The organism is Bacillus pacificus, assembly GCF_020861345.1.
In the GTDB taxonomy this organism is placed as follows: Bacteria; Bacillota; Bacilli; order Bacillales; family Bacillaceae_G; genus Bacillus_A; species Bacillus_A pacificus.
On sequence record NZ_CP086328.1, the window covers coordinates 2,301,110 to 2,358,780 of the forward strand.

The window sequence follows — 57,671 nt, forward strand, 5'->3', positions numbered from 1 at the left end:
CTGTATTTGCAATTCCAGCATTTTTACTAATAGGTAACGGACATATTGCCGCTATATTTGCAGGTATTTTTGTATTAGGTTTCTTCCTAAGTGTGTATGAAGGAACATTACCTTCATTATTACCATCACTCTTTTTCACCGATGTACGTTATCGAGCACTTTCGATCTCATTTAATATTTCTGTATCAATATTCGGTGGAACAACACCACTTGTATGTTCATACTTAGTTCATGCGACTGGTAACCCGCTCGCACCGGCATTTTATTTAACGGGTGTAAGTATTATTGGATTAGTTGTATTTAGTGTACTATTCGTTACAACATCAGGACGTGCGCTAAAAGGTTCATATCCTACAGTAGAAACGAAGAAAGAAGCACACCAAATCGCTAAAGAAGACCCTGAAGAAACGCTTTGGTGGCATGAAGAGTCATTAGAGATTGAAGCAGGAAAAAACGCCTCAATTTAAAAAGTAACGTAGAAGTATAAAAAGACTCCTATGAAAATAGGAGTCTTTTTGTTGTGTTATTTCTTTCTTTTTTTTAAACTCTTCTGATATGCATAGAGTTTATGGATTTCTTCTTTAAATTCATACAAAAGTACGGTGTTTTCTTCATTTGAATAACGCACTGTATTATAAGCATTAATAATAATATGACTCTGAATATTTACATCTTCTTCACTATTTATTCTATCTAACCATGCCTCAATAGTTTCTCCTCGATTTCTATTTAAAGGGGGAGTTAACTTACTCTCAAGCTTAAAAATTTCTTTTCGAATTTCGTTATGTGGCGGTTTGTTTCGTTTCAAACGTTTTTGGCTCATTCCTTCTTTATCAGTTATGATAGTAGATTCGAAGATAGGTATATTTGGTAGAATTAATTGTTTTCGCTTTTTAACTATTTTCCAAACAACGTAAATAGCAATGGCTACACAGGCTATTATGGTTATGCTATTTATAAGAGTTGGATCAAAATCAGGAGGTGTTTTTCCATCTTCAATTTGTGGTTTTAAGAGATGACCTTTACTCGCCCAAACTCCTTCAGTATCTTTCAATTCAGCTGCTATGAGAAACGGATTTATAATATAACCGCCCCCTAATGCGACTATTTCTATGATAAAACTAAAAATAACTCGAATAAAAGGAAAAACTTGAACAATTAATATACTCATTACACCAATTGTAATGATAGAAGCGAAACGTAATAACTGTTGATTACGATTTGCCCCAGTTAACCAAAATGTAATCATAATGTGTATAACTAATAGTAATAGCTTCCAAAGTGGTGGAAAAGGCGCATAAAATATAGCTGAAACACCAAACCAAACAATACCACCTAACGATTTTTGAACTGGATATCCTGGTCCAACTACATGCACGATAAAGAAGATAAGCGGTAACATAATTGTGCCAAATAGAGAGAAAGGGAGAAAGATAGAACAACCGATTATTTGAGTCATTAACAGTATGACAAATCCAGTCGTTTTTTTCTTCATTAATTTATGAATAAGAAATACGGCAATATAGCTCGTTGCTAAAAATATAGTAATAGCTATAAGTTCGTCCCTTTCTGTTAATAACGAAAGGAGGAGCAGCAGAATAAAGTCATTAACGTGATAGAGCCAAGTTTTCAAGCTTTTCCACCATCCCTTCGTTATTTATGAGAAACGTAGGTTGCGATAGAAGAGAGAGGTCATTCTTCTGCAAGCCAATGTAAATCATTGTAGACGATCGTTCTCCTTTTCTATTTGTATAATGGAGAAATCCTTGTTTTGGAATTAGTGTGCTATCGTCTGAAATACGTGCCAATTCCTCTAAAGCTTTTGCGTAATGTGTTTGTCCTTCATTTAATGGTAAGTGCAGAGGGCCACCTTCAGCTAATACACTAATAAATAATTCAAACGGTATTTGATGCTTCGTAGCATATTGACAAATGTATGTTGCAAATGAAATAAGGTCTTCTATATTATCTTTCCAACCAAACCCGCGATCAGCAGCTAATGAAAGACAAATTGTCCAACTATAATTTTTAACAGGTTCATATTGCTTTGCTTGTAATTCCTGCATTTTGGCAGATGCTTTCCAATGAATGGAACGGAAAGACTCACGTTCGTACCGTTTCACACCGATAATAGATGTTTCATCATTGTAAAAAGAAAAATTCGTTCGATAAGATCCATTTAAAAGTTGCTGAAGTTCTTGCAAACCTGCTACTTCTTTAGGTGATGGATACACAATAATTTCAGTTCTTAATTTATCAAATACAGGTAAATGTACAGATAATAAATGAAAAGGATCTTTCAAAACACATTCGAACTGTTCAATTTGAAACACGCCACGCTTCGTTGCGGTTAATGTTAAATCCCATTTTTGCATGGAATGAGCAGGTTGTGAAAAAGGAAAAGAGAATAACGTTTTCGATATTTGATCAATTCCTTGATCTTTATGCGGCAGTAGGGACGGGTCTAAATGAAAATAACAAACACCGTTAACGAGTGGTATGTTTGCTCCGTTTTTTAAATGAATAAAAAACTGTCCAGATTCATTAGGAAATAAACGAGTTGTTTGTTTCTCGTTTAGCACTTGAAACTGTTTTTCTATATATGCGACATATTTATAAATGAAAATCGCAAATAAATAGTAGAAGAAAAAGAAAAACATAATGATTCGTTGCGGCATAAAAAATGTAAATAGTATCGCGCCTGGAACAGATAGTTGAATAATATGAAGTTGAAAAAATACAGGTACAGTTACAACGCGCTGTCCATTCATGTTTGCTCAATCTCCACTGGTACGTCAACCTCTTTTAAAATCTTTTGCATCATTTCATTTTTTGTCGTACGTAATGCGCCTTCCATTGATAAGACGATACGGTGATTCCAAACAGAAGGAACTAACAATTGTATATCTTCTGGTGTGCAATATTCTCTCCCGCGTAAAAAGGCTAGCGCTTGAACAGCACGTACTAAAGCTAGTGTGGCACGTGGACTTACACCGTTAGCGATATAATCATGATTTCTTGTAGCATGAGCAAGTTTAATAATGTAATGTTCTAACGGTTCGGATACGAAAATCTCTTTTACTCGTTTCTGTGCATCTAAAATATCATCTAAAGTAATAACAGATGTGACACTTTCTAGTGGTGCATCGTTACGGAAACGTCGCATCATTTGTAGTTCATCTTCAGGATTCGGATAACCTATAGAAATTGTCATTAAAAAGCGATCGAGCTGTGCATCTGGAAGAGGGAACGTTCCTTGTGATTCAATTGGATTTTGCGTCGCAATAACAAAGAACGGTTTTGGAAGAGAAGTTGACTGCTTTTCAAGCGTCACTTGTCGTTCTTCCATCGCTTCTAATAAACTAGACTGTGTTCTCGGCATTGCGCGGTTAATTTCATCTGCCAGTAGAATGTTCGCCACGACTGGTCCAAGTCTTAACTCGAATTCGCTCGTTTTCGGATTGAAGTATTCAATACCTGTCACATCACTCGGAAGTACATCCGGTGTAAATTGAACGCGAGAAAAATTACCACCAATACTTTTGGAAAGGGTTTTCGCAAGTAACGTTTTCCCAGTACCAGGTACATCCTCAAGAAGTACATGACCGTCAGCAAGCAAGGAAACGATTAATAGATCGATAACATTTTCTTTACCTACAAAAACTGATCCTATATTTTCCTTCAATTTATTTATCATATGTATCATTCCTTTCAAAATATAAACGGATATTTCTATATTTTAACAAATTATTCAGAAAATTTATATGGTTTTTCAATTCAAAGAAATAAATATTCAGTTATTAAATTAAACTCTTGCATATTTTGGAATATGAATATATAATATCGGTATACGATGTATCGCGAGCCGATATATCATGAGACGATGTATCGGAGGTGGTTATAATGAATACGAAAGCGAGAAAATATATTCCGTTAACTGAGGCGACATATTACATACTGTTATCACTAGTGAAACCAATGCACGGTTATGGAATTATGCAAATGGTAGAAGAGATGACAAATGGAGAAGTAAAGCTCGGTCCTGGAACTTTATACGGGAATACGACGAAGTTACTAAAAGAGAAGTTAATAGTTGAAGTGGCTTCTACAGATAGAAAGAAGTGCTATGAGTTAACGCCGTTTGGGAGAGAAGTGTTGGAGCTAGAGTACAACAGATTACAGCGTTCGGTTAAAAATGGGAATAGTATATTAGGGGAGTGATTGGAAGATGGAGACAAAAAGGGTATTTAAATTTTACGCAGGATGGAGTTTAGAAAAAGAGGAAGCCTTTTTAAGAAAAATGCATCAACAAGGCTGGGCACTACAAAGGTATAATATGATGTATACGTTTAAGAAAACTGAGCCGAAAGATGTAATTTATAAAGCAGATTTTAGGTTGGATTATAAAGATTCAAAAGAAAAAAGAATATATTGATATATATGAAATGTGTGGATGGAAACATGTAACGAGTTTTGCGAAATGGAATTATTTTTGCAAAGAGGTAGAAGAGGAAAATGAGTTGCCTGATATATATTCAGATAAGGAAACGAAGATACAAAAACTTACTGAGTTGTTACAAGTCATTGCAATTATGTTTGCAACATTAATTCCAGCACTTTACTTATGTCTTTTTGGAGTATCAGAATCTGGATTATATAAAGGTATGGTAGGTTTTTTTGGTTGTTTATATTTGTATATACTTATTAATTTATATTGGAAGATTAATAAAATGAAAAAGGAAATATTGTAACAAAGGTTGCGACTATTAAAAGGGGAGGATTGGATTGTATAGAATCAGCTCCTTTAATTTTTATATATGTTTATTTTGTTCGATCTTTTTTACATAATAAAAGACTTCCTTTTTAATTCATAGAACTAACAGTTACAAAGATAATCCCAGTAATGATACCTAAAAAAATCATAAATGAAGAAGTAATTAATAATAACGAACTAGTAATTAATATCACTTTATTAGATTTTTGTTTTTTATAAATGAAATAAAGTAAAAGACCACAAACAGTAGAAAGTATCCATGTAGCTAAACCGTAAGAAGTCGAGATTTTCTTCCAGTCGAAAATCCAAAAGTAAAAGATGACTATGTGACAAGTTAATAGTAGAAATGTTGATGGAAACATTATCTTTTTATTTAAAATCATTTGTTTTACCTCCCTTATGTAAATATTACCAAAAAAGTGTAGAGTTTAATATATATAATAAGGAAGAAATACATTTTTAATTAACGTATTAAACGAAAAAATCCCTTATAGAAAAATCTATTTCTACAAGGGATAATCATGTTTTTATTAGAAAGACTGATTTTGTGCAGGTTTAATAAATTGTTCAGGATTTTCAACAAGTCCGCATACAGCACATTGGACACGGTAAGTAGGTCCTTGATAGGCCATATGAAAAGCATTCATCGTTTCATTTGTGTATTCCTCTTCTACTTGACCAGTTTGTGGATTTAACTTAACGGGTTTTACTTGTTGCTCAAGAATATTAAAGCGCGTGCGGTTCGTTTTACAACTTGGACATAGCATTGGTTCCATATGTATACACCTCCATTTGTAGCATTTCTTAAACTCATTAATTTTATGCAAACAAAAAAACTTTCTCAATATAAATAGGTGTTTAATGTATTTAAAATTCAGAAAAAATAAAATATAATAAGAGTACGAACTGGTTATGTCCAAACCAAATCTCCTGTTTTATGCCAATAAGCTGGGGGGCCGAGAAATCGGCCTCATTTTTTTGTGCTCGCTACTATAGGAAACAAGGTTTTTATGAGACTTTTGTCGAAATTTTAGGGATGGATATAAAGGGGGATTAATAATGGATTTGAAGATGAAGTACATCATTTTATATGTAGAAAAGTTTGAGGAATGTTTAAAATTCTATAAAGATATTTTACAGTTGCCTATAAAAGCAGAGCACGGTACATATATTGAATTTAATACGGGATCTACAATATTAGCAATGAATACGCGGCAAGACGTGAAAGAATTAACAGGATTACCACTTACAGAAGGCGAGTTACAATCTTCTCATTTTGAATTAGGATTCGTTGTTGAAAATGTAGAAAAAATGATTGAGCAATTTAGAGAACAAGGTATTACGATTTTAGTTGAACCAATTGTAAAGCCGTGGGGACAAACAATTGCATACATTGCTGATCCAGATGGGAATTATATCGAAATTTGCAGTTCATTAGAATAGAAGGAGAAAAAGAGATGGGGTTTCCGAAACTAGAAACAGAACGTTTACAATTAAGAGAATTAACGCTGTTAGATGCAGAAACGATGTTCCGTTATTTTTCAAAAGAATCTGTTATACGTTATTTCGGAATGGATTCTTTCGAAAATATTGAGCAAGCGAAAACAACGATTCAAACGTTTAAAAATCGTTATGAAGAGGGAAGTGTATTTCGCTGGGGAATAGAGAAAAAGGGGACGGGCCAATTAATCGGAACGTGTGGTTTTCATTTAATTAACCATCATCATAAGCGAGCTGAAATTGGTTATGAATTAGACGATACATATTGGGGACAAGGATACGCATCGGAAGCGTTACAGGCGATTTTAGCTTACGGGTTTGAAAAGTTGCAACTTATAAGAATTGCTGCTGTTGTATATGTAGAAAATAAAGCTTCTCAAAAATTATTAAATAAAGCAGGATTTCAAGAAGAAGGATTACTTCGAAAACATATGATTCAAAATGGAGTTGCGCATGATACGATTTTATATTCTTTATTAAAAGAAGAGTGGAAGAAATAATGAGTACAAACGAACTTATAACTATTATGAAGAAGCATAGGGAAAATAGATTCATTTTAGGTATAGATGGTTTAAGTCGTTCAGGAAAAACAACATTTGTTGCAAATTTAAAGGAAAATATGAAACAGGAAAGCATTCCGTTTCATATTTTTCATATTGATGATCATATAGTGGAGCGTAATAAACGCTACGATACCGGATTTGAAGAATGGTATGAGTATTATTATTTGTAATGGGATATTGAGTGGCTTCGGCAGAAATTTTTTCGAAAGTTACAAAATGAAACGAGACTGAAATTACCGTTCTATCATGATGAGGTAGACTTATGTGAAATGAAAAAAGTACAGATCCCCATAGTAGGTGTCATAGTAATTGAAGGTGTTTTTCTACAGCGAAAAGAATGGAGAGATTTTTTTCACTATATGGTGTACTTGGATTGTCCAAGAGAGACACGGTTTCTACGGGAGAGTCCGGAAACGCAGAAGAACTTTTCAAAGTTTAAGAATAGGTATTGGAAAGCAGAGGATTATTACTTAGAAACGGAATTGCCGAAGGATCGGGCGGATGTAGTCATAAAGTGATTTGAAGAAAACCTCAACTTTTTGTTTGAAAAGTTGAGGTTTCTCTATGTAATAGCAGATTAATTATTTCAATTAATGAGAAGGAGAATATTATTATAATTTGAATTATATATTTATAGATAAATCTACAGATGAAAAGATTTCAATAAAGCGAGTGATCACATGAGTATTTTCATTTTAGAAGACGATGTCATACAAGCACAGCAAATGAAGCGGCTAGTTGAAGAGATTTGCGAGAAATATATGTTGCCTTTTGATTTTATTGAGGTAACTAGTAAAAGTGAAAACATCATTACTAACATTGCTAAGGCGAAGTATGTCCCAATCTATTTTTTAGATATAGAGATTAAAAGGGAAGAGCGTAAAGGGTTACAAGTAGCACAAGAGATACGAAAGTATGATACGCAAGGAATTATTGTTTTTGTAACGACGCATTCTGAATTTGCACCTATTTCATATCAATACATGGTATCAGCTTTAACTTTTATTGATAAAGGGTTGCCATACGAGGAGAGATATAAAGTTTTTGAACAATGTTTACTACAATATGAAGCAAGAAATAAGCATATTATTCCGTCGGATGACTTTATCGTTGAAAATAGTAATGCCACTGTGCGGGTTCCTTTTCATGAAGTTGAATATGTTATGACTGATGAACCGCACCGGTTAGCATTAGTGACGTTGGATCGTATCGTTTATTTTTATGGAGCATTAAAGGAGATAGAAATAATAGATGAACGTTTATTTCGTTGTCATCAATCATATATCGTGAATACGAAGCAAATGTCTTCTTACGATGCGAAGCAAAAAATGATAGTTTTAAAAAGCGGGAAACGTATTCCGGTATCACGTCGTTTAGTGAGTAAAGTACGTAACATGTTAAAGGGTGAGATGTAATGTATATTTATGATTTATTTGCAATACTGCTTACTAGTATGTGTCATACGTTTTTATACATACAATTAATCCGGTACAACAGATTGTCAGTTAGAATGTTAATAGCTTTAAGTGCGGTATTCATTATTTTACTTGCTATTGTCGTAACAGTAACGAGATATCCAGAATTGAATAGTACGATTGTGTTATTTTTAATAAGTTTAGGACTAATGCAAAATGAACTAAAACTTAAGCATAACGTATATTTTGCACTAGTGAGCATGGTGATTATAACGTTAGTAAAAATGTTGCTTTTGGATTTAGGAATGAAACTCTTTATGTTAACGCCATTTAATTTATATTTATGGACAGGAAGTGTGATTCATCTTACCGTAACGACACTTACTTTTATCGGTATTCTATTAGCGCGTAAAAGAATTCAAAAAATTGCTCAATATATAGTAAGTAGTCCGTTATATTATATAACTTACATATTATTAATTGTCGGGTTTATTATTGAACTAATTTTAACTCAACCGTCAACTGAGTTTTTAGCAAAAATAAATCAACAATACAGTGAAGTAAGTTATAATTCAGCGATTATTATTTTTTTATTATTACTAATCATTGTACTAATAAGCTCACATTTATCGAAAGAAAAGTTACGAGAAGAGCATGAAAAACGTTTAGATAAAGAGTTATTAGATTATGTGGAGAAATTAGAGAATATGCATGATGAGCTTGCTAGTTTCCGTCATGATTATATGAATGTATTACTATCGTTAGAAGAGGGAATACGTACAAAAAATGTGAAAGAAATTGAGCAAGTGTACTACGATGTTATTGCTCCCACATTAAAAACAATAAATGATCATGAACTTGATATCGCAAAATTATCTCGCATACATATTCCTGAAGTAAGGAGTGTATTAAGAGCGAAAGTCGGTACTGCCCAGCAGCAACAAATAAAAGTAATGCTTGATATACCAGAGAACATTGAAAGTGTTTCGATGGCGATTATTTCATTTATTCGCATCATTTCAGTTTTAGTAGACAATGCAATTGAAGAAGCAGTACAAAGTGAGGAGAAGATATTGCAAATCGCATTCTTTAAAATGGATTCACGACAATATTTCATCGTGCGTAATAGTTCAAAGAGTGAAGGGATTGATTTGCAAAAAATTTATGAAAAAAACCATTCAAGTAAAGAAGGGACTAGAGGATACGGACTATTCTCATTAAAACGTATCATGAATAAAACAAATAATGCGACGTTAGAAACAACTTATGTAAGTCCCTATTTCACGCAAACATTTATATTAAAAGAGATGAAATAACCATCTATGATGAAAATGAAACCGAATAGGAAATAACTACATACTTTCTTCACTCATTTTTATACACTTCAAGTAAGAGGTGAAGCGAGATGAATGGTCTTATTTTTACAGCAATGATTAGCTTTGGTTTACCGCTTATTGCACTTTTATATGCTTTTTGGAAGAAACGCTATATTCCATATATGTTAGGGGTATTGGCTTTTGTTGTATCACAAATATTGATTCGTATACCAATACTGAATTATGTAAATGGAACTAGCACAGATTTTCAAATGTTTTCTGTTATGCAGCCTGTCCTATTTGCGCTTTTGCTTAGTTTATCAGCTGGAATTTTTGAAGAGGTAGCTCGTTTTATCGCCATGCGCTATTTTATGAAACAACGAGATTGGCAGTCTGGTTTTTTATTTGGGGCAGGACATGGTGGTATTGAGGCAGTGTTAATAGTTGGCATCCCAGTAATATCCCTATTATTTTCACAAACAGTCATTCAAAATGGTGACAGTTACTATTTCGGCGGCATTGAGCGTATTTTTGCGATGGTATTACATGTTGGGCTTTCCTTCATTGTATTACAAGCTGTCGTCCAAAAAAAATTTCGTTATGTTGTATATGCAATTCTCATCCATGGGGCTGCAAATGCAATAGCGGGCATTATATCACTTTATGTACCAGGAAAAAGCGGGATCATTATATCAGAAATTTCAATAGCAATTTGTGCGTTACTCGTTTTTAGTTATAGTTTCATTTTAAAAAGAAAGGGTGTATGAAAATGAGAAGAATGTTACTTATTATTATAAGTGCTATCGCGGCGTTCGCGCTCGCAGCATGTACCGGTAATAAAGTAGATGAAAGTACGTCAAAAAAGTTTATTCCAAAGGCGGAAGAAATTGTATCATTATTAAATGAAGCAAAGTATAAAGACGTGCGTGAAAAATTTGATAGTAAAATGAAAGATGCATTGTCAGAAGAAAAGATGAAAGATCTTACACCTATAATAGAGAAAGCTGGTACATTCGAAAAAATTGAAAAACAATCGATTGAAGAAAAAGATGGCTTATATACTGTTATTCTTGTAGCAAAATATAGTAAAGAACAACGGACATTCATTATAACTTATAATGATAAAGAAGAAATAGCAGGTTTAGTTATTAAATAAAAAGAGTCCTTCTCGTATGAAGGACTCTTTTATTTGGTATCTTCAGGGCGATATTCTAAAATATCCCCAGGTTGGCATTCTAATGCTTTACAAATGGCTTCTAAAGTTGAAAACCGAACTGCTTTTGCTTTTCCGTTTTTCAAGATCGAAAGGTTAGCCATTGTAATTCCAACCTTCTCCGAAAGCTCTGTTACACTCATTTTTCTTTTCGCTAACATTACATCAATATTAATAATAATTGCCATATTATTCACCTCAGACCGTTAAATCATTTTCTGATTTTATATCTATCGCATCTTTTAATAGTCTTTGGAGAACGGCAGCAAAGACCGCGATTACCATTGAAGCAAAAATCATAATCATTCCAATAATAATAATGCCAGGGGCGTCATCTCTCTCTGCCACAAGATAGAAAAGTGGCATACCTAATACATATAATACACTAATTGCTAGTGCGCTGTACTTAATATTTTTTAAGGCTTTAACAGATAGTTCTGAGAATGCATTGTTCTTATCAATATAGTTTAAAAGCTTAAATGTTTGGTACAAAGCAAAATAATAAGGTATTGCTGTTGCGTATAAGTTGATAAATACAAGATATTTAATATATGCAATATCAGGATATAGTTCAGCAGCGAAGTTTCCTATTTTAGGAACTAAAAAAATGCACATAGCAAGAACAGGGATACCCATTAGAATCACAGCTGTCTTTAGGAAGAGTGTTGATCCTTGTTTCATAAAAAGCACCTCATTTATTTAATATCTTATTAATTTACCACGAAATTTATTGTTAAACAATAAATTTTTATTTAATTCGATTGGGGATTTATTGTTTAACAAGTTAATAATGAAAAATCTTCTTTATAAGATAGATGAACTATACCGAGATGTAATGAATAAGAAAGTTACTATTGTTAGCTTTAGAAAAATTGGGAACTAATAAAACATATGTAGGCAGTCAGAATTTTGTATGTAAATGAATGTGAAACTAATGGAGGCGCAATCATGTTTGTATTGGGTTTAAAGATGAAGAAGTTACTGTTAGTAGGAACGATCACACTAAGTATGTTATGTACTGAAAGTATGATGGATGATCATACGGTGGAAGCGAAAGTGAAAAAAGTAGAACGTCAACCGAAAAATGTAATCATAATGGTTATGGACGGAACGAGTTCTTCAGCAACTACATTAGCTCGCTTGTATAAAGGGAAACCACTTGCATTAGATGAAATTGTAACAGGAGGAGTTCGTACATATTCGGCGGAATCAGCTATAACAGACTCAGCTCCAGCAGCTACAGCTTTAGCGACGGGGAATAAATCGAATTCTGGATATGTAGGGGTATTACCTACTATTGTGAGTTCACCTGGCTTAAAATCAATAAAAGAAGAGGATAAGTTACGTCCAGTTGCCAATGTTTTAGAAGGTGCGAAACGTACTGGTCGCGCAACTGGAATTGTTGCTACAGCTGAAATTCAGCATGCTACTCCCGCTGGATTCTCTGCTCACCATGTAAACCGCAAGCATTTTGACGTAATTGCGGAGCAACAAGTGTATCAAAATATAGATGTCGTATTAGGCGGGGGAAAAGCGGCACTGCTACCTATAAAAAGAAAAGATGGTGAAGATTTAGTAAAGGTGATTCAAAACAAAGAATACGACTTTGTTGAAACGAAAAATGAATTATTGAACTCTAAATCTAATAAAATTTGGGGCTCTTTCTCACATAATGCCTTAGCGTTTGATATGGATCGTGAAGCAACAAATCCGGAGCAACCAACACTTTCGCAAATGACGGAAAAAGCAATTCAAACGTTATCAAAAGATAAAGATGGGTTCTTTTTATTTGTGGAAGGAAGTAAGCCAGATTGGGCTGCACATGTGAATGATCCAATTGGGATGATTAGTGATGTATTGGCATTTGATAATGCAGTTGCAGAAGCATTAAGATTTGCAAAAAAAGATGGTAATACGATGCTAATAGCCGTAGCGGACCATGGTAACAGCGGTATTTCTATTGGCAATATGAATACGACAAAAGGTTATAATACTACGCCGGTCTCTACATATATTGATCCGTTGAAAAAAGCGAAAATGACACTTGAAGGGACTATCAATAATTTGAAATCTGATATATCCAATGTAGAAGAGGTAGCTAAATTATACGGGTTGGACAATTTAACTTATGATGAAAAAGAAAGGTTAAAAGTGGTTAAAAAGAAAATAGATGTAGGTCCAATTTTCACTACATTATTGGCTAACCGTGCGAACATAGGCTTCACAACAGGAGGGCATACTGGTGAGGATGTATTTTTATATTCATACGGTCCTCAAAAGCCAGTTGGTTTGATTCAAAACACGGACGTTGCAAAGACAATGGCGAAAGCGATGGGCTTTAATTTAGAAGAAGTAACAAACAAATTATTTGTAGAGAGTGAATTAGCCTTTAAGCAGAATGGTGCAACTGTAACAGTAGATAATACTGATGCAGTAAATCCTGTGCTCATAGTAAAACGTAATAATGTAACAGCTCAATTATTTGTTAACAAAAATATAATTCGTATTAAGAATAAAGATTATGAATTAGGAAGTGTTGTTGTAGAAAGCAATGGTAAATTCTATGTACCAGAAGAAGCAAGTCGTTTATTCATAAAGCATTCTCGTTAAAAAAACGCCAATTCCTTAGCTACTACTTAGGAATTGGCATTTTTGTGTAGATGAGATTTCACTTGAAAAAAGAGGAAAGAGAACCACAAATTCTAGAGTGAACTTCCTGTAAATTCACCTATTTATGTTTTTCATCCTAGAAAAAATATTTCTCAACATTTTAGTACTTTAAAAAGATTGAATATTCGTATTATAACGAATATTATATTGCTATCGGCAAAAATCGATAATTTGCAGACACTGGGGAGGAAATACATTGAAAAAGAAAAAGAAATTAAAACCTTTAGCGGTATTAACAACAGCAGCAGTGCTAAGTAGTACGTTTGCTTTTGGAAGTCATGCAGCGTATGCTGATACGCCACCATCTCTACCAATTGATGAACATTTAATACCAGAGGAACGCTTGGCAGAAGCGCTGAAGCAACGGGGAGTAATCGATCAATCTGCATCACAAGTTGAGACATCAAAGGCTGTCGAAAAATATGTTGAGAAAAAGAAAGGGGAAAACCCTGGAAAAGAAATCTTGACAGGAGATAATCTTACGCAAGAAGCTTCAGATTTTATGAAAAAAGTAAAAGATGCAAAAATGAAGGAAAATGAACAGGCGCAGCAACCCGAAGTAGGATCAGTAGCTGGGCAAGGTCTAGGATTGAACCCAGGAAAATTAAATGGAAAAGTACCGACTACACCAGCGAAGCAAGCTGAGTACAATGGGGCTGTTCGAAAAGATAAAGTACTTGTATTACTCGTAGAATTTAGCGATTTTAAGCATAATAATATTGATCAAGAACCGGGTTATATGTATTCTAAGGACTTTAATCGTGAACATTATCAAAAAATGCTATTTGGTGATGAGCCATTTACGTTATTTGATGGATCGAAGATTAATACATTTAAACAATATTATGAAGAACAATCTGGCGGAAGCTACACAGTTGATGGAACTGTAACGGAATGGCTTACTGTTCCAGGAAAAGCGTCAGATTACGGTGCTGATGCGGGAACTGGCCATGATAACAAGGGACCTTTAGGACCAAAAGATCTTGTGAAAGAAGCATTAAAAGCAGCGGTAGCAAAAGGTATCAATTTAGCAGATTATGACCAATTTGATCAATACGATCAAGATGGTGATGGAAATAAAAATGAGCCAGATGGAATTATTGATCATTTAATGGTAGTACATGCAGGCGTGGGTCAAGAAGCTGGCGGTGGTAAATTGAAAGATGATGCAATTTGGTCTCATCGTTCAAAACTAGGGTCGAAGCCATATGCGATTGATGGTACAAAATCTTCTGTTTCGAACTGGGGCGGAAAGATGGCTGCATACGATTATACAATCGAGCCTGAAGACGGAGCGGTTGGTGTGTTTGCACATGAGTATGGTCATGATTTAGGCTTACCAGATGAATATGATACAAAGTATTCAGGACAAGGTGAACCAGTTGAATCATGGTCTATAATGAGCGGCGGTAGCTGGGCAGGAAAAATTGCAGGTACAGAGCCAACAAGTTTCTCACCGCAAAATAAAGAGTTTTTCCAAAAAAATATGAAGGGGAACTGGGCGAATATTGTTGAGGTAGATTATGATAAACTTCGTACGGGAATCGGTACTGCAACATATTTAGATCAAAGTGTGACAAAATCAAAACGACCAGGAATCATTCGTGTTAACTTGCCAGACAAAGATATAAAAAATATTGAGTCAGCATTTGGTAAGAAGTTTTATTACAGCACGAAAGGAAATGACATTCATACAACACTTGAGACACCAGTATTTGACTTAACGACTGCAACGGATGCTAAGTTTGATTATAAGGCATTTTATGAACTGGAAGCGAAGTATGATTTCCTTGACGTATATGCGATTGCAGAAGATGGAACGAAGACACGCATTGATCGAATGGGTGAAAAAGATGTAAAAGGTGGTATAGATACAACGGATGGTAAGTGGGTTGATAAATCATATGATTTAAATCAATTCAAAGGAAAGAAAGTAAAACTGCAATTTGAGTATGTAACAGATATTGCAGTAGCATATAAAGGATTTGCGTTAGACAATGCAGCATTAACTGTAGATGGAAAAGTTGTTTTCTCTGATGACGCAGAAGGCCAGCCAGCAATGACATTAAAAGGATTTACTGTGTCTAACGGATTTGAACAGAAAAAACATAACTACTATATCGAGTGGCGTAATTACGCTGGGTCTGATACTGCATTACAATATGCACGTGGTCCAGTATTTAATACAGGAATGGTTGTATGGTATGCGGATCAAAGCTTTACAGATAACTGGGTAGGCGTTCATCCAGGTGAAGGGTTCCTTGGAGTAGTAGATTCTCATCCAGAGGCAATCGTAGGAACATTAAACGGACAACCTACTGTGAAGAGCAGTACACGTTATCAAATTGCCGATGCGGCATTCTCATTTGATCAAACGCCAGCATGGAAAGTAAATTCACCAACTCGCGGTATCTTTGACTATAAAGGATTACCAGGAGTTGCAAAATTTGATGATTCTAAGCAATACATCAACAGCGTTATTCCAGATGCGGGACGTAAGTTACCTAAACTAGGATTGAAGTTTGAAGTAGTAGGTCAAGCTGAAGACAAGTCTGCAGGTGCAGTTTGGATCCATCGATAAAATAAAAGGAAATGAAGAGGAGCTGCCATAAGCCGGTGAAACTGACTTATGGCAGCTCTTTTCTGCTTGTGAAAAAGTTTGTAGAAGTTCATTTTATAAATGAAATGCTCCATTTGTCCAATTATAGCGCTATTTGGGGAGTAAGTAATTTGTAAGTATTGAGTAAGAAAAAAGAGATTTTTATAGTATATAATATTTATCCCGCATTAACGGGCAGTAAGCCCCCCACCTCAAAATTCAGCGGAAGCAAAGAAGTTAGGTGGGGGATCAACTGCCCGTAAAAGCCCGATTGGTTCAACTAATAATCAGTGGGGGATGCCCCCCCACTGATTAAAGTTTCACTTTATTACATCTACTTTTAACACCTGATACTAATAGTATGCTATAATGTGAATTAGCAACAAAAAGGAAAGGAATTAGAAAAATGACATTAGAAAATACTAAAAATTTAAAAAAACAAGTTGCTCCGTATGAAAAATCAACGATTAAAAAAAGTGTGTGGCAGCTTATTAACACAGTCGTGCCATTTGTTATTTTATGGTACCTCGCTTATAAAAGTTTGTCTGTTTCTTATCTGTTAGCATTAGTTCCATCTTTGTTAGCTGCTGGTTTTATGACGCGAATTTTCATAATTTTTCATGATTGTACCCATTATTCATTCTTTAAAAGTCGAACTGCTAATAGAATAGTAGGGACATGTATGGGTGTGTTAACGTTATTCCCATTTGATCAATGGGGGCATGAGCATGCGATTCATCATGCTACAAGTGGTAATTTAGATAAGCGAGGTACAGGAGATATTTGGACGCTTACAGTCGATGAATATGTAGCTGCACCATTTAGACTTCGTTTAGCATATCGTTTATATCGCAATCCATTCGTTATGTTTGGATTAGGTCCGATTTATGTTTTCTTGCTTAAAAATAGATTTAACCGAAAAGGTGCAAGACAGAAAGAACGTATGAATACGTATTTGACGAATATTATTATCGTTGCTGTAGTAGCAATACTTTGCTGGGCAATAGGGTGGCAATCGTTTCTGTTCGTACACGGTACGATATTCTTAATAGCAGGTTCAGTAGGGATTTGGCTGTTTTACGTACAGCACACTTTTGAGGATTCTTATTTTGAAGAGGATAAAGATTGGGAATATGTAAAAGCGGCAGTAGAAGGAAGTTCATTTTATAAACTTCCAAAAATCTTGCAATTCTTAACTGGTAATATTGGATTCCATCATGTTCACCATTTAAGCCCAAGAGTACCTAATTATAAGCTAGAAGAGGCACACAATAATACGCTTCCGTTAAAAAATGTACCAACAATTACACTTGCTACAAGCTTACAATCACTACGTTTCCGTCTTTGGGATGAGAAAAGTAACAATTTTGTTAGCTTTAAAGATGTAAAAAATATAATTAAAAATAATGTTTCTGTTCGGGTGAAATCGGAACTATAATTTCAGCGTATATAAAACTCCCCTTAATCATTTTCAATTTAAGGGGAGTTTTTGTTATATATAACGGATATTGAGGACGTGGAATACTCATATGTAGGTATAAATTCAAGGATACGGTAATCATATTATGTAAATAAGGTAAAACATCATTATTTTTTATTATTGTGAAGGATATCATACATATATAATGGAAAGCAGAAGGTAGAGGAGAGTAATGATAAGAACAGAAACAACGTAATAAAATAATTCTTTCAAAAGGAAGGGACAGGAAAGATGTTGAAATTACAGCCCTTTCCGAACGGGAAAGCCCATCGCCTTTAGGCATGGGATGAAAGTGAGGTTGGATACGGAGTACCACTAAAAATCGCTAAGTTTGTGGTACTTTAAGTATCCAAAATATTGGTATCTTTTGTGGTGTAGTTTAAAAGTAAAACTGATACAATGTGAATATGATAAATGATTATAGAAGAACCAAAACAACTGTGTCATTAATTAACTACCATTTTGTGTTTTGCCCGCGATACAGAAGAAAGATTTTTCTTAACACAAAAGTAGAAGAACGTTTCAAAGAGTTGGTTCAAGAAATATGCGGAGAAATGGATGTTGCTATTGTCGCAATGGAATGCGACAAAGACCACGTTCACTTGTTCTTAAATACACTACCAACACTTAGTCCTGCTGACACAATAGCGAAAATTAAAGGAGTGACATCAAAGCGTTTAAGAGGAGAGTTTCCTCATCTTCAACACTTGCCAAGTCTATGGACACGTTCCTATTTTGTTTCTACTGCTGGAAATGTATCGACTGAGACAATTAAACAGTATGTTGAAAATCAAAAGACGAGGGGGTGAAAATTGTGTCACAAACAATCACAGTCAAAGTTAAATTGCTTCCAACAAAAGAACAAATTCAGTTATTGGAACAAAGTAGCTATGAGTATATCAAAGTCATTAATACACTTGTATCTGAAATGGCTGAAGCGAAGAAGAGCACTAAGAAAAGTACAAAAGATGTTGAAGCTAATCTTCCAAGCGCAGTGAAGAACCAAGCAATTAAAGACGCTAAAAGTGTGTTTTCTACAAAGGTGAAAAAAAGTAAATACAAAGTTATTCCGATTCTAAAGAGACCTGTTTGTGTATGGAACAATCAAAACTATTCGTTTGACTTCATGCACATTTCAGTTCCACTCATGGTAAATGGAAAATCAACTCGCTTAAAGGTTCGTGCTTTATTAACTGATAAATATAATCGCAATTTTAATTTGTTAACACACAAGTTAGGTACACTTCGTATCACGAAGAAATCTAATAAGTGGATTGCTCAAATATCTGTCACGATTCCTACAAATGAAAAAACAGGAACGAAGATTTTAGGGGTAGATTTAGGTCTTAAGGTCCCTGCGGTAGCCATCACAGACGATGATAAAGTTCGTTTCTTCGGCAATGGTAGACAAAACAAATATATGAAACGTAAGTTTCGTAGTGTTCGTAAGAAGTTAGGTGAAAATAAGAAATTAAATGCCATTCGACAACTTGATGATAAAGAACAAAGATGGATGCAAGACCAAGACCACAAAGTAAGTCGTGAAATCATTGACTTTGCAACCGATAATAACATTTCTGTTATTCGTTTAGAACAACTAACGAATATTAGACAGACGGCAAGAACAAGCCGTAAAAACGAGAAAAATCTACACACTTGGTCATTCTATCGTTTAGCACAGTTCATTGAATACAAAGCGAATTTAGTTGGTATTAAAGTAGAATATGTGAACCCTGCTTATACAAGTCAAACATGTCCGAAATGTTCTGAAAAGAACAAAGCACCAGACAGAAAATACAAGTGCCGATGTGGATTTGAGAAACATCGTGATATTGTTGGGGCGATGAATATTCGCTACGCAACTGTGATTGATGGTAACAGTCAATCAGCCTAAGATGCTATACGCACTGTCTTAGGAGGGGCAATGAGATGCCCTCATCTTGAAGTCTGTTCAAAACAGAAATGGACTGCGAACGTTTAGTCATTCAAGAATCCCACCCGTCAATTCGTAAGGATTAGGGCTTGCGACTTTAGTCGTGGGAGTCTCAATACAATACATAACTATATAGACATAGAAAATATGATTCTACGAAAAGGTGCTATTTCAGCTCAGAAAGATGAACGAGTCATTATTCCAATTAACATGAGAGATGGTTCAATTATTGCGTTTGGTAAAGGTAATCCAGACTGGAACTTTTCTGGTCCGCATGGGGCAGGACGTATCATGAGTCGCAAGAAGGCTAAAGAATTATTGAGTCTAGAGGACTTCCAAAATACGATGACAGAAGTTTGGACTACATCGGTAGTAGAGAGCACAATTGATGAGGCGCCAATGGTATACAAGCCAATGGATGAAATTATCGAAAATACGAAAGAGACAATAGATATAAAGCATATTATTAAGCCATTATATAATTTTAAAGCGAATTAAAATGATAAAAGACCGCACATGAAGTGAAAGTCATGTGCGGTCTTTTATATAAGCAGGGTATTACATCGTCTCGCTAATTTTAGTCTCACTATTAGTGTTAGTAGAAATTCTTTTCTTAACTTTTAAGTGATAATAAGTGTAGCAAAAGATGATAAATGGTACAGTGCAATAGATTCCAAGTCGTTGTTCTGGGATAAAGATTAGACTGATTAATATAATGCCGTACAATCCAAAACCAAGTATTGGTACAAGTGGATAAAGTGGAGTTTTGAACTTTAAGTCTTCTAATTTTCCGCCGTCTGCTACATAATGTTTACGGAAAAAGAATTGAGAGACACAAATTGACATCCAAACAATGATTGTTATGACGCCAGAAATGGAAATGAGCCATAAGTAAACCGTTTCAGCAGCTACAACGCTTGTTAAAAGAGAAAAAGCAGAAATAGCAATTGTCATAATTAAAGCATTCAAAGGTATTCCTCGTGATGATAATTTCTTTAAAAAGGCTGGAGCCATTTCATTTTTTGATAGTGACCAAAGCATGCGAGTTGCTGCGTACAATCCTGAATTGGCGACAGAAAGAACAGCAGTAAGAATAACAAAGTTCATAATATCAGCGGCATATGGAATGCCGATATTATCAAAAACAGCAACGAACGGACTTTTTGTTAATCCTGCTTCTTCCCAAGGAATTAAAGCAACGAGAACAAAGATTGCTAAGACGAAGAAAAACATCGTGCGCCATATAATATTTCTAATAGAACGAGGTAAAGTTTTTGCTGGATCTTCACTTTCACCTGCTGCGATTCCGACAAGTTCTGTACCTTGGAAGGAATAATTGACTGTAACCATTGTTAATAGAATAGCCGCAAGTCCATTTGGGAATAAACCACCATGATTTACGAAATTTGATAATAGCGGAGCTGGTTCGTCGCCTTTTAAATCGATAAAACCGAACATAGCGGCGCCGCCAAGAATAATAAAAGCGATAATGGCAGATACTTTTATACTTGAAAACCAAAATTCTGTTTCTGCATAACTACGAGCAGATAGTGCGTTAATCGTGAAGATTGTAACGCCAAATAGTAAACACCAAACCCAAACAGGAATATCAGGAAACCAGCGCTGCATTGTAATGCCGGCAGTTGTAAATTCAAGACCAGTCGTATTCGCCCAGCTTAACCAATACAACCATCCGATTGTAAAACCAGTTGCAGGATTGATAAACTTAGTGGCATATTCCTGGAATGAACCTGAAACAGGCATGGCTACAGCAAGCTCACCAAGACATAGCATAACGAAATACATTAATAATCCACCAGCAATAAAGGCAAGTACGGAACCACCAGGTCCAGCCTGACTTATAATAAAGCCAGATCCGTTAAATAACCCCGTTCCAATCACACCACCGAGTGCAATCATGAATAAGTGTCTACTTTTCATCGTACGTTTTAATTCATTGTTTGTATTATTTACTTGCGCCATTGTTTTCCTCACTTTCGTAGTTGATAGAATAAAGTTTGATGTTTTTCCGTATTGTGGAATATATTCCGTGATATGAAATCTTGTTATAATTTTCAGATAATTAAAAAGAAAAGTCAATATTTTTTTGTTTGCGCTTTCAAATTATTGTTCGCAGCATATTTTTATTTTTAGAAAATTGAATAAATGGATTGATTTCATTTCGGATTTTTGTTAAATTGATAGGTAATTGAGCGTACTAATATATTACAAGTGAAGTAGAGGTGAGTTATGGTACAGTCCATTGATCGAGCGATAAGTATTATAAAGTTATTAAATTCTACTAATGAAAAAGAGTATTGGGCCATTTCTGATATAGCGGACAGAACACATCTCCCAGTTAGTACAGTACATAGATTACTTAATTCTCTAATCGAGCATGGGCTAGTTATGCAAATTTCAGAAACGAAACAGTACAAAATTGGACCGATGTGGATGGAAATAGGATTACGACAATTGGAGAAAGTAGACTACAGATCTGTGGCAAGAGAAGTGATGAAGCGATTAGCCTCTGAAGTGGAAGAAAGTGTGTATTTGAACATTCCAAATGGAACACATTCTATTATCATTGAAAGAATTGATAGCCCATTAAAAATTCGAGTTATTGATAATCTAGGGGAACAGATTCCTCTTTCGATTGGTGCCGCAAATAAAACGATGCTTGCCAATATGAAACAGAATGAGATGGAATATATTGTTGAGCAGCTACTTTCTGCTTTACCAGAACAAAAGCAAATTCTTCTTGAGCAAATAAACCAAATAAGAAACGAAGGATATGCTGTCAGTTATGGAGAAAAAACAGAAGGGACAGCTTCAGTAGCTGCACCTATTATCGGATTTAATCATAAAGTAGTAGGAGCATTAAGTGTTGGGTTAATTAGTCATCGCATTAATGATGATCGACTTTCTTTTCTTATTAGTAAGGTGAAACAAGCAGCTCATGAAATATCAATAAAAATCGGCAGTACATCAGAACTATAATTTTGATAACTGTCGTCATTTTTTATTCATATACTGGAATTGATTTTCATAATGCGGAAAAATAGGGGGATATATATGTCAAAGTGGCAATCAAAAGAACAATTGATTCAATTATTAAGCAGTCTTGTTGAAATTCCTAGTATTACAGGTACAGAAGCTGAAGTGATATTGCCAGACTTCGTTGTGGAACAATTATCTGATTTACAGTATTTCAAAGAAAATCCGCACCATTTGCAAAAAAATTCGACGGGGGACGGACGATATTTTGTTACAGCACTAGTAAAGAAAAGCGATCGTACAAAAAATACCGTAATTCTAGTAAGTCACTTTGATGTTGTAGATGTACAGGATTATGGAGTGTGGAAAGAAGATGCATTCAATCCTAAAAAGTTAACGTCTATGTTCTATGCTCATAAAGATGAGCTTCCAGACTATGTACGTGAAGATATAGAACAAGGAGAATGGTTGTTTGGTAGAGGAACAATGGACATGAAATGCGGTCTAGCTTTACAAATGGCAATGATTGAGCAAGCTTGCGAAGGAAAGTTTGATGGGAATGTTCTTTTATTGGCTGTACCAGATGAAGAAGTAAACTCGGTAGGGATGAGAGCTGCTATTCCAAGATTACTAGAATTAGCAAGAGAACATGATTTAGAGTATAAAACGGTACTAAATTCAGAGCCTATGTTTGCAAGACATCCTGGTGATCAAAAGAAATATATTTATACTGGTTCTATTGGTAAGGTGTTACCTGGTTTTCTTTGCTATGGTAAAGAAACACATGTAGGTGAACCTTTTGCAGGCTTAAATGGGAGTTATATGGCTTCATTAATAACAGCAGAATTAGAGTTAAATACAGACCTTTGTGATATTGTAGAAGGGGAAGCGAGTCCTCCGCCAACTAATTTACTTCAAAGGGACTTAAAGGAGGATTACTCTGTACAAATTCCGCATCGTGCAGTCACATTATTTAATTTGTTTTTATTAGAAAAGTCAATGACGGATGTCGTTTCATTGCTACGTCAAAAAGTAACGAAAGTAGCAGAGAAAATAGAAGAGAAATATGAAAAGCAAGCATATCGTTTTTCTAAATATAATCCGTTTATACCGCCTAATATGAAGGTGAATGTATTAACGTATGAAGAGCTTATCGCATATGCAATTGAACAACATGGGCAAGAGAAAATAAATGAAATTCAATCTAGCATTATAAAAAATAGAGAAGAGAAAGATGATCGTGCGGTAACCATTGATTTAGTAGATAAACTAGCTATTTTATGTAAAGAAAAGGCGCCGATGATTGTACTTTTCTTTGCTCCGCCATATTATCCAGCTGTAAGTTCACGCAACAATCCGTTAATTAAAGAAGTAGTTACAGAAATGGAAAAGTATGCAAACCTCAATCATAACATTACATTTGAAAACCAAAACTATTTTGGAGGAATTTCAGATTTGAGCTATGTGGGCTTACAAAATCCATTACATTCAATGAGTTCACTTGTAGACAATATGCCACTATGGGATAAAGGTTACTCAATTCCACTTCAGGAACTAGAAGAGTTTGATGTTCCAGTTTTAAATATGGGGCCGGTAGGAAAAGATGCACATCAATGGACTGAACGTCTAGATGTAAATTACGCATTTGAAACGCTATTAGATATGTTGCCGAAATGCATTGAAAAATTATTAGTTTCTAATAAAATTACACAAGCGTAGTAGGGAAGGGATAAGTGAAGTTATTTTAATATAATTAAAAACTAAAACGGCCAAACTCAAGTATATTCGAGTTTGGCTGTTTATCATGTAGTGCATTTCTAATTACATTCATGTGAATTTATAGTTTTACTTTTTCGTTTGACCAGATAGTTCGACAGACTTTTGTGTACAACGTTGCATAGCTGAAATGATGGCTGTTCGTAAGCCTTTTTCCTCTAAAGTTGCTACAGCTTCTATCGTTGTTCCGCCAGGAGAACAAACCATATCTTTCAATTCACCTGGATGTATTCCTGTTTCTAGTACCATTTTTGCAGAGCCTAATACTGCTTGAGCAGCGAATTTATATGCTTGATTTCTTGGCATGCCATCTAGTACAGCAGCATCTGCCATCGCTTCTATAATCATGTATACGTATGCTGGTGAAGAGCCACTTACAGATGTTACAACATCCATTAACTTTTCACTTACGATCTCTGATTGACCAAAACTATTGAAAATGTTTAGCACATCTTCTAAATCTTTTTCTGTCACCATTTCATTTGGGCATAATGCAGACATTCCTTCTCCAACAAGAGCAGGAGTATTAGGCATTACTCGTACAACTTTTAATTTTTTATTAAAGGCATTTTCAGTACTTTCAATACTTTTACCAGCAGCGATCGTAACGATGATAGCATCGTTTTTTATTACTTCTTTAATTTCGTTAATTACTAATGGGTATAAGTCTGGTTTAATTGATAAAATTAAAATATCAGCATTTTTAGCGACTTCATTGTTGTCGGTAGTTATAGTTATTCCGTACTTTTCACTAGCATTTTCTAAATTCGTCGTGTTTAAATCTGAACACATGATTTTATTTGAAGACACTATCTTTTTGTTTAGCATCCCGCCAATTATAGCCATCCCCATATTTCCGCATCCGATGAATCCAATTTGTTTATCCATAATAATTCAATCTTGCTCCTTTTTAATAAATTATATCATTTCGAAAGTATTATCTTAATATAACAATAACATCTCTGTGCAATATAAAGAAACATTCTAAGAGAATATATTCCTTTTTGCAATACGAAAAGATAAAAAACGATTATATTCAACATTCTGTAAATATATACACTATAATATAAGGTTTATGTTTATAAATATGAGTTGAACTTATATCGATTTGTATTTTCATTCAGTAGGGAAATAATTTCATACAAGTAACTGGCAGCTCTATGTATTTTTAAAAATACCTCTTGACACGAAATCGAACTATATCGCATAATATAAAAAAATTAAACAGTAAATCGTTGAAGGGAAATAGTACATATGTCTTCTTGCGAAAGAGAGTGGAATTCACCGGCTGAAAGATTCCTCGTATAGAATATATCGAACCTATCCCTGAGTCTTAAATGAAAGTTTAGGCGTTCGCCTGCGTTATAGGCACCAAGTGGATATCTATGTATATCAATTAAGGTGGTACCGCGGAACAATGACCGTTTCGTCCTTTTTATTTTATGAAGGGCGAAGCGGTCATTTTTATTTTGCTCTTAAATAGGCTACGTGCAGCACTCATAAGAATAGAAATCGCTGCAAGCTGTATGAATAGAAATGTAATGTATAAAAAACTTTGATTTTAGACTTGGGGGATAAAAAAGTGAAGAAACAGCGAATAGTTGTAAAGATTGGGAGCAGTTCTTTGGCGGATAGTCATGGAGGCATTTCTAAAGAACAACTTTCAGATCATGTTGCCGCATTAGCTCGATTGAAAGAGGAAGGGCATGAAGTGTTGTTAATTACATCTGGGGCCGTTGCTGCAGGTTTTTCTGCTCTAGGATACCCTAGCAGACCTGTAACAATTAAAGGGAAACAGGCTGCAGCAGCTGTCGGACAAAGTTTATTAATGCAGGCGTACACGGAGGAATTTCGTAAATACGGTATCGTTACTGCGCAACTATTGCTGACGAGAAGTGATTTTTCTAGAAAAGAACAATATAGTAACGCTTACGCTACGTTAGGAGAGTTACTAAACCGTTCTGCTCTTCCAATTATTAATGAAAATGATTCCATTTCTTTAGAAGAGCTAACGTTCGGTGATAATGATATGCTGTCAGCTTTAGTAAGCGGACTTGTTTCGGCGGATATGCTGATGATTTTTACAGATGTGAACGGTTTATATGATAAAAATCCTCAAAAAAATGAGGATGCGAAAAAATATTATTTCCTTCCTGAAGTTACAGAAGAAATCGCTTCTCTTGCTGGAGATGCTGGCTCAAAACTTGGGACTGGTGGTATGAAATCAAAAATCGATGCTGCAAAGACAGCACTCTCTCTTGGAGTAAGTGTATTTATCGGAACAGGACGTGGACAAGAGAAATTTGTTGATGTTTTAAAGGGGAAAGGTGACGGGACGTATGTCGGAAATGCCCCTCAAAAAGAAATGAAGATGAACAAGCAATGGATTGCCTTGCATTCGGTTGTTAGCGGTCAAATTGAAATAGACGCTGGAGCAACTACAGCTATCATTCAGCATGGAAAGAGTCTTCTTCCTGCGGGTGTTACAAATGTGTCAGGATTTTTCAAAGTTGGCGATGTTGTAGAAGTCATGACGCAACAAGGGCGCGTAATTGGAAAAGGACAATGCACATATAGTGCAGAGGAATTAAGAGAGATAAAAGGTATGCAAAGTCAACATATTCAAGCAAGAGGCGAAAGGCATAGTTATGAAGTCATCCATAGAGATCATTGGGTTTCACTTTAAGAAGAGGGATCAAAAAGGAGGAAATAAAAATGAATGAAGTGTTAGTAAAGGGAAAAAAAGCGAAAGAAATCGCTGGAGAACTTGTGCTTAAAAATACGGATCAAAAAAACGAAGCACTTGCTGCAATTGCAAATCAATTAATAAGTGAAACAGCTTATATTTTAGAGGAAAACAAACGCGATATAGAAGAAGGTAAGGCAAAAGGATTTTCGGATTCACTCCTTGATCGTCTTATGCTAACTGAAAATCGTATTATTGATATGACAGAGGGGATTAAGCAGCTAATTGAATTACGTGATCCTGTAGGAGAATGTGTAAGTGCATGGGAAAGGCCAAATGGACTATCTATTCAGGAAATGCGTGTACCACTTGGTGTTGTTGGGATGATTTACGAGGCAAGACCGAATGTAACAGTGGATGCTGCTACTATTTGTTTGAAGACAGGAAACGCAGTCATATTACGTGGTAGTTCTTCTGCTATTCATTCTAATAAAGCCATTGTTGCCGTTATTCACAGAGCGCTCAAACAAACAAGCTTACCAGAAGAAAGTGTACAGCTTATAGAAGATACAACGCGAGATAGCGCGAAGCAGTTATTTACAATGAATGATTATTTAGACGTTCTTATTCCAAGAGGTGGCAAACAATTAATCGATACTGTTGTGAGGGAAGCGTCTGTTCCAGTACTTGAAACAGGTGCGGGGAATTGTCATATTTTCATTGATGAAACAGCGGGTAAACAAATGGCATTTGATATTATTATAAATGCAAAAACGCAGCGTCCATCTGTATGTAATGCGATTGAAACGATTGTACTTCATGAGAAGTGGGCAGAGCAATATGGTAGCGAGTTGTTTTCTTCTTTGAAGGCAAGAGGCGTGGAGCTACGTGGTGATCAAAAAGCATTGGCAATTGATTCATCAATTGTACTTGCTTCAGAAGAAGACTGGGGGACAGAATTTTTATCTCTCACGCTAGCAGTTAAATTAGTTTCTTCTATAGAAGAAGCGATTCACCACATAAATACGTATGGATCTATGCATTCTGAAGCGATTATTTCAGAAAACGAGGAAAACGTCAGCAAATTTTTCGTATCTGTTGATGCTGCTGCGCTGTATCACAATGCATCAACTCGTTTTACTGATGGATCTGAATTCGGATTCGGAGCTGAGATTGGCATCAGTACACAAAAGCTACACGTAAGGGGACCAATGGGACTTCCTGCATTAACTTCCACAAAATACGTCATTCGTGGAAATGGACAAATTCGAAAATAAAAATAAAAGACACTCAATTCGTTTGGGTGTCTTTTATTTTAAAAATTATTTACCATACAAAAAGCCCAACAAGCATAGCGCTTAATAAGGAAACAGCCATTCCGCTCACAAGAAGCTTCCAAACATTTTTCCCGATGACTGATGATTTTTCGCCGCCAAATAATGAATTGTAAGTTCCATAAATCATACCTACTGTACTAAAGTTAGCAAAAGAAGCTAGAAATGTTGTGGCAACCGCAACCGTATGCGGTTGTAAAGACTTTAAGTTTGATTTTAAATCCATCATTGCAACAAATTCATTCGTCGTTATTTTGATCCCCATTAGTTCAGCTACATACATGGCATCACTGCCCGATAAACCGAGTAAAAAAGCGAAAGGACTAAAGATAATAGAGAAGATTTTTTGAATTGTTAAACCCGTTACAAAAAATCCTAAAATCCCATTTAAACATGCTGTTAAAGCTACATATCCAATTACCATAGCTAAAATAACGATAACCATATTCATCCCGACTAACATACTGTTGGAAATAGTAGAAAAGAAATCCTTTTTTTCATGTTTGGAAGGTGAATAAACAACATCTTCTTCTTTCGAAACTTCCACAGGATTTAATACATTGGCTAAAATTAATGCGTTAATACAGTTTAATGGGATTGCGCTGAAAATATATGTTGCTGGAACCATTGATAAATAAGCACCAAGAATGGATCCGCTGACGCTACTCATACTCATAATTCCAAAAGTCAGCAGACGATTTTCTTTTAAAACAGATAATTGATCCCGAACAACAGCAAGCGCTTCGGTGTTCCCTAAAAACATCATTTGAATCGAAAAGAAGCTTTCTAACTTTGGTAAACGAGAAATCTTTGAAATAACTGCACCTACTTTATCAATAATCCAAGTTAAGATTCCAAAATAAGAAAGAATATCAAAGAACGTGATAACAAAAATGATAGGAAGTAATGCGCTAAAGAAGAAATCAATTGTTTGATTTTCCATAGCGGAAGGAAATGCAAATCGAATTCCTTCATTCGCACATGCCAGTAGCCAACTAAAAAATGACGCTATTTGATTAATGATAATACTGCCTAGCTTTGTGCCTAACATAAACCACGTAATAAAAAGCTCCAATATGATGAGAATTACAATCGGTCTCCATTTTATATGTTTTTTATTAGGCGAACATAAGAAAACGATTAATATGACAACGAAAACCCCTAACATATTCAATAAGAAATGCATCTCAACAACTCCTTGAAGATTATTATTTGTATATAAAAAAGCTCCTATTCTTTTTAATTTAGAATGAATGTATTTCAAATTATATTTTATTTATTCCAAAAATGTTGAAGGGTAAATTCGATAAAAATAGAATTTAATGTATAGCAAACAAGGAGGGGATAAAAATGGAGGTCTATCACATAACGAGTAGAAAGAGGGAAACTTATCATGTTCAAGTGAAATATTCGATACTTTTCGAATGTGCACTTGGCATTGCAGCAATTACTCATAAGAGGTTAATTGATACACTTGAAAAGAGTCAAAATGAATGGGAAGAAATTAAGAAATCATTAACAGAAGAAATGAGAGAGCACTTACAATTTGTTGAAGAACATAATACGTGGAAAGCATTGCTTCAGTTGTTGTATGAAGGGGATTTTCAGGACTTAGCACAGTTTCATGGTAAAATCGATTCGCTTTCAGAAGTAGATTTGAAATATATATGTTTACCGTTTTTAGGGGAGAAGTATGAAGAGAAAAGACATTTAGCAGCAAGTGGAGATGTAACTGCAATATATGAACTAGAGGAGCTGACACAAGATCATCAGTTTTTCTCTACATATATTCGTTTTATATGTAATGTTGATGTACAAGTGCTGAAACCTCATTTAATCGCTGTAATGACAGGTTGGTATGAGAGTGTTATTCAGAAAGAGGAAGAAGAAATACTTTCTATATTAAAACGAGACTATGAAACAAAGGTTGAAATGAATAAAAAGATGAAACCAGAAGAGTTCGTCGAGTGGGCCACTGGTGGCGTGAACTATATGCCAGAGCCAAGTGTTCATCACGTACTTCTTATTCCGCAAATGACGTACAGACCGTGGAATATTGAGGCCGATATTGAAGATACGAAAGTATTCCATTATCCAGTTGCAAACGAAAGTATTCATCCTGAAGATTCATATGAACCGAATTATTTTTTAGTTCAAAAACATAAAGCTCTTGGAGATGAAGCGAGGTTACGTATTGTAAAAATGTTGTTCGAAAAAGAACGAACATTGCAGGAAATTACAGAAAGACTGCAACTTGGTAAATCGACTGTACACCATCATTTGAAATTGTTACGTGCAGCGAAGTTAGTAGATATACATGACGGGAAATATGTATTGAGAAAGAAAGCAGTACAGTCGTTAGCGAAAGAATTAGATATGTTTTTGAATAGATAATTAACAACGAGAATGTACATAAAGGGAGGAATATAAAAGAAAAGTTGGTGTATGAAATTGAAAAATGTATTGAAAAATGTATTGAAAAATCGTTCGTTCTTTTTCATGTGGATTGGTAGCGCGATTTCAGAATTGGGCGGGGCTTTCGGAACATTATGTAATTCGATTCTTGTTTACGAATTAACAGGATCAAAAACAGCATTAAGCAGTATGTGGCTACTATATTTTATCCCGTCCCTCATACTGCAATTAATCAGCGGCCCATTTATTGATAAATGGAGCCGCAAGTGGATTATGATTTTTTCACAATGGGTGCGAGCTTCCGTTTTCTTGCTACCTTTGGTGATGTTAGTTTCAGGTAGTATAGAAGTTTGGCACATTTATGTTGTTCAAATTGTAGTGGGACTTATTACACCACTTTATACACCTGCAAGTCAAGCAATTACACCGAGCATTGTAGGGAAAGAACAACTTCAAGATGCAAATGCGTACATTGATGGAATGACTCGCCTTATGATGTTTCTTGCACCAGTATTAGGTGGTGTAGTCATTCATTTCATTGGAACAGAACTTACATTATCTTTCGTATGTATTTGTCTATTTGTTAGTGGTGCATTATTACTTTATATGAAAGAAAAGAGAACAACACAATCCATTCGGAAAACGTGGCTAGAACAGTTTCTTCACGGCTTTACATATTTTTTCACAAAACCAGTTATCGTTTGGCTTGGTGTCTTTCTTACTTTCGTACAATTTGGGGTCGGGGTAACGCTTGTTACAAATCTTCCTTATATAAAAGATGAGCTGTCAGCAGGTTATACAGAGTTTGGTTATTTTATGGCTGGTTTCCCGTTTGGCTATGTAATTGGATCTATACTAGTCGGAAAAGTAACATATAAAAGCAGGCGCATACTTATGCTTGGTGGATTGTTTATAGGAGGACTCACATACATTTCTCTAGCGTTCAATCATAGTATAGTAATTGCGGTGTTTATTGAAGTAGTTGCAGGCATTTGTATTTCATTTTTCAATGTTCATAACACAACAATTTGCCAACAAACAGTACCAAACAATATGATAGGACAAGTATTTTCAGTGCGTTTATTTTTCATACGATTCGCTATGCCGTTAGGTGTGTTAGTAGGAGGCATACTAAGTGAAATGTGGGGAGTGAGAGCACTATACTTTATCATTGGTGCGATTATATGTTTCACTTCTTTAATAGGATTATTACTTCCATATTTCAAATTTTTAGATGAGACAGTTGAAGAGAAAACGGCATGATTCAAATAATTAAAACTTTTTAATTGAAAATAATTATCATAATCAACTATAATAGAAGAATAGTAGTATTGTATTACAAAGAGGGAGTGGGATATATGTTTATTGAAACGAAAACATTTACAGTAAAAGAAGGTACATCAAATATAGTTGTAGAACGTTTCACTGGAGAAGGAATTATTGAAAAATTTGAAGGCTTTATCGATTTAAGTGTTCTTGTGAAAAAAGTAAGACGCGGCGACGAAGAAGTTGTCGTTATGATCCGCTGGGAATCTGAAGAAGCGTGGAAAAACTGGGAAACAAGTGAAGAACATTTAGCAGGTCATAGAGCGAGTCGGGGTAAGCCAAAACCAGATCATATCATTAACGTTGATCACGCAGTTTATTATGTGAAATCATCGAAAGCGGCTTATCAACAGTCGTAATATATAAGTAGAGGATACATGTTGTAGATGCTAACATGTATCCTCTTTTTGTAGTAATGGGGGGGGAAATGATGGAGAGTTTTTCATTCATTATAAATGAAAAACATAAAAAATTGGTACAAACAATTTTAAATGAATATGTATTTAGAGATAAAGTGAATGGATTGATGCTAATTGGATCTGTCGCAAGAGGCGATGCATATCCTGAATCTGATTTAGACTTCTATATTCTTTTAGAAGACGGACAAAAGAAGAAATTTCATTCTGAAATGAGAGAAGATATTTTAGTTGAATATAAGAGTGCAGATTTTAATCAAATTCAAATAAACTTTAAAAACAATCCGATGGAACTATACTCATTTCTAGAAGGGAAAACTTTGTTTGATAAAAGCGGTGAGTTAAAAAAATTAAAGGAAATAGCTACATATGAATTTGAAAACTATCGAGTTTCTAGCGACAAAGTGAAAGGCATTTCTCATTGGTTGCATAGTTCGCTTATTAAAATTCAATCTGCTTTAAAAGCAAATGATGAGTTAAAAGCTTCATACATAGTTCAAACTTCAACTTGGACATTGTTAGATGGGGTATGGGCTGTTAATAATAAGCCTATACCGCCAGCGGGATCTGTTTTGAAGTATATTGAAACGTTATCTAAAGTACCAACTCATTTTGAAGATTTTATAAATAAACTGTTTTTAGGTGATACGACAGAGCGTACCTCTGCAGCAATTTTCTTAATTGAGTGGGTTTTACACAATTTGAAAAATAAATAATGTGGCTATTTTATATAGGTAAAATAATATTTCGCGTCGAACAGTTTATGGAATTGCAGTCATAAAAAAACGTTCTAGGCTATAGAGAAAAGTATTAGACTATAAAGCATAGTCTTAGACGGAACGCTTGAATATCTTACCTTGCATATTTACGTGTTATGAAAATGAGTCTACATACCCTCTGCTTAAAAGGAGATGAGTGAATGAAGTTAAATCATTTGAATTTATGTGTTGATGATTTATTAGAAGCGAGACATTTCTTTGAAACATTTTTTGATTTTCAATTTTTGGAGCAAAAGGGAAAAGCACTAGTAGTAATGAGTGATGAAAGTGGATTTATACTTGTGTTAAGTGACCCAAAAGCATTTAAGGGAAATAAGGAAGTGATGTATCCTGAGGCTTTTCATATTGGTTTTTTAGTGGATACTTCAAATGAAGTTGATCAAGCATATAATCGTTTAGTAGCTGGCGGCATTGAAATAGAAAAGGCACCGTATTCTATGCGAGGTAGTAGTTACGGTTTTTATTTTTCAATGTTTAATGGTTTGTTAATTGAAGTGTCTTGCCTTGACTATAAAGATGGTAAGACACTTCAATAGCATTAACAAGAGTAATTGTTTGAAGATGTAAATTTATTAGCCCCTTATCCGGTATGGAAAGGGGCTTGATCATTTTAAGGGACATAAAAGTAAAAATAAACGAATTTTAGTCAGGAAAAGGGCATGTGAGACAGCTTCTTTATTAATCTATTTGAATTACAAATTCAAGCACAGTTTGATCTTTCCTAAACGGCATATTGAGTTCTTTAAATCGTAAGCTTATTCCAGACAAATTATCAGGAAGGGCAGGAGATATAACGAAATGATGACTAAAATGTCCATCAGTGCCGCCCCCACCTTCTGACCAGCAGTCATATGTATCATCTATTGATAATTGGAAGAAACTATGAGGTTTGTTTTCATTAAAAGCGTCATTCGCCGAATCCCAATCGCTATATAAATAAACTACACTAGCATTTGCATATTGCCGAATAAAAGTTACGGTATACATGATACCTTTATGTTCATACGTTTTAAAAACAGGTATATGTTTTTGGAATTTAGTTGGTTCGACACGAGGTTTAAATTCATTTTCGTCCATCATGGAAGAGAATAGTGAATTTAGATAGTCTGGATAAAATTCGTATTGCTTTGCCCATTTATAAATCGCTTCATCATGTGGAAAACCTGGATCACCACCTGAAAGTTCTTTTCGTTCTTTTAATAGGGCACAAATTTTTTCATCGATAGTATATAATCTTTCATCGTAATAATCGGTAGGGCGTTCAAAACCCATTCGTTTCATAATCATTCCTCCTTTTCTTTATTTTAGCAAATAAGAAAGGACGATATATTTTTTAATGTAAAAATTAAGTGAAAACCTAAAATCATTTATAAATCAAATATTGTAGATTTAAAATGAAGTTTGATAACAAGGTCTATTTTGCAGAGAAATTAATTATGTATAAAATAACAATAATGTATCTTAATGCAAGAAAATCTAGAGAACCAAGCATGTTTCCCATATGGTACAGTACGAAACGATTATAAGTAGTACAGTGATATAAATAGGAGGTTACCACTATGACAGATGTATTTAAAGATATGGCGTTCCAGCTAAAAACGGAACGACTCGACCTGAATATGTGGGAGGAATCCGATGCAGTCTGGCTTAGAAAACTAATTGGTGAACGTGGAGTGGAAATGCCAACCATTGAATCTGTTCGTAGCTCTCTTATCGAAATGCGCAAGAAAGCAATTGAAAATGGTATTTCTCTTCTCACAATTCGTAGACGAGACGAAGGCGATTTCATCGGATACTGTGGCTTAATCATCGGTCGTTCTACGCTTGAAGAGCCGGAGATTGCATACGAATTGTTCAAAAGTGCTCATCGCAAAGGTTATGCGACAGAGGCAGCATCAGCAGTGCTGGAAGCTGCGATTGCTACGGGACGCCATAGACTTTGGTCTACTGTAGGCGCTTGGAATACTGCGTCTTTTCGGGTATTAGAAAAGTTAGGGTTTCATCGGCATCACAGTACTTATGGTGAACGCGGTGAGATTGTTTGGAATGTGCGCGATCTGTAGGTTAAATTCAAAACAATGAAAAATGTAAAAGAAAGCCCATATGTTAGATTCCTCAGTAATCTAACATATGGGCTTTTCTTTTAAATGCAATAGTTTGCTCGTTTGTTTTAATTTTTTACATCTTCGTATAATTCCAGCGCCTCTTTCACATTCAATCCATTTTTCACAATGCCATGTATCGCTTGAATCATGGCAGCAGGATGTTCAGATTGCCATATGTTTCGGCCCATATCTACTCCAATTGCACCTTCTTGTAGTGCATTGTACGTAATGTTTAATGCGTCTTCAATTGAATCTAGTTTTGGCCCACCAGCAATTACGACTGGGGCAGGGCATGTGCTCGTAATTTTTTCGAACCCTTCGCAGTAATACGTTTTAATAATGTCAGCACCCATTTCAACACATACACGGGAAGCAAGTGCTAGAAAGCGAGCTTCACGTTTTTGTAGTTCTTTCGCAACTGCGGTAATGCCGAGTACTGGCAGACCATAATCGTGAGCTTCTGAAACTACGTTTGCGAGATTCGTAACCGTTTGTGTCTCATAGTCGGACCCGACGAAAACAGACACACCTACGCCAATCGCGTTTTGTTTTACTGCTTCTTTTACAGGTGTAACAATTGTCTCATTCGCTAAATCTTTACCGACGACAGTAGCCCCGCCAGATACACGCATAACCATCGGTGTACTGCAGTTTTCAGGAATGCAGGAGCTAAGTACACCACGCGTCAAAAAGAGAGAATCCGTATAAGGAAGTAAGTTTTTAACTGTTTCAAGTGGCTGTTCAAGCCCATGAATTGGTCCTAAAAAGTAGCCGTGATCTATCGCTAACATAACCGCTCTGCCATCAGGTAAAATTGTATTTAATCGATTTTTAAATCCCCAAGTCATTCGAAATCACTCCTTTGTTAATGTTGGATTTTCCGTTTGTACCGTATCTTTATTTGGTAAATGTGGTGACTTTATAAAAACTGCTTTAAAAGGTTTGTCAGAATGGTTAATAAGATAGTGAGATTCATGTGGGCGAACTTGCAGGACATCCCCTTGTTTAATTGGAACTCTTTCGTTATTTACATAGAAATCTATTTCACCTTCTAATGCATAGAATACCTCTTCGCACGTTGTATGATAATGGTTTTGAAACTCTTGCCCAGGCTGAATGACAACAAGGCCTAAATCAATATTCGGCCCTTGTATTAAATATTTCGGCCCATTATCACCGAAGCGATAAGAGAAATCATTTTCATTCGCTTTTAACATACATTTCACTCCTTTATCTCGTATTAACGGGCAGTAAAACTCCCATCTCAAAATTTGTCTGGAGCAAAGAAGATAGGTGGAGATCAACTGCCCGTAAAAGCCTGATTAGTTGAACTTTATGTAATCTGTTACAGTGCACCAGGCGCAATCCACATATGTGAAGTGAGCCCTTTATCAGCTAAAGCGAGCTGACTGTCATACACAGTTTTCCATGTTTCATAGAACTCTTTATATAGTTCGTGATTTTCAGTAACTGGTTCGAATATTTGCTCCCACTGTACAAACTGTTCGGCAGTTTCTTCCATAGATGCATATATGCCAGCGCCAAATCCAGCAGCAATTGCGGTTCCTAAAGCAGCTGCTTCTTTCACAACAGGTACTTTTACAGGAATACCAAGGACGTCTGATAGAATTTGTGGCCATAGTTTTCCTTTAGCGGCACCACCAGCAAAAATAACTTCAGAAGGGAATGTCCCTGTGAGATTTTCTATTAATTTTAAGTTTCCAAGTGTAACGAAGGCTGCATTTTCTTCAATAGCACGGAACAGTTCTTTTTTTCCGCATTTGTCAGCATCTAAACTTAAATTTAAAAAAGAAGGTGCGGCATGACGCCAAGAAATGTAGTTCATAACGTTTGAAAAAGTAGGGATAATGCCATGTGAACCGACAGGTACGTCTTTCGCTTGTTCTTCTAGTAATTCATAAGCATCTACACCGAGTTTGTCAGCAAGTTTCTTTTCCTCTTGGCAAAAAGCGTCTCGAAACCAGCGCATAACGAGTCCTGGGAAAAAGGCAATCGTTTCATATTGCCATAGATTAGATACGACGTGACAGTTTATACGAATCGCAGCTTGTGGATCTGGTATTGGCTCAGTAACATTCACTTCTTGTTGCCAAAAACTACCTCCGCATATTAATGTTTGATTCGGTTTCACGACTCCAGTTCCGAGCGATGCCATTTGAGCATCTCCGCCCCCGGCTACGACAGGAATCCCTTCACGTAATCCAGTTAATGCTGCACACTCTTTTGTAACGTTGCCAATTACTGTACCAGCTTCATTTACTGTTGGTGAAAATGGTAAAGATAGACCGCACTCCTTAGCGACATCGTTATCCCACACTCTATTTTGTAAATCAAAAATACCTGACGTGCATCCGTTTGAGGGATCAATTTGCAGTACGCCGCTTAGTTTATATAAAATCCAATCGTTTAACATTGTAAAAGAGTGAATAGTATTATAGACGTCGGGTTCATGTTTTTTAATCCAAAGTAGGCGGGGTAAAGCACCTAATGAAAAAGTTTGACCAGACTTTGTATATAAATCTTTTTCAAGATGTGACCGAATTTCTTTTAGCTCACTAACTTCAGCGGATGCACGCCCATCAACATTTGCGCAAGCCCAAATTTCTTGCCCATTTTTATCATATAAAACAAAACCTTCTCGCATACTAGTAGCGCTAATAGCTTGAATGGAAGAGGGCGAGATATTACTTCTTTGTAAAACTTCTTTCGCGCATTGTTGTACTAGCTTCCAGTTTTCTATTACATCAAAATTCATAGAACCTGGGTAACGAGGATCTGTATTATGAACCCATTCTTTTTGACTGACAGCAATTTGATTACCTAGTAAATCAAAAAGAACAGCTCGAATGCTTCCTGTACCAGCATCAAAAGCTAATAAATGAGACATTAACAATCACCATCCTTTCGTAATAAGGAGAGGGCCGTTTCCTCATCGGTAATTAATGTATGAATAAACTTGCCTTTTAAGGCACCATAAATTGCGTCTATCTTTTCTGTACCTCCAGCAACACCGACGACATGATTCATATTGCGCAAGATAGAGAGAGGCGTGCCAATTAGACGATTGTGATGCGAGAGCTCTAGCAAATCGCCATTTGTATTATAAAACTGTCCTAAAATATCGCCAGCACCGTTTTGACTACGAATATATGTCATTTCACGTAGTGTTAATTTTTCTTCCTTTACAATCGTAGCGTCTTGAGATAATCCGCCAATACCGACAACTGCTGTATGTGCAAGTGAAGCGACATGAAGCATATCTTTTACACTCGGTTCTGATAAAATACTTTGTGCCATTTCGGTTGTAGACGCTAGAAACGGCGTAGGGATAATGTGAAGATCACCTTGCATGTAGTGTAAATAGTTTTGTTTTCTCGAGAGATAGTGATTTACTCCGCCTGTTAACGTGACGATTGAAAGATTAATAGAAGTCTCAAAATGAATGTTTTCTAGCATTTTGCTAATTGTTTCTCCCCATCCAATACCGAGTAAATCGCCTTGCTGGAGATGAGTTTCTAAATATTGTGCAGCAGCTTTTCCAAGAGAAGCGTGATAATTGTTTACTGGGGTCGGGATAATAAAAGCATCTTTTAAGTGGAATTTTTTCATTAAGTCACGCTCAATACTTAAACAGTGCAAACCAGTCCCTTTTACGTGAAATGTAACGATACCTTCATTTCGCGCCTTATCTAATAACCGGACGACTTTATTTCTTGAAATATGAAGAAGTGAAGCGATCTCCTGTTGTGTTAATTGGTCTTTATAATAGTACCAAGCGACTTTAGTTAATAAATTCTCTTCAAAGTTCAGCTGAGTCATACTCTTCATCCCTTTCAACAATTGACCACTGCTTAAACATATGTGCCATATATTTTGTTTATTCCAGTTGAAACGATGAATAGTATGTAGAAAAAATTGTTCTAGATATGAAAAAAGGAATATACAATGCTACAAAACAAGTAGAACAAATAATCATTTTCTCAAAAAATGTTCTGGATAAAGGCAGGTGATATCAAGTGGAGAACGTACCTTTATTACAAGTAAATAAAATGAGTAAGGCGTTTTCAAATCAACTGGTATTAAAAGAAGTGAACTTACAAGTAGAGCGCGGAGATATATACGCTTTAGTTGGGGGAAATGGCGCAGGGAAATCAACATTAATGAAAATATTAACGGGGTTATATTCGTATGATGATGGAGAAATGTATGTAAAAGGAACGAAGCAACAGTTTTCAAATCCGTCAGAAGCACACCGAAAAGGTATTTATTTAATACCGCAAGAACCGCTCATTTTTCCGCATATGACTATTAAAGAAAATATATGTATCGGGTTAACAGAAAAGAAAAAGAAATTAAGAGTACAGATTGAGCAATTGATTAACAGTCTAGGGTGGGATATTAACCTTAATGAACTAGGAGGATCATTATCGATTGCGCAACAACAGTTAGTAGAAATTGTTAGAGGATTAATACGAGAAGCTGAGATTCTTATTTTAGATGAGCCAACATCGACATTAACAACTCACGAAATTAAGAGTCTTTTTGTGTTGATGAAAAGTTTACAAGAAAAAGGAATTGGGATGATTTATATTACGCATCGCTTTCCAGAAATCTTTGAAATTGCCAACAAAGTAGCAATACTACGTGATGGAATGATTGTAAGCCAAGGTGACGTATGTGACTATACATATGACATGCTGATGGAGGGGCTGTTGCCAAAAGGGTATAAACAGAAAGAGAAAATAGAAGTAGTTCAAGAGACAGCAAGGACGAAAAAAATATTAGAAGTGATCGATATAACGAGCCACGCATTCAAAAATATATCATTCACTGTACATGCGGGTGAGATTGTAGGTGTTGCTGGCATTATAGGATCTGGCAGGACTGAATTAGCAGAAGCGATATTTGGATTGAAAACTATAAAATCAGGGTCTATCTTATTAGAGGGGAAATCAATTGATGCGTGTTCTTTGCATAAAAGGCTAGAAAAGGGACTGGTTTATGTCCCAGAGGATAGGGCGAGGAATGGCATTTTCTCAATTGCTTCTGTTAAAGAAAATATTGCAGCAGCAAATTTACAGCAAAATAATCGCTTTTTTATAAATCAAGAAAAAGAAAGCGCTTTAGTTAATTCATTTATAGAACAGTTCCGAATTGTTGTACAGAATATGAATGAAGAACTAGTATCTTTATCAGGAGGTAATCAGCAGAAGGTCGTGCTTGCGAAATATCTCGCATGTAATCCTAAAATTATTATTCTTGATGAACCGACTCGAGGAATTGATGCGAAAGCAAGGATTGAAGTGTATGAGACGATAGAAAAAATGAAAAGGGAAGGACTCGCAATATTATTAATCTCTTCCGATGTTGAAGAAATTGTGCAATTAGTAAACCGTGTATATGTAATGCGAAATGGGCGATTTGTTTCTTATATGGAAAAAGAACAACTAAGTGTGAATGAAGTTACACGCCTTGCACACGGAGGTGTAGCGGAATGAAACGCATGTTAAAAATGCATGAAACGTCTATCATACTGTTACTACTAATGTATATAGCTATTGTAGGAATAATAAACCCTAGTTTTATTCAATTTAACTCGTTATCTTTACTGATAAAATCAAGCGTTATTTTAGTCATGCTAGCAATTGGCCAATCGTTCGTCTTATTTACGAAAAATATAGATGTATCAGTTGGTTCAATTATGGGATTAAGCGCAGCAGTTTGCGGAATGTTGTTAACGGATGGATATCATGCATCTTTGTCCATACTTGCTGCTATTTTACTTGGCGCTATTCTCGGTTTTATAAATGGAATTGGTGTTGCGAAGTTTCGGGTACCGGCCATTATTATGACATTAGGTATGTTAGGGGTCATTAGAGGTGCGATGTTAATCTTTACAGGTGGAAAGTGGATTGAAGATATACCAAACGATTTTAAGCAACTGTCATCGATCGTCATACTTGGTTTGCCGATTATTGTATGGATTGTTCTTATTATTTTACTACTACTATACTTCTTTTTAAGGAAAGTGCCATTTGGAAGATACTTTTATGCGGTAGGTGATAATGAAGATGGCGCGAGACTTATTGGTATACCTGTTAATAAAGTGAAGATATATGCGTTTATAATTTCAGGCATAAGTGCTGCGCTCGCTGGTTGCATATTTGTTATGAATATCGGATTCGTTCCAAATCAAACAGGAACTGGGATAGAACTACAGGTTATCGCAGCTGCTGTACTAGGAGGAGTTCATTTAAAAGGAGGAACGGGTTCTATAGTTGGAGCTGCATTAGGAGCGATATTTTTAGAGGCGATAAGCAGCTCACTCGTCTTTTTAAAAATACCAGCATTTTGGAATAATGCTATTTCAGGTTTCTTATTATTGCTAATCGTCATATTAGATAGCGTTATGAAAAAGTGGAAGGCAGAAAGGAGGATGAATCTATGAAGTATGTATACAGATGGGAAGGTGTTCTAATCGTATTACTTCTTTTAGAATTCATTCTCTTTAGTTTTATAAATAGTGATTTCTTAAATATTAGTAATCTCCTTTTTAGTACAAATGATTTCCTATTTATCGCAATTGCGGCGATACCAATGACTTTCGTTATAGTAACAGGAGGAATTGATGTATCGGTCGGCTCCATAATGGGTCTCACTTCGATCTTAATCGGTGTACTTTGGTTGAACGGAATACCTATTTTGTTTGCTGTCATAATTGCCCTAATAATTAGTTGTTTAGCAGGCGCTTTAAACGGACTTATTATAAAAATGACAGATGTAGAACCACTAGTTGTTACACTCGGAACGATGTTTTTATACGGAGGAATTGCACTCGTCATTTCAGGAGGGGCAGGTGCTTCTGGGTATGAAGGAATAAGTGGTTTACCTGACACATTTGTACAACTGGCAAACGGTAGTTTTATAGGAATACCGAATTTATTATGGTTACTAATTATATTGATGATTTTATGCACGATATTGTTTCATCGCACCATATACGGGCGCCACGTAAAATTAACAGGTGCGAACGAAAATGCAGCAAAATACACCGGGATTAAAACGAAAAAAGTAGTCATCATCGCCTACATACTCTCCGGGTTAGGAGGTGGATTAGGAGGCGCTTTCTTAACTGCCTATTTCGGTTCCGCACGTGCTGATATGGGAAGTGAAACGATTTTACCAATCATTACAGCAGTCGTATTAGGCGGGACACTTATTACAGGGGGAAAAGGAAGCATTATCGGTACTGTACTGGCGAGTATTTTTATTGGGCTCATGCAGTATGGTTTGCAAATGACGGGTTTAACAAATGAACAATCCAACGTAGTAATTGGTATTATCCTTATTCTTTCAGTTATTATGAGACATTTCAAATTACATCAATTCACATTGGGGAAAAGAAAGAATTTGCATAAGGGGGAAATGTCATGAAGAGAAAACTAGGGGTTGTATTAATCGTATGCATTTGTTTAATCGGCTTAATCGCTTGTTCTAGTCAAACCGCAGATAAGAAAAAAGCTAATGATGTGAAATTTGTATTTATCCCAAAATTAACTGGGGTTGGCTTCTTTACATCAGGTGGTGAAGGAGCAAAAGAGATGGGGGATAAACTAGGCGTACAAGTGAAATATGATGGACCGTCTGAAGCGAGTGTTTCTGGGCAAGTAAAATATATAAACAATTTCATTAACCAAAACTACGATGCACTTATGGTTTCTTCTACCTCAGTTGATGGTTTATCGCAGTCACTGCAACGTGCTAAGAAAAAAGGCATGACGGTATTAACATGGGATTCTGATGTGAATCCGAAAGATCGTTCCTTTTATATAAGCCAAGGAACACCAGACCAACTTGCTAACTTATTAATTGAAATGACTTCCAAGCAAATTGGAGATAAAGGGAAAGTAGCATTTTTTTATTCTAGCCCAACAGTAACAGATCAAAACCAATGGGTAACGAAAGCGAAAGAAATTATTAAAAAGAAATATCCGAAATGGGAAATTGTAACGACGCAGTACGGTGAAAATAATGCGCAAAAGTCTTTGTCAGTAGGGGAGAACATATTAAAAACGTATCCGGATATTAACGCTATCATTTGTCCAGATGCAACGGCACTTCCGGCAATGGCGCAAGCAGCTGAAAACTTGAAAATGGATAAAAAAGTAGTGGTAACTGGATTTTCTACACCGAACGTTATGCGTGATTATGTAAAACGAGGAACAGTACAACAATTCGGATTATGGGATGTCAAACAACAAGGTGCACTTGCAACGTATGTAGCAAATGAAATTGTTGTAAAAGGGAAGAAGTTAAAAGTAGGGGATAGCTTTGAAGTAAAAGGCATTGGAAAAGTGAAAGTAGAGCCAAACTCCATTCAAGGATATGATTATGAGGCAGAAGGGAATGGAATTATCGTACTGCCAGAGCGAGTCGTATTTACGAAGGATAATATTGATAAATATAATTTCTAGTAACGAAAAAACGTCCGAATGTATCGGACGTTTTTATTTCTTCATTAATTATGAACCGTTTCTTTTTCATTTAATCCAAGGGTACGACCTGTAGAAGTGTGAAGGTCTTGGAATAATCTTGGATTCTCTGTTAATGAAATGCCGTAAGAAGGAATCATTTCTTTTATTTTTCCTTCCCATTCTACCATGCGGCTTGGGAAACATTTTTCTAATACTTCAAGCATAACATGAACGGCAGTAGAAGCACCCGGTGATGCACCTAGTAACGCCGCAATTGATCCATCAGCCGCACTAACAACTTCTGTACCAAATTGAAGTGTTCCTTTACCGCCAGCATCAGTATCTTTAATTACTTGTACACGCTGACCAGCAACTACAATATCCCAATCTTCACTTTTAGCGTTCGGAATGAATTCGCGTAATTCTTCCATACGTTTTTCGTGTGATAACATAACTTGCTGAATTAAGTATTTTGTTAGTCCTATTTCTTTTACACCAGCAGCTAACATCGTTAAGACGTTATTTGGTTTTACAGAACCAATTAAGTCAAGGTTTGAACCAGTTTTTAAGAATTTAGGTGAGAAGCCTGCGAATGGCCCAAACAGTAATGCTTTTTTGTTGTCTATATATCTCGTATCTAGATGAGGTACAGACATTGGCGGAGCGCCAACTTTAGCTTTACCGTACACTTTCGCATGATGCTGCTCTACAACTTTTTGGTTTTTACATACCATAAATAGTCCACTTACCGGGAAGCCACCGATATGTTTTGATTCAGGGATACCAGTTTTTTGAAGTAGAGGTAGGCTACCGCCACCGCCGCCAATAAAGACGAATTTTGCAGTGTGATGCTCAATTTTACCACTATTCATATCGTGTACTTTCACTTCCCACAAACCATTTTTCGTGCGTTTAATGTTTTCAACACTATGTTTGTAGTTTAGCTCGACATTTTTCGTTTTTAAGTAATCAAACAACATTCGTGTTAATGCACCGAAGTTAACATCTGTTCCAGAGTCAATTTTCGTTGCCGCCATAGGCTCATTAGATGTACGACCTTCCATAATGAGTGGAAGCCATTTTTTTAATGTTTCAGGAGAATCGGAAAACTCCATTCCTTGAAACAGTGGATTTTTTGAAAGCGCTTCAAAACGGTTTTTTAGAAACTCAACATTTTTTTCACCTTGTACTAAACTCATATGAGGTAGAGGCATAATAAAATCTTGTGGATTACGAATTAATTTGCTTTTTACAAGATATGCCCAAAATTGTCTTGAAAGCTGGAATTGTTCATTCACTTTTACAGCCTTACCAATATCTATAGATCCGTCAGATTTTTCGGAAGTATAGTTCAGTTCGCATAGTGCAGAATGCCCTGTACCTGCATTATTCCATTCATTAGAGCTTTCTTCCCCGGCACTAGCGAGTTTTTCAAAAACTTTAATTTCCCATTCTGGTGCTAATTCTTTTAGCAATGAGCCTAACGTTGCACTCATAATTCCTGCACCAATTAAGATAACGTCTGTTTTTTGCTGCATGTTGCTCATGATAATCTCTCCATCCCCTATATTGGCAAAAAAGAGTAGGTGTTTACTGTGTCTAAGCCGTAAAAAGAAAACACCGCCTAGGCCCCACCTAGGTATTTACCTTTTTTGTCTCAATTGTATAACCATCTCATACTCTATTATAATAATTAATAGACTAAAATATCTAGTGTTATCTGATAATTTTAAACTATTTAACGTTTTATTCGCCAAAAATCTTATTTAACAAGCTCTTTTAAGGTGATAAATAGAAAAAAATTACAGTTTGAAATTATCTCGAAAAAGCTTACGTATCCAAAAGCGGGTAGAAAGTATATCTTTTTATGGGATTTTTTGCTCTGTTTATTGTATGATTATTCTGAAATTTAAATGGAGGGATACTCATGCGTACACAAGAACAAATCGCAAACTTATTTCGAAATTTTTCAATAAAGGAATGTAAAGGGTCAAGTGACTTATATGAATACTTAGCAATACAAATTGCTGAAGATGAGGAAGTACTTACACTATCTTCCTACGCTCAAGCAGGTCAACCAGTCCCAAACTTATTATTAGGTGCAGTACATTATTTATTATTAGCAGGGAAAGAACATCATTTAAAAACGTATTATAGTAGCTTAGTTGAACATGCTAATACAGATTTAGATCAAGCTTTTGGTCATTTTAAAGATTTCTGTAAAATGTACAGAGAGGAAATCATTACTTTATTACAAACGAAACTTGTTCAAACGAATGAAGTAAGACGATGTGCGTACTTATATCCAAGTTTCAGTTACATATTTAACAAAGTGAATAAACCGTTAGCGTTAATAGAAATTGGGACAAGTTCTGGATTACAACTATTTTGGGACCAATATAGCTATTCGTACGGTACAGATGAAACATACGGAAATATAAATTCGAATGTACATGTAACTTCTGAAATAAGAGGGGAGAATGTGCCTCAACTTTTAAAAGAAAGTCCACCTGTCGTAGAAAGAATCGGATTAGATTTACATGTAAATGATTTACATAGTAACGAAGATTATTTATGGCTACGTGCACTTGTTTGGCCAGAACATAAGGAAAGGCTTGAACTCTTTGACAAAGCTGCATCTTTAGTAAAAAATGAATCTGTTCAATTAGTAGAAGGAGACGGCGTGGACCTATTACCATCTATTATTGAACGAATAAGTAGCGATGCTGTTATCTGTATTTTCCATACACACGTCGCCAATCAAATACCTGAACAAGTAAAACGTAAGTTAGAAAAACAAATCCAAGAAATTGGCGCAAAACGTGATGTATTCCACCTGTATAACAACATGTGGGATCGTGACCTTCATATTGATTATTATATTAACGGAAACGAATATCGTGAAACGGTTGGAGAAACAGAAGGGCATGGGAGATGGTTTAGCTGGAAACTTGGGAATGAGACGCTTTGTTAATATTTGAGAAATTTTTATTTTCAAGAAATTAGATAATGAAATTCCAGAAAATGAAAGTAACTAGTTACTTTCATTTTTCTTTTGTGATAATATGTTAGTAATTACTTACTTACATATTGAATGGAGGAATAAAAATGGGGAAATTAACAGCACGAGAAAAAGTTATGGAAGCTGCTACGCTATTATTCGGAGAAAAGGGCTATACAGCGACAACAATTCGTGAAGTGGCAGAAAAAGCGGGAGTAAGCGAGTTAACGATATTTCGTAATTTTAAAAATAAGGAAAATCTTTTTAGGGAGAGTATTATTTTACGGACGACACCAGTGGCCTTGTTAGAGGAAATAGAAGAGCAATTTACTGGTGATTTACAAAAGGACCTTACGAAAGTGGCAGAAACATATATTCAAACCAATTTGCCAAAGCTGAACTATATTTGGGCTGCGTTAATAGAATCAAGACAAAATAGTGAAATGAAAACATTACTACATGAGTTAAATTCACATCTAGTGAATCACTTAGAAAAATATTTAAAGCAACTTGGGGAGGCGGGACACATTTCTCCTTGTAATTATCGTTTGATAGCGAACATGTTTTATGGACAACTGTTTTTATACATTATGAACGTTAGTATAACGGAAGAAAAAATTCAGTTAGAAGAATATATAGAGACGTGTGTAAATTTATTTATGAATGGAATTTCAAATAAAGAAAACGAATAGGGGTGAGAGAATTGCAGAATACATTTGCATTAATAGCTTTAATTGCAGGCTTTTTTATGGCAATTTTAGATTCAAATATTGTGAATATCGCATTACCAGAAATGACAAAGACATTTCATACGTCAATTGATACAATTTCATGGATTGCTAATAGTTATAATGTCGCCTTTGTATCGTGTTTATTAATTGCAGCACGTCTGGCTGACCAGTTTGGTCGCAAGAAGCTGTATATTATTGGTTTATTGGGGTTTTCTGTTAGTTCGTTTATGTGTGGTATAGCCACTTCTTTTCATACATTAGTAGCTTTTAGAATAATACAAGGAATTTCCGCCGCAGTTATCGTACCAGTTGCTATGCCATTAGGCCTTAATTTAGTACCGAAAGAGAAACAAGGTATGATAGGAGGCATCATGGGAGCTTTTGGGGGATTAGCAGCGGCAATTGGCCCTTCACTTGGAGGTGTTTTAACTGACAAATTAAATTGGAGTTGGGTGTTTTTTATTAATATACCAGTTGGTATTTTATCTTTCATCTTCGTGATTCTTTGTATTAAGGAATCGTATGATCATGCTGCAAGCTCAAAAATAGATTGGGCAGGTATGATGACTTCTGCATCTGCACTATGCTTACTCGTATATGCACTCATACAAGTAAATACAAATCATTTAAGCACGATAAGCTTAATACTTCTTTTTATACTCTCACTCATAGGCTTTATATTATTTTTTATTATTGAAAAGAAAACTGAAAATCCAATGCTGCCATTACAGTTATTCACAAATAAAGAGTTTTCAGTCTCGAATTTTTCTTTATTCTTTGTTGGAATGGGATTAATGAATTTTTTGTTTATACTTGCTTTTTATTTCGTTCAAGTAGGAGGTATGTCTGAATTGCAGTCAGGTTTAATAATTAGCACGCTAGCGATTGTTTCAATGATTGTTACAACAATAGTAACACCAATTGCAGCAAAGCGGGGAAGTTCATTAATAGGCAGTATAGGTCTACTAACATTTATCATAGCATCATATTTATTTAGTCAAATAGATTCCAACTTTACTACATGGAATTACCTTTGGCGATTAATGATTGTTGGGATTGGAACTGGCTGCACATTAGCACCGTATACAACAACGGCAGTTTTAAGTGTGCCTATTGAAAAGTCAGGTGTTGCTGCAAGTATATGTAATATTTCAAGAACAGTTGGAAGTATTGTTGGGGTAGCTATACTGGTGATGTTTCTGAATCATCAGTTGTTAGTTGAAAAAGAGAAGGTAAATAGAGAAGCAGTAACTGTAATTAAAAAAAGTGATTTGTCAAATTTAGAAAGGGAACAGGTATTGCAAGCCATAAATAAAAAACAACAGATAGTATTAAAAACAGATGAGGAGGGGAAGATTTACAAGCAACTAAAGGAAAAATATAAGCAAGGAATTATTCGTAGTTATAATTTAGTATTTTTAATGGGGAGTATTATATTTTTTATCCCTTTTACTTTTAATATAGGAAGAGTCATTATAAATAAAAAGAGAAGTAAAAGAGTTATATCTTATGCTTCATAATATTGTTATGTAAATAAAATAATATTTATACTAAACTGCTAAATAAACAATATAATATGCATGTTTATTTAGCAGTTTGAAAATAGTATTTAAATAATTAAAAAGGCGGAATACTTTGAGGGAAGTTAAAAACATTTTTTGGATCATATTTTGCTTTTACTTCCATTAATCGGTCAAAGTTGCAACTAAAGTATGCATCTGGCCAATTTTTAATGGATAGGTCAGGAGTATTAACATAGACACCTTTTGTAAATGGAAGCATTGCTAAGCGGAAGTCTTCAACCCATCGAATACTTCCACCAGCACCTTCTGGTTGCTCCCAAGTAGCGAATATTGACATGTTTGATAGTGCTTTTCGGTAAAAGTAAGCAGTTGCCTCATTTGGCACCTCAGCAACAGCACCGCCTAATCCATGGAAAAATACGGAGGTGGTGGAAAAGGGAGGTGTATTATTAATAAAGTGATCGATAATGGATAGTCCTTCTTCTGGTAATAGTTCATATACATACGGACCAACACTTTTAAATGGTAAAGGAGTTGCTGGTTGCTTCTCAGCTATTTTCGCTGCTGCTTCTGCCCAAGGAATTTCCTCGATAGTTACTTGGAAAGGTGAACCGGCTTTTAATAATGGCTGTAATAGCGTCTGCAATTCTTGAACAGAACCGAGAAAAACTCCTTGCATTAATAGAGATGGTTCTAATCCTGCAGACATGAATAGTGTAGTTGTAAGTCGTTTATCAGCGCAAGGTAGTGTGTATTCTTGCCAAGAGTTTAATACGGGTTTTAAATCTGATATCCCCCAGCTTATTTCTGCGAAGCCTACTGTATTAATTTTATGCGTTCGAAATTTGAATGAAGTACATATTCCAAAGTTTCCACCACCAGCACCTCGTGAAGCCCAAAAGAGATCAGAGTTACACTTTTTGTTCACACGTATTACACAGCCGTTTGCGTCTACCATTTCTAATTCAAGTAAATGATCAAGGGTTAATCCAAACGGACGAGAGAGTATGCTATGTCCACCCCCTAAAGTAACACCTGCAATACCTGGAGTAGGACAAACTCCGCTTGGCACAACTAATCCTTCAGCTGCAAGTGTTTCAGTTAAAGAAAGGTTCCTCCATCCAGTTCCGATTGTTACAGTTCCACTATCATGATCAATTTCTAATTGCTTCATTTCACTTACATCAATTACAAGACCAGCGTTGCTAACGGATAATGCCTCATAATTATGACGTCCAGAGCGCATGCGCATAGGGACATTATGTAGCCTTGACCAGCGTACAGCGTTTACTACATCCTGCGTATTTTGAGCAAAAACAATGATTAACGGGAATTTGTTGAAGAAGGTGTTGAATTCCTCACGAGCGGAATTATAATCAGGACTATTAGGTGTAACGATACGACCAGTAAGTTCAATTTGTTGATTATTCATTTCAGATATCTCTCCTTGACGTGAAATATATAATGTGGAAATACAGAAAATAAAAAAGAACTGACAATACTTTATAAGTAAATGAATAAGGGAAGAGGATTATGCCAATAAAGAAAAGGCAGTGCTTCATATGTAGCACTGCCTTTTTGTAATTATATGTATGTACTCAAAATCTCCGCAGGTAATCTGTTTCTTCAAATTTAGTAAAATATAGCTGTTGCATAATATTCCTCCAAACCAATTTTCATTTGTTTTTCAGAAAAGAAAAAGAGGCGTTAAATCGTAATTTCAATTTGATTACCTTCAGGATCACTTATTACATTTTCGTAATAGCCATCTCCAGTGAAACGCGGTCCATTTAATAAAGAATAACCATCATCTTTTAATCTTGTAGTTAATTCATTTACACGTTCTTCATTACCGACAGAGAAAGCTATATGAGCATAGCCAATAATAATAAGGTTCGGCTCGTTTTCAATCCCTTTTTTACACATAAGTTCAAGTCTTGTTCCAGATTCGAACGTAATAAAATAAGATTCAAATTGTTTCGCTTCATTATGATATAAAGAGTTGGCTTTACCATTAAACTACTTTGTATAGAAAGTACGCATTTATTTTAAACTATTTACCCATATTGCAATATGTTCAATTTTCATAGTTTTCACCAGCCCTAACTTAACTGATTAGGCTGTCACTTTATAAAAATTATTTTTTTATTTCAAGAATTTTGATTTGGTGTTAAACACGACTATTAATTTTTGGTTGTTTATGCACATACAATGTGTAATTAAGTGAATGATCAACATAGTAATTACAGAAAAGGGTGAATAACACATATGAATCAATTTGAGCAAATGATGTACGTTGGTGTCATGATGTCTATTGTACTATCAGTAATGATTTTAGGGTCCTTATATTATAATCCCCGACTTTCGTTAACGGATTATCCGAAAGATATTCAAAAAGTAGTTTTTCCGAAATCGATTCATGAAAAAAAACAAACTATTTATTTTAATATTGCATATAACGCTATTCTTTTCGGTACTCCTTTCGTTTCTACATATATACTACATAAACATGAAAAATTATTATATATTGATGCCTACTTACATACTTTTGGTATTTTAATGATTTTCAATTTAGTAGATTTACTTATAATTGATTGGCTAATTTTTTGCTGGATTACTCCGAAATTTATTGTTATTCCTAGTACGGAAGGGATGAAGGGATATAAAGATTATAAGTTTCATTTAAGAGGGGCTATAGTCACTACTCAATTTTTAGCAATCGTCAGTTTGTTTTTGGCGGGAATTGCGACAACTATATAGTGTGAAGAAGGGCATAAAACGTTTATAGAAAATAAGGAAACTTATAATATATAGAATTAGAAATAAGAATTTGATAGTATTGGAGTAAGGAGTTTTAATAGCAATATATTAAGTGGTACTAATATATTGTTGCAAATACTTCCATGAATTTATGGAAGCATTTGATAGAATTCAAAAAAATATAATGGAGGCTCATATGAAAAAAGTAATTGGCGCAGCAACAGCAACTGTTTTCGGATTGGGAGCATTTACTACAACTGCTACCGCAGAAACGATCGTAACAGCAGATGTACTCAACGTACGTGAAAAACCGACTACGGAATCAAAAGTTGTAGAAAAGGTAAAAAATGGGCAAGAATTAAAAGTCATCAATACTGAAGATGGCTGGTCAAAAATTGAGTTGAATGGTAAAGAAGTATTTGTAAGCTCGGAGTTTACAAAAGATATTTACCATGTAACAGCAAATTTATTAAATGTTCGTACGGAAGCAAACACAGAATCAAAAATTCTTGGCAGACTGAAAAAAGATGATGTAATTGAATCAACGAACCAAGTAAAAGATGGATGGCTACAATTTGAGTATAAAGGAAAAACAGCTTATGTAAATGTTTCTTTCTTATCTAGTACAGCACCAGTTGAAAAAAAGGCTGACGAGAAAACGAAGCAAGTAGCGAAAGTGCAAAAAATGGTTAAAGCTAAGGAAGAAGCTAAAACACAGAAGGTAACAAAGGCAAAAGAAACAATTAAACCTAAGGAAGAAGAGAAAGTACAAGAAGTAGTAAAGCCTAAGGAAGAAGAGAAAGTACAAGAAGTAGCAAAACCTAAGGAAGAAGCAAAAGTACAAGAAGTAGCAAAACCTAAGGAAGAAGAGAAAGTACAAGAAGTAGTAAAGCCTAAGGAAGAAGAGAAAGTACAAGAAGTAGCAAAACCTAAGGAAGAAGAGAAAGTACAAGAAGTAGTAAAGCCTAAGGAAGAAGAGAAAGTACAAGAAGTAGTAAAGCCTAAGGAAGAAGAGAAAGTACAAGAAGTAGCAAAACCTAAGGAAGAAGAGAAAGTACAAGAAGTAGCAAAACCTAAGGAGGAAGAGAAAGTACAAGAGGTAGCAAAACCTAAGGAAGAAGCAAAAGTACAAGAAGTAGTAAAACCTAAGGAAGAAGCGAAAGTACAAGAAGAAGCGAAGGCTCAAGAAATAGCAAAGGCTAAAGAAGAAGCAAAAGCGCAAGAAATAGCGAAGGCTAAAGAAGAAGAGAAAGCACGAGAAATAGCTAAGGCCAAGGAAGAAGCAAAAGCGCAAGAAATAGCGAAGGCTAAAGAAGAAGAGAAAGCACGAGAAATAGCCAAAGCTAAGGAAGAGGCGAAAGCACGAGAAATAGCTAAGGCTAAGGAAGAAGCAAAAGCCCGAGAAGCAATAAAGGCAAAAGAAGAGTCTAAAAATAACACGCAGTCCGCTAAACGTGAATTAACAGTGGTGGCGACAGCATATACTGCTGATCCAAGTGAAAATGGTACATATGGTGGACGCGTTTTAACTGCGATGGGGCATGATTTAACGGCTAATCCGAATATGAGAATTATTGCAGTTGACCCGAAAGTAATTCCTTTAGGATCTAAAGTATGGGTAGAAGGTTATGGAGAAGCAATCGCTGGAGATACCGGAAGTGCAATTAAAGGTAATCGCATTGATGTTTTAATGGGCTCAAAAAGTAAAGCTATGAATTGGGGAAGACAAACTGTTAAAGTGAAAATTTTATAATAAATCTAGAATATAACATAATGAAAATAAGACCGACATATTCTGTCGGTCTTATTTTCGTACCATAATATCATTAAGAATCACATCAAATATATCTTTTTGCGTGAAGTGATCTGTAAAAATAGTTTCCCTAGCAACTTCAATTGTATCGTGCGGATTATACCATTTTTCTAGGGAATCCTCACCAAATTCATGCCTTTTTTCCCTTGTGTTATGTCGTCGAATCGTTTCTTTTAACGATAAATCAAAGTAATATGTATACGCGTTTCCTTCAAAAAAATGTATTAATTCTTTCAGCATAGCACCGTATCTTCGACTGTTTAAAATCCCTTCTAAAATAACAAGTTCACATTTTCCTTTTCCATACTTTGTAATTTCACATAGTAAATCATGTGATAAATTCCCCATCGTATCGTGTACTCTAAGCATATCTCTACGTACAACATCTTGTGATACTAAAAGTGTCCCTTGTCCGAAATATTCTTGTAGTTGCTTTGCGATTGTTGTTTTACCACTTGCGGAGTTTCCTCTAAGAATGATTAATGTTGATTTATGTATAGGATTAGACATAGTGAATTCCCCCAGCATGAATGATTATATAGAAAATTTTAACAAATTAAACGTAGAAAGTGTATAATTAATAAGGATGCAAATAAAAAAGGTGGGGGTTAAATGGAAGGTAAATTAAATAGGGCGCAGCCGATTTGGAAACGGACATGGTTTCGCTATCTAGGGGCATTTATAATTTTACAATTACTGTTTATTATTTGTGAAGTAACTGCATGGGCACCAAACTTTAGACCTGGCGGAGAATTTTTTAATAGAGTATTAAATTCTCAATTTTTCACAGAATGGTTCACGCCATATAAAATCCCTCAATTTAATGTGTTTACAGCATTTTTTGCGATTACATTGTTACCATACGCATTAATAGGTGCAATGAAAGATTTCACAAAAAGGAAAAATATAAATAATTAAAAAGAGGTATTATATGCTATTTCAAAAAGATAATGTATCGGTTCGGTACGTAAAAGAAGAGGATGCACCAATCATTTCAAAATGGTTAACAGAACCAGAAGTCCTGCAATATTACGAAGGACGAGATAATCCGCAATCTGTAGAAATGGTACTGGATCATTTCATACATAATCCAAACAGTTATGAAAAAAGATGTTTAATAGAGTTTGATACCACTCCAATTGGTTACATACAAATGTACCCCATTGATTCTGAATGGAAAACATTATATGGCTATGAAGAATCACAATATGTATGGGGAATGGATCAATTTATCGGAGAGCCGACTTATTGGGGAAAAGGCATTGGAACGAAACTCGTTCAGACAGCAATTACATATATTATGGAGAACACGGGGGCAGAAGCCATTGCAATGGACCCGAAAGTAAATAATGAACGTGCAATAAAGTGTTATGAAAAATGTGGATTTACAAAGGTAAAGGTTTTAAAAGAACATGAACTGCATGAAGGGGTATTAGAAGATTGTTGGATGATGGAATATAAACGTATAGAGGATAGGTGATAGAAGTGAAGGCGCTACTTGTATTAGATATGCAGAAGGGGATTTTAGAGTGCAAGGATTTTTCTGTTGAAAAAGAGTTCATTGCAAATGTTTTAAAACAATTTAAAGCGGAGAATGAACCTATTATTTTCTTAAAACACCGAGATGATAATCCAGAAAGTACATTGTATTATGAATCAACTGGAAGTGAATTGGTAGAAGAATATACCAGGTTTGCGGATTATATAGCCGAGAAGACAACACCTAGTGCGTTTAAAGATACAAGTGTTGAAGATATATTAACGAAACATAAAGTTGATCATGTTGTTATCGTTGGATTTAATACGGAATTTTGTTGTTTATTTACAAGTATCGCTGCTTTTGAAAAAGGCTATAAAGTTACGCTTATTGAAGATGCGACGGGAACCGCTAACGATGAAGAAGTATACGAAATGCCTGGATTAGATATAAAGGATTTCGTTGGATCAATCTTGAATTGGTCCAATGTAATTGAAGTACTGTATTATGATGAATATGTAGAGGCCTATACAAACAAAGGGAGCTGCGCGAAATGAAAAAAGCATTAATCGTAATCGATGTGCAAGCAGGTATGTATACAGCAGGAATGCCAGTACATAATGGGGAAAAGTTTTTAGAAATATTGCAAGAGCTTATTGGAGAATGCCGTTCAAATGATATTCCGGTAATTTATGTGCAACATAACGGACCGAAAGATCATCCGTTAGAAAAGGGTACAGAGGGGTGGAAGATTCATAAGGCAATCGCTCCACTAGAAGGGGATTGTGTTGTTGAAAAAACGACCCCAGATTCATTCCACAAGACGGACCTAAAAGAAGTATTGCAAGACAAGGGAATCGATCATGTTATCATTTCAGGAATGCAAACGCAGTATTGTGTGGATACGACAACTCGCAGGGCGTTTAGTGAAGGGTATAAAGTAACGTTAGTGAGCGATGCACATAGTACGTTTGATACAGAGGTGTTACGTGCTGAAGACATTGTGAAGCATCATAACGTAGTGTTTGGAGCGTTTGCTGATGTCATTACATTAAAAGATTTGAAAGAAACTGTCTCTAAATAAGAGGCAGTTTTTTATCCGACTTTAATGGGCAGTAAGACCCCCACCTCAAAATGCAGCGAAAGCAAAGAGGTTAGGTGGGGGATCAACTGTCCATAAAAGTCCGATTGGTGAGGGCTGATAATCAGTGGGGGATGAAGAAAACCCCCACTGATTAAAGTTTCACTTTATTAGAGGAAATCATGTCAAATAGTGTCGGTAAGTCGATATCCTTTGTCGAAACGTCGATATATTGAAATAATCGTTGATATATTTGAAAAAACGTCGATATAATTTCACGTACCATAATAAAAACACAAAAAAGGAGCACCACATAATTAAAAAGGGCGCTCCTGCATCAAAATATTACTTCTTCTTATCTTTATCCAATATATTCTGCTCTTCAGCAAACTCTGTACCATATGCAAAGCGGCGATTAATATGAATATTATCGTTGTGGTGCCTTGTGTGGGAGTTAGAGAAGCGATGAACGATTACTTCTGATAATGTGAAGACAATTGCGGAAAGGATGCTTCCCCATGCAATTTGCATATAGTTGTCTAATAAAATATTACCGAAAATCCATACGCTTAAATATGTTAGTAAGAAATCCGACATAATGGCACCAGTATTGCCGATTCGATTTAATATGATTTTATCAACGAACATATAAGATACGATTGTTACAAAGAGACTAAATGAAATAATTTGGACGAACGTTGCAGGGAAAAATAAAGCGAGTCCAATACTAAATGCGATAATGCACGATATAAACTTGATAAGCACTACAGTAAAACCATTCAATATTTACACCTCCGATTTATACATAGTTTTACAATAAATTTAGGAGTTCATACATTGTAACGAATATATTTATATAAAACTTTTTCATGTTCAATCTTTGTCTAAATATTAAAAAAACAAAGAAAAAATGTTATAGTAAAATGAGAGTATATGACATTTTTAGGTAAGGGGGAATCCTGGGTGTGGATTACTTCAGAAGTAGAAATTCCAGACGAGTTAATTGATCATCTTGAACAAGGAAAGTTAGTACTATTTGTTGGAGCGGGAGTTTCTATGAAAGGGAAATCAAACTTACCGAATTTTGATGATCTTGTTGATGAAATTGCGAAAACGTTATATGTAGAAAAACGTGAAATAACAGAACCACATGATTATTATCTTGGTAAAATTGCGAAATCAAAAGATGTACATCAAGTTGCAAGAGATCTAGTTCATATAGAAAAGTCAAAACCGAATCCGCTTCATTATGCAATTCCGAGGTTGTTTCCTTTAGACACGGAAGTTCGTATTGTAACGACAAATTTTGATCGACATTTTACAACTGCGATAAAAGAAATGAATAGAGAATTAAACGTATATTACGCACCTGCGTTACCTACAGGTAGAGCGTTTAAAGGACTCGCTTACATACATGGCAATATAGAACAAGAGAAAGAAGCATTAATTTTAACAGATGGTGATTTTGGAAGGGCTTACTTGACGGAAGGATG

Annotated in this window: 56 protein-coding genes, 4 pseudogenes and 1 other annotated feature (2 of these 61 running past the window's edge); of the genes and pseudogenes, 40 read left to right on the plus strand and 20 right to left on the minus strand. The window is 35.3% G+C overall.

Annotated features, from left to right (window positions below; genetic code table 11):
• Positions 1-467, plus strand: the 3' portion of a protein-coding gene (locus LMD38_RS12020; RefSeq protein ID WP_001186945.1) for an MFS transporter. 991 nt of this gene lie to the left of the window's left edge; 467 of the gene's 1,458 nt are visible here — the last part of the coding sequence; its start codon lies beyond the left edge, outside the window; it ends in the stop codon at positions 465-467.
• Between the two features lie 56 nt (positions 468-523).
• On the opposite strand, the gene LMD38_RS12025 is transcribed toward LMD38_RS12020, so the two are convergent.
• From LMD38_RS12025 to LMD38_RS12035, 3 genes are read right to left on the minus strand one after another with little or no spacing between them, the layout of a single operon-like run.
• Positions 524-1,633, minus strand: coding sequence for a DUF4018 domain-containing protein (locus LMD38_RS12025; protein WP_228920328.1), 1,110 nt, complete (start codon positions 1,631-1,633; stop codon positions 524-526).
• Positions 1,608-2,771 (minus strand): DUF58 domain-containing protein, encoded by a 1,164-nt coding sequence (locus LMD38_RS12030; RefSeq protein WP_062821690.1) that lies wholly within the window; start codon positions 2,769-2,771, stop codon positions 1,608-1,610. The genes LMD38_RS12025 and LMD38_RS12030 overlap by 26 nt, the downstream gene beginning before the upstream one ends.
• Entirely contained in the window at positions 2,768-3,697 is a 930-nt protein-coding gene (locus tag LMD38_RS12035; RefSeq protein WP_062821689.1) for an AAA family ATPase, read from the minus strand. Before LMD38_RS12035 ends, LMD38_RS12030 begins: the two co-directional genes overlap by 4 nt.
• Positions 3,698-3,903: 206 nt before the next feature.
• Between LMD38_RS12035 and LMD38_RS12040 the strand changes: the two genes are divergently transcribed.
• Positions 3,904-4,221: a PadR family transcriptional regulator gene (locus tag LMD38_RS12040; RefSeq protein WP_016717831.1), complete on the plus strand. Its 318-nt coding sequence runs from the start codon at positions 3,904-3,906 to the stop codon at positions 4,219-4,221.
• A 7-nt stretch (positions 4,222-4,228) separates the two neighbouring features.
• Positions 4,229-4,751: pseudogene (locus LMD38_RS12045) on the plus strand (DUF2812 domain-containing protein).
• 112 nt (positions 4,752-4,863) lie between these two features.
• Here the strand turns inward: LMD38_RS12045 and LMD38_RS12050 are convergent.
• Together LMD38_RS12050 and LMD38_RS12055 are read right to left on the minus strand one after the other, a co-directional pair.
• Positions 4,864-5,157, minus strand: a complete 294-nt coding sequence (locus LMD38_RS12050; protein ID WP_062821688.1) for a hypothetical protein — start codon at positions 5,155-5,157, stop codon at positions 4,864-4,866.
• 147 nt (positions 5,158-5,304) lie between these two features.
• Positions 5,305-5,550 (minus strand): hypothetical protein, encoded by a 246-nt coding sequence (locus LMD38_RS12055; protein ID WP_000433609.1) that lies wholly within the window; start codon positions 5,548-5,550, stop codon positions 5,305-5,307.
• A gap of 283 nt (positions 5,551-5,833) precedes the next feature.
• Here LMD38_RS12055 and LMD38_RS12060 point away from each other — a divergent pair, with 283 nt between their 5' ends.
• The 7 genes and pseudogenes from LMD38_RS12060 to LMD38_RS12090 all read left to right on the plus strand — a co-directional run bounded on the left by LMD38_RS12060 (position 5,834) and on the right by LMD38_RS12090 (position 10,724).
• Positions 5,834-6,217, plus strand: a complete 384-nt coding sequence (locus tag LMD38_RS12060) for a VOC family protein (protein WP_000364494.1) — start codon at positions 5,834-5,836, stop codon at positions 6,215-6,217.
• A gap of 14 nt (positions 6,218-6,231) precedes the next feature.
• The gene (locus tag LMD38_RS12065; RefSeq protein ID WP_000506665.1) at positions 6,232-6,774 is read left to right on the plus strand and encodes a GNAT family N-acetyltransferase; all 543 of its coding nucleotides are present in this window, start codon (positions 6,232-6,234) and stop codon (positions 6,772-6,774) included.
• A pseudogene (locus tag LMD38_RS12070) lies at positions 6,774-7,355 on the plus strand (kinase). The gene LMD38_RS12065 and the pseudogene LMD38_RS12070 overlap by 1 nt, the downstream one beginning before the upstream one ends.
• 162 nt (positions 7,356-7,517) lie before the next feature.
• A complete protein-coding gene (locus LMD38_RS12075; protein ID WP_062821687.1) occupies positions 7,518-8,252 on the plus strand; it encodes a LytR/AlgR family response regulator transcription factor in 735 nt (244 codons plus the stop codon).
• Complete coding sequence (locus LMD38_RS12080; RefSeq protein WP_016717825.1) at positions 8,252-9,568, plus strand: GHKL domain-containing protein; 1,317 nt, start codon at positions 8,252-8,254, stop codon at positions 9,566-9,568. Before LMD38_RS12075 ends, LMD38_RS12080 begins: the two co-directional genes overlap by 1 nt.
• 89 nt (positions 9,569-9,657) lie before the next feature.
• Positions 9,658-10,335: a YhfC family glutamic-type intramembrane protease gene (locus tag LMD38_RS12085; protein ID WP_074568385.1), complete on the plus strand. Its 678-nt coding sequence runs from the start codon at positions 9,658-9,660 to the stop codon at positions 10,333-10,335.
• Between the two features lie 2 nt (positions 10,336-10,337).
• Positions 10,338-10,724 (plus strand): DUF3887 domain-containing protein, encoded by a 387-nt coding sequence (locus tag LMD38_RS12090; RefSeq protein WP_062821686.1) that lies wholly within the window; start codon positions 10,338-10,340, stop codon positions 10,722-10,724.
• A 29-nt stretch (positions 10,725-10,753) separates the two neighbouring features.
• On the opposite strand, the gene LMD38_RS12095 is transcribed toward LMD38_RS12090, so the two are convergent.
• A complete protein-coding gene (locus LMD38_RS12095) occupies positions 10,754-10,969 on the minus strand; it encodes a helix-turn-helix domain-containing protein (protein ID WP_062821685.1) in 216 nt (71 codons plus the stop codon).
• Between the two features lie 10 nt (positions 10,970-10,979).
• Complete coding sequence (locus LMD38_RS12100) at positions 10,980-11,462, minus strand: DUF2975 domain-containing protein (RefSeq protein WP_000809097.1); 483 nt, start codon at positions 11,460-11,462, stop codon at positions 10,980-10,982.
• Between the two features lie 267 nt (positions 11,463-11,729).
• Here LMD38_RS12100 and LMD38_RS12105 point away from each other — a divergent pair, with 267 nt between their 5' ends.
• From LMD38_RS12105 to LMD38_RS12130, 6 genes and pseudogenes are all read left to right on the plus strand, one after another.
• Positions 11,730-13,391 (plus strand): alkaline phosphatase, encoded by a 1,662-nt coding sequence (locus LMD38_RS12105; RefSeq protein WP_062821684.1) that lies wholly within the window; start codon positions 11,730-11,732, stop codon positions 13,389-13,391.
• A 256-nt stretch (positions 13,392-13,647) separates the two neighbouring features.
• Positions 13,648-16,032: an immune inhibitor A domain-containing protein gene (locus tag LMD38_RS12110; protein WP_016717821.1), complete on the plus strand. Its 2,385-nt coding sequence runs from the start codon at positions 13,648-13,650 to the stop codon at positions 16,030-16,032.
• Between the two features lie 424 nt (positions 16,033-16,456).
• Complete coding sequence (locus tag LMD38_RS12115; RefSeq protein ID WP_016717820.1) at positions 16,457-17,488, plus strand: Delta(5) desaturase DesA; 1,032 nt, start codon at positions 16,457-16,459, stop codon at positions 17,486-17,488.
• 449 nt (positions 17,489-17,937) lie between these two features.
• On the plus strand, positions 17,938-18,339 hold the full coding sequence (gene tnpA / locus LMD38_RS12120; RefSeq protein WP_228920363.1) for an IS200/IS605 family transposase: 402 nt from the start codon (positions 17,938-17,940) through the stop codon (positions 18,337-18,339).
• Positions 18,340-18,344: 5 nt separating this feature from the next.
• Complete coding sequence (locus LMD38_RS12125; protein ID WP_016717819.1) at positions 18,345-19,424, plus strand: RNA-guided endonuclease TnpB family protein; 1,080 nt, start codon at positions 18,345-18,347, stop codon at positions 19,422-19,424.
• Between the two features lie 156 nt (positions 19,425-19,580).
• Positions 19,581-19,961, plus strand: a pseudogene (locus LMD38_RS12130) (RtcB family protein); the annotation flags it as partial.
• A gap of 60 nt (positions 19,962-20,021) precedes the next feature.
• On the opposite strand, the gene LMD38_RS12135 reads toward LMD38_RS12130, so the two are convergent.
• Positions 20,022-21,446 carry an amino acid permease gene (locus LMD38_RS12135; RefSeq protein ID WP_062822657.1) on the minus strand — a complete coding sequence of 475 codons (1,425 nt, stop codon included), beginning with the start codon at positions 21,444-21,446 and terminating at the stop codon, positions 20,022-20,024.
• Between the two features lie 267 nt (positions 21,447-21,713).
• Between LMD38_RS12135 and LMD38_RS12140 the strand changes: the two genes are divergently transcribed.
• Together LMD38_RS12140 and LMD38_RS12145 are read left to right on the plus strand one after the other, a co-directional pair.
• Complete coding sequence (locus LMD38_RS12140; RefSeq protein WP_000250762.1) at positions 21,714-22,463, plus strand: IclR family transcriptional regulator; 750 nt, start codon at positions 21,714-21,716, stop codon at positions 22,461-22,463.
• A gap of 75 nt (positions 22,464-22,538) precedes the next feature.
• Complete coding sequence (locus LMD38_RS12145; RefSeq protein ID WP_016717816.1) at positions 22,539-24,179, plus strand: M20/M25/M40 family metallo-hydrolase; 1,641 nt, start codon at positions 22,539-22,541, stop codon at positions 24,177-24,179.
• A gap of 126 nt (positions 24,180-24,305) precedes the next feature.
• Here the strand turns inward: LMD38_RS12145 and proC are convergent, their stop codons facing one another.
• Positions 24,306-25,124, minus strand: coding sequence for a pyrroline-5-carboxylate reductase (proC, locus tag LMD38_RS12150; protein WP_000360707.1), 819 nt, complete (start codon positions 25,122-25,124; stop codon positions 24,306-24,308).
• A 338-nt stretch (positions 25,125-25,462) separates the two neighbouring features.
• Positions 25,463-25,673: a binding site (T-box leader), on the plus strand.
• 145 nt (positions 25,674-25,818) lie between these two features.
• Here proC and proB point away from each other — a divergent pair.
• Positions 25,819-26,922: a glutamate 5-kinase gene (proB, locus tag LMD38_RS12155; protein ID WP_000744725.1), complete on the plus strand. Its 1,104-nt coding sequence runs from the start codon at positions 25,819-25,821 to the stop codon at positions 26,920-26,922.
• Between the two features lie 29 nt (positions 26,923-26,951).
• Positions 26,952-28,199: a gamma-glutamyl phosphate reductase gene (gene proA, locus LMD38_RS12160; protein ID WP_001006729.1), complete on the plus strand. Its 1,248-nt coding sequence runs from the start codon at positions 26,952-26,954 to the stop codon at positions 28,197-28,199.
• 49 nt (positions 28,200-28,248) lie between these two features.
• Here proA and LMD38_RS12165 read toward each other — a convergent pair whose 3' ends face one another.
• Positions 28,249-29,442: a NupC/NupG family nucleoside CNT transporter gene (locus LMD38_RS12165; protein WP_061182884.1), complete on the minus strand. Its 1,194-nt coding sequence runs from the start codon at positions 29,440-29,442 to the stop codon at positions 28,249-28,251.
• Positions 29,443-29,606: 164 nt separating this feature from the next.
• Between LMD38_RS12165 and LMD38_RS12170 the strand changes: the two genes are divergently transcribed.
• The 5 genes from LMD38_RS12170 (at position 29,607) to LMD38_RS12190 (ending at position 33,728) form a co-directional block, all read left to right on the plus strand.
• On the plus strand, positions 29,607-30,650 hold the full coding sequence (locus LMD38_RS12170) for an ArsR/SmtB family transcription factor (protein ID WP_061182885.1): 1,044 nt from the start codon (positions 29,607-29,609) through the stop codon (positions 30,648-30,650).
• 51 nt (positions 30,651-30,701) lie between these two features.
• Complete coding sequence (locus LMD38_RS12175) at positions 30,702-31,934, plus strand: MFS transporter (protein ID WP_080444095.1); 1,233 nt, start codon at positions 30,702-30,704, stop codon at positions 31,932-31,934.
• 95 nt (positions 31,935-32,029) lie between these two features.
• Entirely contained in the window at positions 32,030-32,356 is a 327-nt protein-coding gene (gene hmoA, locus LMD38_RS12180; RefSeq protein ID WP_000469503.1) for a heme-degrading monooxygenase HmoA, read from the plus strand.
• Positions 32,357-32,424: 68 nt separating this feature from the next.
• On the plus strand, positions 32,425-33,129 hold the full coding sequence (locus tag LMD38_RS12185; RefSeq protein WP_061182886.1) for a nucleotidyltransferase family protein: 705 nt from the start codon (positions 32,425-32,427) through the stop codon (positions 33,127-33,129).
• A gap of 203 nt (positions 33,130-33,332) precedes the next feature.
• A complete protein-coding gene (locus LMD38_RS12190) occupies positions 33,333-33,728 on the plus strand; it encodes a VOC family protein (protein WP_061182887.1) in 396 nt (131 codons plus the stop codon).
• A gap of 142 nt (positions 33,729-33,870) precedes the next feature.
• Here LMD38_RS12190 and LMD38_RS12195 read toward each other — a convergent pair whose 3' ends face one another.
• Entirely contained in the window at positions 33,871-34,473 is a 603-nt protein-coding gene (locus tag LMD38_RS12195) for a hypothetical protein (RefSeq protein ID WP_062822658.1), read from the minus strand.
• Between the two features lie 278 nt (positions 34,474-34,751).
• On the opposite strand from LMD38_RS12195, the gene LMD38_RS12200 reads away from it, so the two are divergent.
• Positions 34,752-35,255, plus strand: coding sequence for a GNAT family N-acetyltransferase (locus LMD38_RS12200; protein WP_062822659.1), 504 nt, complete (start codon positions 34,752-34,754; stop codon positions 35,253-35,255).
• Positions 35,256-35,362: 107 nt separating this feature from the next.
• On the opposite strand, the gene lsrF is transcribed toward LMD38_RS12200, so the two are convergent.
• From lsrF to LMD38_RS12220, 4 genes are all read right to left on the minus strand, one after another.
• Entirely contained in the window at positions 35,363-36,145 is a 783-nt protein-coding gene (gene lsrF, locus LMD38_RS12205; protein WP_061182890.1) for a 3-hydroxy-5-phosphonooxypentane-2,4-dione thiolase, read from the minus strand.
• A gap of 6 nt (positions 36,146-36,151) precedes the next feature.
• The gene (locus tag LMD38_RS12210; protein ID WP_000909986.1) at positions 36,152-36,514 is read right to left on the minus strand and encodes a cupin domain-containing protein; all 363 of its coding nucleotides are present in this window, start codon (positions 36,512-36,514) and stop codon (positions 36,152-36,154) included.
• 128 nt (positions 36,515-36,642) lie between these two features.
• Entirely contained in the window at positions 36,643-38,205 is a 1,563-nt protein-coding gene (gene lsrK, locus LMD38_RS12215) for an autoinducer-2 kinase (protein WP_016717806.1), read from the minus strand.
• Positions 38,205-39,137, minus strand: a complete 933-nt coding sequence (locus LMD38_RS12220; protein ID WP_061182891.1) for a sugar-binding transcriptional regulator — start codon at positions 39,135-39,137, stop codon at positions 38,205-38,207. The genes lsrK and LMD38_RS12220 overlap by 1 nt, the downstream gene beginning before the upstream one ends.
• Before the next feature lie 197 nt (positions 39,138-39,334).
• On the opposite strand from LMD38_RS12220, the gene LMD38_RS12225 reads away from it, so the two are divergent.
• From LMD38_RS12225 to lsrB, 4 genes are read left to right on the plus strand one after another with little or no spacing between them, the layout of a single operon-like run.
• Positions 39,335-40,816, plus strand: a complete 1,482-nt coding sequence (locus LMD38_RS12225) for a sugar ABC transporter ATP-binding protein (protein WP_061182892.1) — start codon at positions 39,335-39,337, stop codon at positions 40,814-40,816.
• On the plus strand, positions 40,813-41,766 hold the full coding sequence (locus LMD38_RS12230) for an ABC transporter permease subunit (protein WP_061182893.1): 954 nt from the start codon (positions 40,813-40,815) through the stop codon (positions 41,764-41,766). Before LMD38_RS12225 ends, LMD38_RS12230 begins: the two co-directional genes overlap by 4 nt.
• Positions 41,763-42,752, plus strand: a complete 990-nt coding sequence (locus tag LMD38_RS12235) for an ABC transporter permease (protein WP_062822660.1) — start codon at positions 41,763-41,765, stop codon at positions 42,750-42,752. The genes LMD38_RS12230 and LMD38_RS12235 overlap by 4 nt, the downstream gene beginning before the upstream one ends.
• Positions 42,749-43,792: an autoinducer 2 ABC transporter substrate-binding protein LsrB gene (lsrB, locus tag LMD38_RS12240; protein ID WP_062822661.1), complete on the plus strand. Its 1,044-nt coding sequence runs from the start codon at positions 42,749-42,751 to the stop codon at positions 43,790-43,792. Before LMD38_RS12235 ends, lsrB begins: the two co-directional genes overlap by 4 nt.
• 44 nt (positions 43,793-43,836) lie before the next feature.
• Here lsrB and LMD38_RS12245 read toward each other — a convergent pair whose 3' ends face one another.
• Positions 43,837-45,339, minus strand: a complete 1,503-nt coding sequence (locus LMD38_RS12245; RefSeq protein WP_062822662.1) for a malate:quinone oxidoreductase — start codon at positions 45,337-45,339, stop codon at positions 43,837-43,839.
• Positions 45,340-45,719: 380 nt separating this feature from the next.
• Here LMD38_RS12245 and LMD38_RS12250 point away from each other — a divergent pair, with 380 nt between their 5' ends.
• The 3 genes from LMD38_RS12250 to LMD38_RS12260 all read left to right on the plus strand — a co-directional run bounded on the left by LMD38_RS12250 (position 45,720) and on the right by LMD38_RS12260 (position 49,044).
• The gene (locus LMD38_RS12250) at positions 45,720-46,766 is read left to right on the plus strand and encodes a DUF2332 domain-containing protein (protein WP_062822663.1); all 1,047 of its coding nucleotides are present in this window, start codon (positions 45,720-45,722) and stop codon (positions 46,764-46,766) included.
• Between the two features lie 134 nt (positions 46,767-46,900).
• The gene (locus LMD38_RS12255) at positions 46,901-47,485 is read left to right on the plus strand and encodes a TetR/AcrR family transcriptional regulator (RefSeq protein ID WP_062822664.1); all 585 of its coding nucleotides are present in this window, start codon (positions 46,901-46,903) and stop codon (positions 47,483-47,485) included.
• An 11-nt stretch (positions 47,486-47,496) separates the two neighbouring features.
• Positions 47,497-49,044: an MFS transporter gene (locus LMD38_RS12260; RefSeq protein WP_062822665.1), complete on the plus strand. Its 1,548-nt coding sequence runs from the start codon at positions 47,497-47,499 to the stop codon at positions 49,042-49,044.
• A 97-nt stretch (positions 49,045-49,141) separates the two neighbouring features.
• On the opposite strand, the gene LMD38_RS12265 is transcribed toward LMD38_RS12260, so the two are convergent.
• Together LMD38_RS12265 and LMD38_RS12270 are read right to left on the minus strand one after the other, a co-directional pair.
• Entirely contained in the window at positions 49,142-50,479 is a 1,338-nt protein-coding gene (locus tag LMD38_RS12265) for an FAD-binding oxidoreductase (RefSeq protein WP_062822666.1), read from the minus strand.
• Between the two features lie 275 nt (positions 50,480-50,754).
• Positions 50,755-51,090, minus strand: a pseudogene (locus LMD38_RS12270) (VOC family protein).
• 225 nt (positions 51,091-51,315) lie between these two features.
• Between LMD38_RS12270 and LMD38_RS12275 the strand changes: the two are divergent.
• Both LMD38_RS12275 and entB read left to right on the plus strand, forming a co-directional pair.
• The gene (locus LMD38_RS12275; RefSeq protein ID WP_062822667.1) at positions 51,316-51,807 is read left to right on the plus strand and encodes a hypothetical protein; all 492 of its coding nucleotides are present in this window, start codon (positions 51,316-51,318) and stop codon (positions 51,805-51,807) included.
• A 196-nt stretch (positions 51,808-52,003) separates the two neighbouring features.
• On the plus strand, positions 52,004-53,560 hold the full coding sequence (entB, locus tag LMD38_RS12280; RefSeq protein ID WP_228920330.1) for a cell wall-binding protein EntB: 1,557 nt from the start codon (positions 52,004-52,006) through the stop codon (positions 53,558-53,560).
• Between the two features lie 51 nt (positions 53,561-53,611).
• Here the strand turns inward: entB and LMD38_RS12285 are convergent, their stop codons facing one another.
• Positions 53,612-54,130, minus strand: coding sequence for a kinase (locus LMD38_RS12285; RefSeq protein ID WP_062822472.1), 519 nt, complete (start codon positions 54,128-54,130; stop codon positions 53,612-53,614).
• Positions 54,131-54,232: 102 nt separating this feature from the next.
• On the opposite strand from LMD38_RS12285, the gene LMD38_RS12290 reads away from it, so the two are divergent.
• From LMD38_RS12290 to LMD38_RS12305, 4 genes are read left to right on the plus strand one after another with little or no spacing between them, the layout of a single operon-like run.
• Entirely contained in the window at positions 54,233-54,538 is a 306-nt protein-coding gene (locus tag LMD38_RS12290; protein ID WP_000398605.1) for a YfzA family protein, read from the plus strand.
• Between the two features lie 13 nt (positions 54,539-54,551).
• A complete protein-coding gene (locus LMD38_RS12295; protein ID WP_061182370.1) occupies positions 54,552-55,100 on the plus strand; it encodes a GNAT family N-acetyltransferase in 549 nt (182 codons plus the stop codon).
• Positions 55,101-55,105: 5 nt separating this feature from the next.
• Positions 55,106-55,654, plus strand: a complete 549-nt coding sequence (locus tag LMD38_RS12300; RefSeq protein WP_014893633.1) for an isochorismatase family protein — start codon at positions 55,106-55,108, stop codon at positions 55,652-55,654.
• Positions 55,651-56,181: a cysteine hydrolase family protein gene (locus LMD38_RS12305; RefSeq protein ID WP_041184760.1), complete on the plus strand. Its 531-nt coding sequence runs from the start codon at positions 55,651-55,653 to the stop codon at positions 56,179-56,181. Before LMD38_RS12300 ends, LMD38_RS12305 begins: the two co-directional genes overlap by 4 nt.
• 342 nt (positions 56,182-56,523) lie before the next feature.
• Here LMD38_RS12305 and LMD38_RS12310 read toward each other — a convergent pair whose 3' ends face one another.
• Complete coding sequence (locus tag LMD38_RS12310; RefSeq protein WP_001013099.1) at positions 56,524-56,961, minus strand: YndM family protein; 438 nt, start codon at positions 56,959-56,961, stop codon at positions 56,524-56,526.
• Between the two features lie 150 nt (positions 56,962-57,111).
• Here LMD38_RS12310 and LMD38_RS12315 point away from each other — a divergent pair, with 150 nt between their 5' ends.
• Positions 57,112-57,671, plus strand: partial view of a DUF4020 domain-containing protein gene (locus tag LMD38_RS12315; protein ID WP_073530550.1) — the beginning only. 2,956 nt of this gene lie beyond the right edge of the window; the window shows 560 of its 3,516 coding nt (coding positions 1-560); its start codon is at positions 57,112-57,114; the stop codon falls past the right edge of the window.

What these genes read in the sequence shown, in the direction of transcription:
- entB (WP_228920330.1), top strand. Translation starts at nt 52,004, where the DNA reads ATGAAAAAAGTAATTGGCGCAGCAACAGCAACTGTTTTCGGATTGGGA.
- LMD38_RS12275 (WP_062822667.1), top strand. Translation starts at nt 51,316, where the DNA reads ATGAATCAATTTGAGCAAATGATGTACGTTGGTGTCATGATGTCTATT.
- LMD38_RS12290 (WP_000398605.1), top strand. Translation starts at nt 54,233, where the DNA reads ATGGAAGGTAAATTAAATAGGGCGCAGCCGATTTGGAAACGGACATGG.
- lsrB (WP_062822661.1), top strand. Translation starts at nt 42,749, where the DNA reads ATGAAGAGAAAACTAGGGGTTGTATTAATCGTATGCATTTGTTTAATC.
- LMD38_RS12100 (WP_000809097.1), bottom strand. Translation starts at nt 11,462, where the DNA reads ATGAAACAAGGATCAACACTCTTCCTAAAGACAGCTGTGATTCTAATG.
- LMD38_RS12295 (WP_061182370.1), top strand. Translation starts at nt 54,552, where the DNA reads ATGCTATTTCAAAAAGATAATGTATCGGTTCGGTACGTAAAAGAAGAG.
- LMD38_RS12030 (WP_062821690.1), bottom strand. Translation starts at nt 2,771, where the DNA reads ATGAATGGACAGCGCGTTGTAACTGTACCTGTATTTTTTCAACTTCAT.
- LMD38_RS12250 (WP_062822663.1), top strand. Translation starts at nt 45,720, where the DNA reads ATGCGTACACAAGAACAAATCGCAAACTTATTTCGAAATTTTTCAATA.
- LMD38_RS12050 (WP_062821688.1), bottom strand. Translation starts at nt 5,157, where the DNA reads ATGATTTTAAATAAAAAGATAATGTTTCCATCAACATTTCTACTATTA.
- LMD38_RS12265 (WP_062822666.1), bottom strand. Translation starts at nt 50,479, where the DNA reads ATGAATAATCAACAAATTGAACTTACTGGTCGTATCGTTACACCTAAT.
- LMD38_RS12090 (WP_062821686.1), top strand. Translation starts at nt 10,338, where the DNA reads ATGAGAAGAATGTTACTTATTATTATAAGTGCTATCGCGGCGTTCGCG.
- LMD38_RS12135 (WP_062822657.1), bottom strand. Translation starts at nt 21,446, where the DNA reads ATGGCGCAAGTAAATAATACAAACAATGAATTAAAACGTACGATGAAA.
- LMD38_RS12200 (WP_062822659.1), top strand. Translation starts at nt 34,752, where the DNA reads ATGACAGATGTATTTAAAGATATGGCGTTCCAGCTAAAAACGGAACGA.
- proC (WP_000360707.1), bottom strand. Translation starts at nt 25,124, where the DNA reads ATGGATAAACAAATTGGATTCATCGGATGCGGAAATATGGGGATGGCT.
- LMD38_RS12230 (WP_061182893.1), top strand. Translation starts at nt 40,813, where the DNA reads ATGAAACGCATGTTAAAAATGCATGAAACGTCTATCATACTGTTACTA.
- LMD38_RS12055 (WP_000433609.1), bottom strand. Translation starts at nt 5,550, where the DNA reads ATGGAACCAATGCTATGTCCAAGTTGTAAAACGAACCGCACGCGCTTT.
- LMD38_RS12075 (WP_062821687.1), top strand. Translation starts at nt 7,518, where the DNA reads ATGAGTATTTTCATTTTAGAAGACGATGTCATACAAGCACAGCAAATG.
- LMD38_RS12145 (WP_016717816.1), top strand. Translation starts at nt 22,539, where the DNA reads ATGTCAAAGTGGCAATCAAAAGAACAATTGATTCAATTATTAAGCAGT.
- hmoA (WP_000469503.1), top strand. Translation starts at nt 32,030, where the DNA reads ATGTTTATTGAAACGAAAACATTTACAGTAAAAGAAGGTACATCAAAT.
- LMD38_RS12060 (WP_000364494.1), top strand. Translation starts at nt 5,834, where the DNA reads ATGGATTTGAAGATGAAGTACATCATTTTATATGTAGAAAAGTTTGAG.
- lsrF (WP_061182890.1), bottom strand. Translation starts at nt 36,145, where the DNA reads ATGACTTGGGGATTTAAAAATCGATTAAATACAATTTTACCTGATGGC.
- LMD38_RS12175 (WP_080444095.1), top strand. Translation starts at nt 30,702, where the DNA reads ATGAAATTGAAAAATGTATTGAAAAATGTATTGAAAAATCGTTCGTTC.
- LMD38_RS12210 (WP_000909986.1), bottom strand. Translation starts at nt 36,514, where the DNA reads ATGTTAAAAGCGAATGAAAATGATTTCTCTTATCGCTTCGGTGATAAT.
- LMD38_RS12035 (WP_062821689.1), bottom strand. Translation starts at nt 3,697, where the DNA reads ATGATAAATAAATTGAAGGAAAATATAGGATCAGTTTTTGTAGGTAAA.
- LMD38_RS12195 (WP_062822658.1), bottom strand. Translation starts at nt 34,473, where the DNA reads ATGAAACGAATGGGTTTTGAACGCCCTACCGATTATTACGATGAAAGA.
- LMD38_RS12255 (WP_062822664.1), top strand. Translation starts at nt 46,901, where the DNA reads ATGGGGAAATTAACAGCACGAGAAAAAGTTATGGAAGCTGCTACGCTA.
- LMD38_RS12140 (WP_000250762.1), top strand. Translation starts at nt 21,714, where the DNA reads ATGGTACAGTCCATTGATCGAGCGATAAGTATTATAAAGTTATTAAAT.
- LMD38_RS12170 (WP_061182885.1), top strand. Translation starts at nt 29,607, where the DNA reads ATGGAGGTCTATCACATAACGAGTAGAAAGAGGGAAACTTATCATGTT.
- LMD38_RS12285 (WP_062822472.1), bottom strand. Translation starts at nt 54,130, where the DNA reads ATGTCTAATCCTATACATAAATCAACATTAATCATTCTTAGAGGAAAC.
- LMD38_RS12185 (WP_061182886.1), top strand. Translation starts at nt 32,425, where the DNA reads ATGATGGAGAGTTTTTCATTCATTATAAATGAAAAACATAAAAAATTG.
- LMD38_RS12095 (WP_062821685.1), bottom strand. Translation starts at nt 10,969, where the DNA reads ATGGCAATTATTATTAATATTGATGTAATGTTAGCGAAAAGAAAAATG.
- LMD38_RS12165 (WP_061182884.1), bottom strand. Translation starts at nt 29,442, where the DNA reads ATGCATTTCTTATTGAATATGTTAGGGGTTTTCGTTGTCATATTAATC.
- LMD38_RS12190 (WP_061182887.1), top strand. Translation starts at nt 33,333, where the DNA reads ATGAAGTTAAATCATTTGAATTTATGTGTTGATGATTTATTAGAAGCG.
- lsrK (WP_016717806.1), bottom strand. Translation starts at nt 38,205, where the DNA reads ATGTCTCATTTATTAGCTTTTGATGCTGGTACAGGAAGCATTCGAGCT.
- LMD38_RS12235 (WP_062822660.1), top strand. Translation starts at nt 41,763, where the DNA reads ATGAAGTATGTATACAGATGGGAAGGTGTTCTAATCGTATTACTTCTT.
- LMD38_RS12245 (WP_062822662.1), bottom strand. Translation starts at nt 45,339, where the DNA reads ATGAGCAACATGCAGCAAAAAACAGACGTTATCTTAATTGGTGCAGGA.
- proA (WP_001006729.1), top strand. Translation starts at nt 26,952, where the DNA reads ATGAATGAAGTGTTAGTAAAGGGAAAAAAAGCGAAAGAAATCGCTGGA.
- LMD38_RS12080 (WP_016717825.1), top strand. Translation starts at nt 8,252, where the DNA reads ATGTATATTTATGATTTATTTGCAATACTGCTTACTAGTATGTGTCAT.
- LMD38_RS12115 (WP_016717820.1), top strand. Translation starts at nt 16,457, where the DNA reads ATGACATTAGAAAATACTAAAAATTTAAAAAAACAAGTTGCTCCGTAT.
- LMD38_RS12040 (WP_016717831.1), top strand. Translation starts at nt 3,904, where the DNA reads ATGAATACGAAAGCGAGAAAATATATTCCGTTAACTGAGGCGACATAT.
- LMD38_RS12305 (WP_041184760.1), top strand. Translation starts at nt 55,651, where the DNA reads ATGAAAAAAGCATTAATCGTAATCGATGTGCAAGCAGGTATGTATACA.
- LMD38_RS12105 (WP_062821684.1), top strand. Translation starts at nt 11,730, where the DNA reads ATGTTTGTATTGGGTTTAAAGATGAAGAAGTTACTGTTAGTAGGAACG.
- LMD38_RS12085 (WP_074568385.1), top strand. Translation starts at nt 9,658, where the DNA reads ATGAATGGTCTTATTTTTACAGCAATGATTAGCTTTGGTTTACCGCTT.
- tnpA (WP_228920363.1), top strand. Translation starts at nt 17,938, where the DNA reads ATGATAAATGATTATAGAAGAACCAAAACAACTGTGTCATTAATTAAC.
- LMD38_RS12220 (WP_061182891.1), bottom strand. Translation starts at nt 39,137, where the DNA reads ATGACTCAGCTGAACTTTGAAGAGAATTTATTAACTAAAGTCGCTTGG.
- LMD38_RS12065 (WP_000506665.1), top strand. Translation starts at nt 6,232, where the DNA reads ATGGGGTTTCCGAAACTAGAAACAGAACGTTTACAATTAAGAGAATTA.